The organism is Flavobacterium humidisoli, from assembly GCF_023272795.1.
Classification (GTDB): domain Bacteria; phylum Bacteroidota; class Bacteroidia; order Flavobacteriales; family Flavobacteriaceae; genus Flavobacterium; species Flavobacterium humidisoli.
Map to the genome: position 1 here is coordinate 1,844,966 of NZ_CP096829.1, position 57,671 is coordinate 1,902,636.

Consider the following 57,671-nt stretch of genomic DNA (forward strand, 5'->3'; position numbering starts at 1 on the left):
CGCTAATATTTTACGAACATTAACAAAATTCAATAATTCCTCGTTGGCTTCTTTTTTTACAGAGATTGGAGGACTTGCAACAGTGTTTTCTGCTGGAGAGCTTAATGTGTTTACTTCTATCGGATTTTTGAGCGAAAAAGTATTTTTTTGAGCAGTAGTTTTCTTTGAGCCAAACTCTTTTGGAGCGATGATGTTTTTTGAAGAAACTTTACGAGGTATCTTCATAGTTGCTGGTGTCAACTTATTGACGGACTGAATGACTTTTTTAGGCTGTTTTTTTTCGTCATTGCCACAGCTGAAAAAGAAATAGGTAACAGAGAATAAAATAAGTAAATAATTATTTTTCATGACCTATAATGTTTTTTTATCCTTTATGAGCAGGATCTTGGTCTAAATATTTTTTAATAAGATGATGTCCTAAATAAATTGCTGGAGTCAATAAAATAGCAATTGCTAATTTAAAAGTATATCCTATTAACCCTGAAGATATAAAAGTGTCAAAATCAATTTTTCCCGGAAGCCAAAAAGCAATTCCTAGAACAATAAACGAATCAAACAATTGCGAAATAACAGTGGAACCAGTTGCTCTTAGCCATATTTTCTTTTCGCCAGTTCTGTTTTTGAAAAACCAAAATATCCAAACGTCAATCAGCTGAGATGCCATAAAGGCAATTAAACTCCCCACTATAATCCACATACTTTGTCCAAAAACCGCTTCAAACTGTTGATCGTTAACAGGGCTGATTCCTTTTGCGGCGGGAATAACAATTGCCATAAAAAGTATCAGAAAAGCATAAGCAATCAGACATGCTGTAATGAAAGAAAGTTTTTTCACTCCTTTTTCGCCAAAATATTCATTAATCAAATCGGTTGTAAGAAATACAATTGGCCAAGGCAAAATCCCTATACTCATCACAAAAGGACCAATTTGAATTAGCTTTCCTCCAATTAACTCAGCCACAACGGCATTGGTTATAAATATTCCTGCTAAAATTACAAAAACAATTTCTTTTCTAGTTTTAAACATGTCATTTTTAAATTGATATTTCAAAAATAAACTATTTCTTTTAAATCTTTGAAACGGATCAATTTTTATAATACGTTTCGATATGAAGTTTGCTTTTGATTGGTTAATTTTGAGATTCTGTTGCTTTTTTTTAATTGAAATTTTGCACAGAATTAATTAATGTATTTGTTATGAAAACACCAATAGAGTTAGATAATTCATTATTAAAAAACTGGTCAGGTCCTTATGGAGGCGTTCCAGATTTTACAGCGTATAAAGTTTCTGATTTTCAGCCCGCGATAGAATTTGCGATCAAGGAAAAATTAGAAGAAATTGATGCAATCGCCAATAATCCAGAGAAGCCTACATTTAAAAACACAATTGAAGCTTTAGAACTTTCTGGCGAAAAATTGGATCGAATTCATGCGGTTTACGGTATTTACAGATCCAATCTGAGTACTCCGGAATTTAATGCAGTTGATACCGAAATGTCACCAAAATTGGCAGAAATTAATGATAAGTTGTATCAAAATGATAGACTGTTTTCTAGAATTGAAACCTTATACAAATCAGATGAAAAGGAGGATTTAACCAAAGAGCAGCAACGTTTGCTTTGGCTGTATTATACCGATTTTGTTAGAGAAGGAGCAGAGCTAAACGAAGAGAATAAAGATAAAGTGGCTAAGATCAATCAGGAATTAGCAGGACTTTTTACAGCTTTTAGCCAAAAGTTGCTGGCAGAAGAAAATAATCAATATATACAGCTAAACACAGAAGATGATTTTAACGGTTTGCCCGAAGAATTTAAGAATGCGGCAATTGCCGAAGCGAAAGAAAGAAATTTAGATGTTTTAGGTTGCATTGGAAATACAAGATCTTCAATTGAGCCTTTTCTGACTTTCTCAAACAGAAGAAATTTAAGAGAAAAAGCTTTTGGCATCTTCGTAAAACGAGGGGATAATAAGAATGAAAATGATACAAACGAAACATTAGTATCTATTTTAAGATTACGAGCAGAAAAAGCAAAAATATTAGGGTTTAAGAATTTTGCAGAATGGAGTTTGTCTAATAAAATGGCCAAAGACCCGCAGAAAACGCTTGATTTAATGAATTCTGTATGGAAACCTGCCGTAGAAAAGGTAAAAAATGATGTTTTGGCCATGCAGGAAATGGTAAATAATGAGGGTGGAGATTTTAAAATACAGCCTTGGGATTTCCGTTTTTATGCGGAAAAAGTTAGAAAAGCACAATATGATTTGGATCAAAATGAAATCAAACAATATCTGCAGTTAGAGAACTTGCGAGAAGGAATGTTCTGGGTAGCTGGAGAATTGTTTGATTTAGGATTTAAACAATTATTTGATGTTCCGGTTTATCATGTTGATGTTCGTGTTTGGGAAGTGAACAACAGAGCTACTGGAGAACCTATTGGTTTGTGGTATTTTGATCCCTATGCGCGTACAGGAAAACGTTCGGGCGCGTGGATGAATTCACATAGAGATCAGCAGAAAATAAAAGGAAAAGTGCTTCCGATTGTTTCAAACAATTGCAATTTTATTAAAGGAAATAGCGATGAAGCTGTTTTGATTTCGTGGGATGATGCCACCACTTTGTTTCATGAATTTGGACACGCGCTTCACGGATTGTGCTCTAATGTTACTTATCCGAGTCTTTCTGGGACTTCAGTTGCGAGAGATTATGTAGAGTTTCCTTCTCAGTTGCTAGAACACTGGTTAGCGACTCCAGAAGTGTTGAATAAATTTGCGCTTCATTATAAAACGAACCAACCTTTATCCCAATCATTGGTAGAAAGAATAGGAAAAGCGGCCAATTTTAACGAAGGTTTTGCAACGGTTGAAACGATTTCAAGCTCTTTTGTTGATATGAAACTGCATTTAACAACTGAAAAAGTCGATCCAGATGCATTTGAAGAGAAAGTTTTAAATGAAATTAATATGCCGACCGAAATTGTGATGCGACATAGAATTCCGCAATTTGCTCATATTTTTTCAAGTGACGGATATGCGGCAGGCTATTACAGTTATTTATGGGCAGATGTTATTAATGCGGATGCTTACGAAGCTTTTTTAGAAGGAAACGGGCCTTTTGATAAGAATGTTTCCGAACGTCTTTATAAAACAGTTTTAAGCGTTGGAAATACGATTGATAATGAAGAAATGTACGAGAATTTCAGAGGACATGCGCCACAATCTGACGCATTGATGAGAGCAAGAAATTTTCCAATTAAAAGCTAAAATAAAAAAGCCCGAATAAATAAATATTCGGGCTTTTTAATATTGAAAAAATAATATATTAACCTAAAGTAACTCTTTTGAAACCTGTAATTTCAACATTGAATCCTTTTACGTAATCACCAACTTTTTTACTGTCATCTTTGATGAAGTTTTGATCTAAAAGAGCTTTCTCTTGATCTAAAGTAGTGTTGTCAGAGATAAAACGTTGAACTTTTCCTGGAAGAATTTTGTCCCAGATTTGCTCTGGTTTTCCTTCAGCTTTTAATTCAGCTTTAGCATCTTCTTCTGCTTGTTTGATAACTTCAGGAGTCAATTGAGAGAAAGAGATGTATTTAGGAACATTTTTTAAAGTTTTTCCTAAACGTTTTGCTTCTTCATTGTCTTTTTCGATTACAGCAATACGAGCAGCAAGTTCAGATTCAACGAAAGCAGGATCAAAATCTTTGTAAGATAATGTGTCAGCTCCCATAGAAGCAACTTGCATAGAGATGTCTTTTGTTAAAGTTTCAGCGTTTGCAACTGGAGCAGAAATTGCAGTTAAAGCAGCAATTTTATTAACGTGAACATAAGATCCAACGTAAGCACCTTCTAAAATTTCGAAACCACCGATTTCGATTTTTTCACCAATAACACCAGTTTGCTCGATTAATTTCTCAGCAACAGTGATTCCGTTGAAATCAGAAGCTAATAATTCTTCTTTAGTAGAGAAGTTGATCGCTTTTTCAACTAAATCTTTAGCTAAAGTTACGAAAGCCTCATTTTTACCTACGAAGTCAGTTTCGCAGTTTAAAGTAAGGATAGCTCCTTTAGTGTTGTCAGCATTGATAAAAGAAACAGCAGCTCCTTCAGAAGACTCACGGTCAGAACGGTTAGCAGCAACTTTTTGTCCTTTTTCTCTAAGGATTTGGATTGCTTTATCGAAATCTCCTTCAGCTTCAACTAAAGCTTTTTTACAGTCCATCATTCCGGCACCTGTAGATTGTCTTAATTTATTTACGTCTGCAGCAGTAATTGTTGACATAATATTTTGAATTTTTAATGTTAAAAGTAAAAAATTCCAGCTTTTAAATCCCAAACTCCAATTTTAATAAATTATCAACATAACGTTTTTAATTTTGTATTTGGACTTTGGAATTTAAAATTTGGAATTTAAAATTTGATTTATTCTTCAGTTGCAGGAGCAGCTTCAGCTTCAACAGCAGGAGCTTCTTCAGCAGCTTCAACTTCTTTTTCAGCACCTCTGTCAGAAAGACCTTCGATTACTGCAGTAGTTACTAAAGATAAAATTTTGTCAATTGATTTAGAAGCGTCATCATTTGCAGGAATCACGTAATCAACCTCTCTTGGGTCAGAATTCGTATCAACCATTGCGAAAACTGGAATGTTTAATTTTTGAGCTTCTTTTATTGCGATGTGTTCAGCTTTGATATCTACTACGAACAATGCTGCAGGTAGTCTAGACATATCAGCAATTGAACCTAAGTTTTTCTCTAATTTAGCACGTAGACGATCAACTTGTAAACGCTCTTTTTTAGATAAAGTGTTGAAAGTACCATCTTTCTTCATTTTATCAATAGAAGACATTTTTTTAACTGCCTTTCTGATAGTTACGAAGTTAGTCAACATTCCACCTGGCCATCTTTCAGTGATGTAAGGCATGTTTGCAGCTTTTGCTTTATCAGCAACGATGTCTTTTGCTTGTTTTTTGGTAGCTACGAATAAGATTTTTCTACCTGATGCAGCGATTTTTTTCAAAGCTTCGTTAGCTTCTTCAATTTTAGCTGCAGTTTTATATAGATTGATAATGTGAATACCATTACGCTCCATATAAATGTAAGGAGCCATGTTTGGATCCCATTTTCTAGTCATGTGTCCGAAGTGAACACCTGCTTCTAGTAATTCTTTTACTTCTATTTTGTTTGCCATTTTTGTACTAGTTTACGTTCTGTTGATTAGCAATGTGTTTTGGCTTTAGGCGCTAAGCTGTAAGCTTTAGGCTTCGAGCATTTGACTTTAAGACTTTCGACTTTAAGACTCAACCCATTTAGATGCTAAACTATATCCTACCTCGGCAGGAGAGCAACAATAACTGTGTTTTTTAATTTCAATAAATAATTGATAAGGTCTTGTCCCATTTGAACAAGACAGGTAATATTAACGTTTAGAGAACTGGAATCTCTTACGAGCTTTCTTCTGACCGAATTTCTTACGTTCAACCATTCTAGGGTCTCTTGTTAATAAACCTTCTGGTTTAAGGATTCCTCTGTTTTCAGCGTTAACTTCACACATTACGCGTGCTAATGCCATTCTTACAGCTTCTGCCTGACCAGTTGTACCACCTCCGTAAACGTTTACTTTTACATCAAAGTTACCAGCGTTTTCTGTCATAGAAAGCGGTTGTAAAACTTTGTATTGTAAAGTTGCAGTTGGAAAGTAAGTTGCGAATTCTTTTTTGTTTACAGTGATGTTTCCAGTTCCTTCAGAAACGTATACACGTGCAACAGCGGTTTTTCTTCTACCGATTTTGTGAATAACTCCCATTACTTAAGATCATTTAGGTTAACAGTTCTAGGTTTTTGAGCTCCGTGAGTGTGCTCAGATCCTACAACAACATTTAGATTTCTAAAAAGTTCAGCTCCTAATTTGTTTTTAGGTAACATACCTTTTACAGCTTTTTCTACTAATAATGCAGGGTTTTTAGCTTGCAATACTTTAGCGGTTAAAGTTCTTTGTCCTCCTGGGTAACCTGTATGACGCATGTAAATTTTGTCATTCAATTTTGTACCTGTAAGGTTAATTTTTTCTGAGTTGATAACAATTACGTTATCCCCACAGTCAACGTGCGGTGTGTAACTTGGCTTGTACTTACCTCTTAAAATCATTGCAACTTTAGAAGCAAGACGTCCTAAGTTATGACCTTCAGCGTCAACAACAATCCACTCTTTAGTTACAGTGGCTTTGCTTGCTGAAACTGTTTTGTAGCTTAATGCGTCCATAATATTATTTTAATTAAACATTCCATCCCCAATAAAGGGGATGCAAAAGTACAATTAATTATTTTAAAACCAAATACCTGAAAGAATATTTTATCTGCTGAAAATCAGGGCTTCAGTTTTTTAAAAAAATATCGAACAAAAAAACCGTCTCTACAATAAAGTAAAGACGGTTAAATATTTAAGAAAAAAAAGGATTATACAATAAATATATTGGCAATATCAACAACTTGCTGTGTCGTAAGTGGCTCATCGTAAGCTTCTGAGCCCGCCGCCGCACCAAAAGCGGATGCGGTATTAAATCCGGCTTGCATCGTTACGCCTTCGCCATCATAAACGGCTTGAGTTGCTGCTGGCATGCCAGCGCCTCTTTCGGCATTAGAGATCCATCCTTTTAAGCCTCTTAATCTTCTTACTTCAGAAGCATGACGCGCTTCAACAGAATGTATCTGCAATGCTGCAGTCAGTAAATCGGGAGCAGTTATCAAGTTTGCAGCTTGTCCTTTATAGGCTCTAACGCCTGTATCTTCAAATGCTTGTGCCAAAGCTAAAAAGGTTGGGTAATCTCCAAACGGATCAAAGGCGCCGCCAACCGTAAAGTCAAAAGTGGGTTTAGGAACGAAGTTGGCGCTTGCTGTACCACCTAGGCCTGCAATTAAAAATTTAACATGATCGGATTCGTGCGCTGCAATTTGTTGGAATACTTTTAAGTCTCTTCCTGCATTTTCTGAAGCTGGAATTACTCCAGAATCTAAAGCCATTGCATAAAATTCGTTTTCAAGATATTCTAATGTTAGCGCAAATTGCAAAGCACCAATAGGAGTAGCAGGAGTTGCTGTAATATCTTTTGCGAAAGCTTTATTGGTAAGAGCCGACAATCCGAATGGAATTGATGCTAGAGCTAGATTTTTTCCAATATTTCCAAACTGCGTAAAACTGTCTCTTCGAGAACCAGTACTGTTCATTAAATTATCGTCAGTAAAGGATTCTATAAATTTTAAAATGTTCATAATTTCTAAGTTTTTGACGGTTAAGATTAAGGTAGGTATTTAGCTGTGAATTTTGTGGTAATAAAACCAGCAGCAATTGGCAGTATTTTAGATGGATCTTTTGCATCATCTAATCCTGTTGACATATTTACAATATCATCTCCGGCAAAATCTTTCGAATTCGGATTAATTAAACTTCTTATTGCGGAAGCGTGTCTAGCTTCAACAGAAACGATTTTTCCTGCCAATAATAAGTAGTCAGCTGTTTTAATTAATTTCCCTGCTCCGTTATAAGCAGCGACGCCCGTATCTTCTAGTGCTTTTGCAGTTGCGAGAACTTCGGTACGGCTGTTGAAATTTAATGAACCATAATTAAAGGCTAAAGAAGGAAGTAATTGCGAACTTGGATCGGGAAGTGCTCCATTCAAAGCGGCTTTGAAAAAATCTCTGTGAACCACTTCATGGTGGTATAAATCAGTTAAAACTTCACGTTCAAGACTGCTAAATACAGTATTAAAACTACTTGCATTAACAACTTTAGTATAAAAGTCGGCTTCTAGTTGTTCAAGAGCATACGCGTAAGTCAAAACTCCAAAATCTCCAGAGCCTAAATCGAAAACACCATTTCTTATTCCGGGCAGTGAGGTGTCCGGCATATCGTTATCATTGTCATTGTCGCTGCAGCCAGCTAGAACCAGACCTGTGGTGACTAATGTTAATCCGCTGAGCTTAAGAAAGCTCCTTCTGCTATTCAATGAAGGGTCAACTTCATGAATTTTAACTTCGTTTTTCATAATCAAGTTTTTTATTAGGTTAATAACATTGGTTTTTAGTTAACGGGTATTTAGTTATTAACGAAATTTTAGTAAGAGCGGTTTTAAAATCTCTGTTTAATTAATTATTATTTCGAAATGACTTATATTTTTAAATACTAATGGCTTGTTTTTGTTTTATTTTAGGTAATTCTACTATATTTGTATTAATTACATAAAATTCAATTGGATGAAAGCTAAAGCAACTCTAAAACAAATTGCGAAGGAACTGGGAGTTTCTGTTTCGACTGTGTCTAAAGCATTGAATGACAGTCCAGAAATTAGTGAACAAACCAAGGTGAAGATTAAAGAGTATGCCAAACTCAAAAATTATAAGCCGAATGTTATTGGTTTGAATCTTAAGAATCGTAAAACAAAAACGATTGGCGTAATTATTCCTAATATTTTAAATTCTTTTTTTGCGAAAGTTTTTAGTGGTATTGAGAAAGTTGCCGATAAAAAAGGATATAATGTAATTACCTGTATCTCGAACGAATCTTTGGAGAAAGAAATTCATACGCTTGAAATGCTGAGCAACGGAACTATTGACGGGTTTATTCTTTCGGTTTCTGAAGAAGCTCAGAAACTTCAAGATTACAATCATTTTTCGGAAATAATTAATGATGGAACACCAATCGTGATGTTTGACCGTATTGCCGATGAAGTAGATTGCGATAAAGTTGTTGTAGATGATTTTGATTCGGCATTAAACTCAACACAGCATTTAATTAATTTAGGATGTAAAAATATTGCTCTAATTTCTTCTGTAGACAATTTAAGTGTTGGAAAGCTGAGGGCTGATGGATATTTGAAAGCTTTGGCAGATAATAATATTCCGGTTAACGAAAAAATCATTCTTCGCACCGATTCTGAAGATGATATGAAAGCAAAAATTGATTCGATTTTCGATAATAAAATTGACGGAATTTTTGCCTTAGACGAAAATGATTCTGTTGCGGCTTTAAGGGTAAGTTTGAAAAAAGGTTACAGAGTCCCAGAAGATATTTCGATTATTGGTTTCGCAGACGGAATTTTAGCTTCAAGACGTTTGTCACCAAGTTTGACTACTGTAAGTCAGCATGGAGTTGAAATTGGAGAAGTTGCAGCAAAAAGATTAATCGAAAGATTGGAAGAGCCAGAAGGAACGATTTCTGAATACGAAACAATCGTCATCAAAACAAAATTGAAAGAAAGAGAATCCACTCGAAAAAAATAATAAAAACAAAAAAATCCATTCGAAAGAATGGATTTTTTTTATACATATGTATGTCAAAAATGACAAGATTGGGTTAATTTTTTTATTTAGAAATCTGAAATCAACAATCTGAAATCAACAATCTAAAATCATTAATGCGCTTCTAGCCAATCTTTACCCATTCCTAATTCAACTTCTAAAGGAACAGACATTTTAAATGCATTTTCCATTTCATGTTTAATCATAGGCTGGATTTTTTCGAGTTCATCGTTGTGAACATCGAACACAAGCTCATCATGCACCTGAAGTAGCATTTTAGATTTCCAGTTTTCATCACGAAGTTTTTTATGAATGTTGATCATCGCAATTTTGATCACATCGGCAGCGCTTCCCTGAATTGGGGCATTTACAGCATTTCGTTCAGCAGCACTTCTTACAACGGCATTGGCTGAATTAATATCTTTTAAATAACGGCGACGACCTAAAATGGTTTGTACATAACCTTTTTCGCGAGCAAATTCAATTTGTTCTGAAATATAAGATTTAAGACGAGGATATGTTTTGTAATAAGCATCGATCAAAGCAGCACTTTCACTTCTAGATAGAGAAGTCTGATTACTCAATCCAAAAGCAGAAACGCCATATATGATTCCAAAGTTTACTGTTTTCGCATTACTTCTTTGTTCGCGGGAAACTTCTTCTAAAGCTACGTCAAAAACTTTTGCTGCGGTCGCTCTGTGAATGTCTTCTCCGTTCTGGAAAGCGGCGATCATATTTTCTTCACCACTCAAAGCAGCGATAATCCTCAATTCAATTTGCGAGTAATCGGCAGAGATTAAAGTATAATTTTCATCGCGTGCTACGAAAGCTTTACGTATCTGACGGCCTCTTTCGGTACGAATCGGAATATTCTGCAAGTTCGGATTATTAGAGCTCAAACGTCCCGTTGCCGCAACCGTCTGCATATAATCAGTATGAACGCGTAAAGTCTTTTTGTCAACCTGTTCTGGTAAAGCCAAAATATAAGTGCTTTGAAGTTTTACCATCTGGCGCCAGTCTAAAATCTGTTTTACAATTGGGTTATCATTCGCTAAATAAGTTAAAACTTCTTCGCCAGTTGCGTATTGACCCGTTTTGGTTTTCTTTTGCTTTGCACCACCAATTTTTAGTTTGTCAAATAAAATATCTCCTAATTGTTTTGGAGAGGCCAAGTTGAATTTCTCGCCAGCAGTTTCATATATTTTTTCTTCTAAAGATTTGATTTCAACTTCCATTTCAGAAGACATTGCTTTTAAGAAATCTACATCCAAACGAATTCCTTCCGTTTCCATGTCGGCCAATACGCTTACTAATGGAATTTCGATTTCGTCAAATAACTTTTTAGTTTCTGTTTTATCTAATTCGGTTGTGAAGATTTCTTTTAATTGTAAAGTAACATCTGCATCTTCAGCAGCATATTCTTTAATATCTTCTAAAGGAACGTCGCGCATATTAAGCTGATTTTTTCCTTTTTTACCAATTAAAGTTTCAATAGATTTAGGAGAATATTTCAAATATGTTTCGGCTAAAATATCCATGTTGTGACGCATATCTGGATTAATCAAATAATGCGCAATCATCGTATCAAAAAGTTTTCCTTTTACGGTTACACCATAATTAGAAAGGATTTTTAGATCGTATTTTAAATTCTGTCCGATTTTTTCAATGTTGTCATTTTCAAAAAACGGAATAAATTTGTCAACTAAAGCTTGTGCTTCTTCCTGACTTTCTGGGAACGGAACATAAAATGCTTTTCCTTTCTCGTAAGCAAAAGACATTCCAACCAGTTCTGCGTGCAAAGCATCGATTCCTGTGGTTTCAGTGTCAAAACAAACCGAAGTCTGTTTTTGTAAATTTTGTAAAAGCATTTTAATACCTAAATCACCTTGAATGGTTTGGTAAAAATGCTCGGTGTTTTCTAAAGTGTTATAAAACGAAGTTCTTTCGATTTCAGCATTTTCTCCATTCGTATTTCCGCCTCCAAAAAGATCAAATTGATCTTCGTTTTTAGGCTGAGCTTTTTTGTATATTTTGGCATCAGAAGCTGGAGCAGCAATTTGAGTGCCATCAGTTTTAAATAAATTGTCAAACTGTTCTGCCATTCTTCTAAATTCCAATTCCTGAAAAATAGCATCTGTTTTTTCGATATCAGGACGAGAAAGTTCGTAATCTTCTTCATTGAAAGTAACATCACAATCGGTGATAATTGCGGCTAATTTTTTAGAAAGAATACCTTTTTCCTTGTTAGCTTCTATGTTCTCTTTCATTTTGCCTTTTAGTAAATGTGTGTTTTCTAAAAGGTTTTCCATTGTTCCAAATTCTTTCAGGAACTTTTTGGCTGTAACTTCTCCAACTCCAGGCAATCCAGGAATATTATCCACGGCGTCGCCCATCATTCCAAGAAAATCAATTACTTGTTCTGGTCTTTCGATTTCAAATTTTGCCAAAACCTCAGGAACGCCCCAGATTTCGATTCCGTTACCCATTCGGGCCGGTTTATACATAAAGATGTTTTCAGAAACTAGTTGGGCAAAATCCTTATCTGGAGTTACCATGTAGACTTTGTAGTTTTGTTTTTCTGCTTGCTTAGCGATTGTTCCAATTAAGTCATCGGCTTCACAGCCCTCGATTTCAATAATAGGAATATGCATTGCTCGCAATAATTCCTGAATATACGGAATGGCAATTTTAATAGCCTCTGGCGTTGCATCACGATTGGCTTTATATTCGACGAACATTTCGGTTCTTACATGGCTACCGCCTTTATCAAAAGCAACGGCTAAATGATCTGGTTTTTCTCTTTTAATAACATCCAAAAGTGAGTTCATAAAACCCATAATTGCAGATGTATCCATTCCTTTTGAGTTGATTCTCGGGTTTTTTATAAAAGCATAATAACCACGAAAAATTAGTGCATAAGCATCTAGAAGAAAAAGGCGTTTTTGAGTTGACATATTAAAAATATTAGTCTGTAAAAATAAACAATTGGGTTTTAAAAAACGATTTGCTTCTCGAAAATTAATTTTGTTTGACCATATAAGTCCTATAAGACCATTTTTGTAGAGACGCACCGCAGTGCGTCTTCTGGGTCGGTGAAATAAGGCTGAAAAAGGGTTAAATATTTAAATGAATTTATATGACTTATATGGTAGAAAAAATTGCAAAGCGTTAATATCAAGTTAAAATTTTTTATTCAGGGATTTCTTCATTTTCTCTTCATGTTGCGAGGGTAATTTTGAGGTATAAATTAAAAGGTTATTAATTCTTAAATCTTAGAAATCATGAGAAATTTATTAATGTTACTAGTAGCAGTTTTAGGAACAAGTGCAATGGTTCACGCATTTCCTGCAAAAGATGGAAAAGAAGCTCCAGCTAAAGAAGTAAAAGCAACCAAACATCCAAAACACAAATCTGATAAAAAAGCAAAATCAGCAAAAACTGAAGCGACAAAAACAGAAACTGCGAAACCAGAAGCTGTAAAACCAGAAACAGCAAAGGCTAAAAAATAAAAATTGCTCTCGTTTTGTTTTCGAAGCTTTGTAACGAAGGCAAAACAGGAATAATGATTATGAGAATGCGATTGAAGAAGCTGATGAAGAAATTTATCAGCTTTTTTCATTCGTTAATTTTTTAATAATACGCTACTCAATTTTTTATAATTGATTAATTTTAATTGCGCTTAAATGTTGTGCTTATGAATGTTTTAATTGTTGAAGATAATAAGGAACTTGCCGTAGAAGTCTACGATTTTTTATGCAACGCAGGTTATATTTGTAAAATTGCAAATAATTGTGCCGAAGCTCTTGAAGAATTTGGAAGCAATGATTACGATGTTATGCTTTTAGATCTTGGTTTACCCGATGGTGATGGTTTTGAGGTTTTGCAGGCAATTAGAAAAACCAAATCCAAAATTGCGGTAATTGTTCTTACTGCCCGAGGAGAATTGGATGATAGAATAAATGGATTGCATTTGGGGGCTGATGATTATTTGACCAAACCTTTTGCTTTGACAGAATTGGCCGCAAGAATATTTGCTGTAGTTCGTAGAATTCACGGTTTTACTTTAAACAATTTGAGCATTCATGGCTTTTTATTACAGCTTCAGGATTATAAGGTGAGTTTTAGCGATCAGCCAATCAGTCTTACCAAAAAAGAATTTGATATTTTTCAGTATTTGGTTCTCAATAAAAACCGTGTTATTACAAGATTGCAATTAACAGAGCATATTTGGGGCGATATTCTAGAAGTTAATTCTGATTCTAATTTTATAGATGTGCATGTTCGTAATCTTCGAAAAAAACTGGATAAGCATACTGCTATAGATTGGTTTGAAACGGTTCGAAATGTTGGTTATCGTATAAACGAATAAATCGATTCTCGTGAAAATAAAACATCAATTAGCTATTTTTAACGCCTTGACCAGACTGCTGGTCATTTTGGTTTTATGGCTAATGCTTCCTATTTTGGTAGAAAATGTGGTGTATCATCATATTAATAATACACTGCTTGAGAAAAAGAAAAAATTTATTGAACATCTGAATAAGGAAGAGATAAATGATTTTATAGAAAACCCAGACGATTCAACCGATGCTTTTTCTGAATTTTCAACACTGCATAGTGAGTTTTTGGTGCTGTCCAGAGTGTCGGTAAAACCACATCAGAAGAAAACCACTTTTAGTAATGAGTATCGAAAAATTGAAGGAGAAGAAAATGAATATAGAATTCTCCAGCATCATTTTACTTATGAAGGTGAAGATTATCAGCTTGAAATAGGAAGTAGTTTGAGCGAGGTTAATGATCTGACTTTTGCGATTAAACTTTTCATTATAATTGTTTTTGTCGTAATTCTTCTTATTACTTTTTTGGCTGATACTTTTTATATCGAATATCTTTTAAAACCATTTTACAAAATTATCGATACCAAAATCAGGCGTGTAAACGAGCCAGAAACATTTGATCATACTCCGATAAAAGCAACTTCAAGAGATTTTAGAGAATTGGATTTTGTTTTAAATCAAATGATGGATAGAATTACCGAAGTTTTTAAAAAGGAAAAACAGTTTATTTCGAATGTTTCACACGAACTTCTTACGCCGATTGCTCTTCTTAAAAACAAACTTGAAAACTTGTTGCAAAATGAGTCTTTGGACGATCATGCGGTTGATAAAATTGCAGGGTCTTTGAAGACATTAGATATGCTGAAAAAAATCATTAATAATTTACTGTTGATTTCTAGAATAGATAATAATCAATATGAAGCAAATGAAGCAATCAATCTTAAAGAAATCGTTGCTGATCTGCAGGAAGATCTTCTAGATCGAATCGAGGATAGAGATATTCAGTTTATGAACGAAATGGAAAATAATTTTGTTTTTATAGGAAACAAAACCTTACTTCATATTCTTATCTATAATCTCGTAACTAATGCTATAAAATACAATAAGCCAAAAGGAAAAATAATTGTAGAAGACGGTTTTGTAGAGGAGCATTATTTTATTTCGGTAAAAGATTCAGGAATAGGAATGGACGAATCTCAACTTGAGAAAATATTTAGCCGTTTTGCGAGAATTAATTCAGATCAAGAAGGGCAGGGATTAGGACTTGCAATTGCACAAAGTATCGCATCTTTTCATCATATTCAAATCAAAGTTAAATCGGTTTTAAATGAAGGGACAACTTTTACGTTGTTGTTTGAAAAAGCTAATTAAAAGTTAAAATTTTCTGTAAGACTTTTTCTTCATTTTGTCTTCATTTTACGATTATATCTTTGACTTGTAAAAATGAAAATAAACAATCATAAAAATTTAAAGTCATGAAAAAATTAGCAATTTTAGCAGTAGCAGTTCTAGGAACATTTTCAATGGTAAACGCACAAACAACTCCAGCGCCAGCGCAAACGAAAGAAGTGAAAGCTGCTAAACACGATAAAAAAGCAGAAAAGAAAGCTGACAAAAAAGCAAAAGGAGAGAAAAAAGCAGAAGCTGCAAAAACAGAAGCTCCAAAAGCAAAATAAAACTAGACTTAGGTCTTAAAAGTAAATAGTTTTAAAGGTTGGTAGGTTAAAGCTGAAAGAGCCATCTTTCAGCTTTTTTATTTTAACAGCGTTAAATTTTTTATAATAAAAAGAAATAGAATTTTCATTCTTTGTTACTTTGTTTAAAACTATATATTAAATGATCTTTCGTTTTATAATTCTATGCGCTCTTTTATTATTTATTGAGTTCTATTCTTATCAAGCTTTTCGCACTTTAATCAAAGCACGTTGGGTTTTGATTGGCTATCAAGTAATAAGCTTGCTGGTTTTAATATTTATTATTTATTCTTTTTCGCAGGTAGACCGATCAGTTGGTCAAACTAGGCAATTTATGTTTACTACAGGTTTGATGCTCGTAGTATATGTGCCAAAAATTGTACTTACATTAATAATGTTTGGCGAGGATATTATTAGAGTAGGCGCCAGTATACTGAATTATTTTGTTTACAATACTCCGCGAAAGGAAATGATGCCTGACAGAAGAAAATTTGTAAGTCAGATCGCTTTAGGCTTGGCAGCAATTCCATTTCTTTCTATTATTTACGGAATTTTTGAAGGGAAATATAATTTCAAAGTAATCAAACAAACCGTATTTTTTCCAGATCTTCCAGATGCTTTTGACGGTTTTAAAATTACGCAAATTTCTGATGTGCATAGTGGTAGTTTTGATAATCCAGAGAAAATTAATTATGCTATTGATTTGATCAATGCACAAGAAGCAGATTTGATTTTGTTTACAGGAGATATTGTGAATACTCACGCAAAAGAAATGCATCCTTGGCTGGAAACTTTTAATCGTATTAAAGATTATAAATATGGGAAGTTTGCTGTTTTAGGGAATCATGATTATGGTGAATATGTAACATGGCCTTCTGAAAAAGAAAAAGACGAAAATTTTAAGGCGATTAAAAACCTTTATGGTCAGATTGGTTTTAAATTAATGTTGAACGAGCATACTTATATTCAAAAAGGGGATGATAAAATTGCTCTGATTGGAGTAGAGAATTGGGGAGTAAATTTTAAAAAAGCAGGTGATTTAAACAAAGCTTCAGAAAATGTGCATCAAGACGATTTTAAAGTTTTAATGAGCCATGATCCAAGTCATTGGGATGCTGAAATTAAAGACCATCCGAAGAATTTTCATCTGACTTTTGCCGGTCATACGCATGGTATGCAGTTTGGAATTGAAATTCCAGGTTATTTTAAATGGAGTTTGGCACAATACATTTATAAACAATGGGCAGGTTTGTACGAAAACGTCGGAAAATACGTTTATGTTAACCGCGGATTTGGTTTTCACGCTTATCCAGGACGAGTTGGAATTATGCCTGAAATAACAGTAATTGAACTAAAAAAAGGCCGTAATGTCGCTTAATTCGTTAAAAATGCTACATTTGTATAATATTTATTTCTTTTAAGAGATTTAAAAAACTTAAATTTTTGGTTTTATGTCAAAATTTGGAGAACTAATAAATGCCCAAGTTCCAGTGTTAATTGATTTTTACACAGATTGGAATGAATCTTCGGTTTCTATGCATCCTGTTATTAAGGACGTAGCGGCTGCGCTTGGCGATAAGGCCAAAGTAATCAAAATTGATGTAGATAAAAATCAGGAACTCGCAGAAGCACTTCGTATTAAAGGGCTTCCAACTTTAATGATTTACAAAGAAGGGCAAATGATTTGGAGACAATCTGGAGAGCTTGATGCTAATACTATTATCGGAATTGTTCAGGAACAATTTAATGTCTAAATAACTTCTTTTGATTGATGTTATTTAGTGAATAATATCAAACTTATATCCATTTTCTTTTAAAAAATGCAGTGTTCTAGGCAAGGCGAATCTTAAATTTGGAGAAGCCTTAACGCTGTCATGAAAAACAATTACGCTACCTGATTTTACATTTTTTGTTACGTTTTCAAGACATTTTTCTGGCGTAATGCTTTGATCAAAATCGGCACTTAAAACATCCCACATTACAATTTTATAGCCTAAGCTTCTAAGAATTTTAGACTGTGCTTTTTTAATTTTTCCATAAGGAGGACGGAATAATAAGCGGTGAGGGGTTTTCTCTTGCTCGTCTAAAATAGCGGCACAGTTTTGTACATTCTCAATATATTCATTGGTGTGGCTTTTCCATCCATTAACATGATTCATAGTATGGTTCCCAATTGAATGTCCGTCGGTAATCAACTTTTCAAACAGAGCCAGATTGGCTTTAATGTTTTTTCCGATACAGAAGAAAGTAGCTTTAGCATCAAATTTTTTTAATTCAGACAAAACCCAGTCTGTAATTTCTGGAGTCGGGCCATCATCAAAAGTGAGGTATATTTTCTTTTCGTTGTTAGGAATATCCCAGCAATATTTAGAAAACACCTTTTTGATAAATGCATTAGTTTTTACCCAATAGAAGCTCATTTTAAATTAAAATTATTGTCGTATAAAATTAAAAAATGCAGCGCTATTTATCAAACAGCGCTGCATTTTTTTAATAAGTAAGATTTGCGTATATTAATTATTCTTTTTCACGTCCAAAACGCTCGAAAACATTTACATAAGTGTTAAACGTAGTTTTGTGCTGGTTGTAAAAAGCAGTGTCTTTATTGTCATCCATTACGTGTAGCAGGCTTCTGTAACGTTCAATATCAGTAATAATGTCTACTGCTAAAGAAGTTTGGTCAGAAGGAGGCAATGTGCTGTAATAGTTTAGATTCTCTTTATATTTCTGAACTAATTTATTTAAAAGATCTTGCGCCTTAGCTTTTTCACCAACTTTATAATAACCATCTCCAAAAGCTTCAACTAATGAATAATAACCATATTTGTCTAAAGGCATTTTGGTCATCGCTAAATTGATTACATTTTTGGCTTTATCAATTTTGCCTTCAGCAATAAGCTGATTCATTAATCTAGAAAGATTTGTACGGTAAGTAATGCTATTTCTTCTAGTTTCAGGGTCGTGATAGATGTTTCCATTACTATTTCCCCAATCCCATTTCATTACAATATCATACATTTTATCAGCATCAATTTGTCCCATGTCTAATGGTCCGCCATCTTTAGAAGGAGTGTTTTTTACTGGAACCAATTTATAAACCATTCCGTCCAACTGCAGATAATCTTTTAGCCATAAATAGTCTTCATCATCAAAAGCACCACCACTAAAATAGATTGGTCTTTTCCAGTTGTTATTTGCTAAGATATCAAGCATCATTAAACGGTTTTTGTATAATGCGCTTCCTTTGATATCAATGTCTAAATAAGGAACAATAGAATCGTAATATTTAGGATTAACTACTTTATTTTGAATAATAGTGTTTTTATCAACATTTACTCTAATCTTGTTTGTTGGGTAGAAATGGATGGTTTGTCCGTTTTGTAAACCAACAGTCGATTTAGGATTTTTGATGAAATCGATAAAATCTTTAATATTCCAGCGTGTATCAATTTTCTGGATGTAAGCCGTGTAATCCAAATTATCTCCCACATATTGGCTGTGTACAAAAGAAATTGGTAACGGATTTGACTCGTAAGACTTTGCTTTCATTTGATCAATGTACCAATCTGTCATAAATAAACTTGTATTTACAATCTTCACATCGGTTCTAAAATGTTCAATTTCCTGCGCGTACCAAAGAGGGAAGGTATCATTGTCTCCAATAGTAAATAAAATAGCATCTTTATCACAAGAATTTAAATAAGCTTTTGCCATAGCAACTGCTGTATATTTTCCAGATCTATCATGATCATCCCAGTTTTGAGAAGCCATTAAAACAGGAGCGGCCAATAAACTTCCGGCAATAATTACTGGCCCGGCAATTTTTGGAGCCAAGTATTTCTGCAAACTTTCATAAAGTGAATAAACACCAAATCCGATCCAGATGGCAAAGACATAGAAGGAACCTACTAAAGCATAATCTCTTTCACGAGGTTCAAAAGGTCTTTCATTTAAATATATTTTTAGTGCAATTCCTGTAAATAAAAACAAAGCCAAAAGAACATAGAAACTCTTCAAGTCTTTGTTAGCATGGTACATAATACCAATTAATCCTAAAATAAACGGAAGGAAATAATAAACATTACGTCCCTTGTTATTTAATACATCAGAAGGTAAATTGTCTTGAGAACCTAAATGAACCGAATCTAAAGCTTTAATGCCACTAATCCAGTTTCCGTCAAGATTATCGTATTTACCTTGAACATCGTTTTGGCGTCCAACAAAATTCCACATTAAATATCTCCAGTACATATATCCAAATTGGTATTCAAACATAAAACTGAAGTTGTCTGCCGTAGAAGGTTTTTCGATAAGTAAATACTCGCCGTAGCTTCTTAAAAATTTTACGTAACCTTCGTTGTCAATTTGTTTTTGAGCGTAAGCTTTTCTAAATTCCGAAACTGTTTTTTCAACTTCATTGCGCAATTGAGCCGTAGCTTTGTTGTATTCATCTTCGCTTAATTGGCTAGCATCGATTCCGTATTTTGCCAAATCTTCATCATAATTATGATTTGGGTCAATTCTAAACTTTGGAGGATTTGTAAAGTTGATATAGTTTTGAATGTGACCTGTTTCTGTACTCCACATTCTTGGCAGAATTGCTTTCTGATTGTCGTCAGAATTTTGTTCTGCATTTTTATAATTATTGGTAATAATGTATTTACCTGTTTTATAATCTCTTTCGTAGTTTGGTTTTTTGTCTAAATAAGGTGTTTTAGCATCAAGACCGGCAAAAAGCTCAGTGTATTGAGGTCCGTAAAACAAAGGATTTACACCATATTGCTCACGATTATAATAAGCTAAAACCTCAGTTGCATCTGATGGTTTGTTTTCGTTAATGACGGTATTCGCATTTGCACGAACAGGAAGCATTAGCCAAGTAGAGAAACCAATCAGGATAAATAAAACACATAATATAATAGTGTTGTAAAATATTAAACCTTTTTGTCTCGTGTATTTTAATCCAAAATAGAAAAACGCAATAAATAGTAATGCAACAAAGATAGTTCCTGAATTGAATGGAAGCCCCATACTATTTACCATGAAAATTTCGGTTTTTCCGAAAAACGCCATAGTTAGTGGAAGAAGTAATTTAAAAATAAATAACAAGATTCCGATAACAACCACATTAGCAATAAGGAAGTTTTTTATGGTAACTTTTTCGTAGTGTTTGAAATAATATAAGAATCCAATAGAAGGGATGGTTAAAAGAGCCATGAAGTGGACTCCAAACGAAAGACCAACAACCAAAGAAATAATTAAAAGCCATTTGTTTCCTTTTGGTTTGTCCATGTCTTGTTCCCAACGTAAACCAAGCCAGAATAGCAATGCAATTAATAAAGATGCCATTGCGTAAACTTCGGCTTCTACCGCGTTAAACCAAAAACTATCAGAAAACGTATAAGCCAAAGCCCCAACAAAAGAGCTTCCTAAAATAACAATCGAATTGTTTTGGTCAATTTCTGTAAAACGAGCCACGATCTTTTTTAAAATCATGGAAGATGACCAGAACATAAATAATATGGTAAATGCGCTAGAGAAAACAGACATCATGTTAACCATTAGAGCCACATGCTGAGCATCTATTGCAAACATTGCAAAAAATGCACCCATCATCTGGAAAAGGGGAGCTCCCGGTGGGTGTCCTACTTCAAGTTTGGCTGCGGTAGCAATATATTCTCCGCAATCCCAAAAGCTCATTGTAGGTTCTACTGTTAATGTATAAGTTATTAAAGCGATTGCAAATGCAAACCAACCAATAATTGTATTCCATTTATTGAAATTGAATTGTGCCATATTTAGGTGTTAAAAATTTGAGTGTTTTTCTATCCTACAAAGAAAATGTTTTTTTATGTAAAGAAACGAGCATTAACAAAAAATTCTATAAAACTATCGGGAAACAGCAATGTGTTGTTTATGAGTAACTTCTATTGTTGATGGAAATTTCAAACGGAGAAAAATCAAAAAAAATGATTTTTTTTGACCAAAAAGTTTGCACAAACTAAATAAAGACTTAAATTTGCACTCGCTAATAGCACTGCTGGTCTATGGTGTAATGGTAACACTACGGTTTTTGGTGCCGTCTTTCTAGGTTCGAGTCCTAGTAGACCAACAGAAAAGTCTCTCAGAAATGAGAGACTTTTTTTTATTTAAAAAAGTTTTGTTTAAAATTTGCATAAATTAAATAAAGTTTTAATTTTGCACCCGCTTAACCGCACTGCTGGTCTATGGTGTAATGGTAACACTACGGTTTTTGGTGCCGTCTTTCTAGGTTCGAGTCCTAGTAGACCAACAGAAAAGCCTCTCAGAAATGAGAGGCTTTTTTTATGCTGTAAATTTAGCGGATGCTATTTTTGTTTAGAGTCTGATGTTTAGCTATTTGATTGTTTTATTTTTGGTTTAAAGAAGAAGGGACTATTCCGAATTTCTTTTTGAATGAAAACGAAAAATGTGAAAGATCTTCAAAGCCAACGCCAAGATATACTTCTGATGGCGGATTTCCTTGGCTGATTAAATAATAAGCTTCCTGAAGTCTTTTGTTTAAAAGCCATTTTCCGGGTGCCTGCTGAAAAACTTTTTGAAAATCTCTTTTAAATGTGGCTAAACTTCTTCCTGTTAGATAGGCAAATCGTTGCATTTGAACATTAAAGTGGAAGTTTTTATTCATAAAGGCTTCCAGGTCAATTTTTCCAGGCTCATTAAAATCAAACAATATGTCTTTTAATTCTGGATTTATTTTTAGCAAAAGATGAATTGCTTCTTTGATTTTTAAATTGAACAATGTTTCATTGTTTTCTTCTTCGACTTCCAGGTATGATATCAGCGATTCCATGAAAGATTGGTAGAGTGGGTTAGGGGCTAATGAGAACATGGCATTTGTATCGGCTTTTTTATCGGCTTTTAAATTGTGCTCTTTGCTAATTTCTCGTAAAATTTCCTGATCAAGAAAAAGAGAAATGGTTTTGAATTCTCCTCCTGCTGGTGGAATTTTGGTAAACTTAGCTAAATGATTTCGTCTGCTAAAGCGGAAGTCTCCTGGTTTTGAGTGAAAAGTATTTTGATTATCTGTAACAATCATTTCGCCAGAAATCTGATAGCTAAAAACATGTTCTGGTATAAAATGCTCGCCTTCTCGACTCCGTGAGTAATAGCAGGAGTAGAGTATTTTGGGTTTTATTTGTGATTTTATGCTCATATTGTAAAAATACTAAAATCTGGAATCTTTATGCGTTAAAGATTTCCAGATTGAGAGGTTATTTTTGTTGAATTAGTGCTCTTGGCTCTAAATAGGCTTCTAGGCCAAGTATTCCAAATTCACGTCCGATTCCAGATTGTTTAAATCCCCCAAAAGGTGCCATTGGGTCATGACCAATTCCGTTTATTTGAACACGTCCTGCATTAATTTGAGAAGCAACTCGATGAGCTCTTTCCGTATTTGAAGAACTTACGTAGGCTTGTAATCCGTATGTTGTGTCATTAGCAATTTCGATAGCTTCTTCTTCCGATTTATAGGTAATAACGGAGAGAACAGGTCCGAATATTTCTTCTTTTGCAATGCGCATCTGATTGTTTACATTGATAAAGACTGTTGGCTTGACAAAATTTCCATTTTCTAAGCCTTCTGGTTTTCCAAGTCCGCCAGTTAATATTTCTGCGCCTTCATTAATTCCGATTTGAATATAATCTTGAACACGATTGTATTGTTTTGTGCTGACCATTGGTCCTACTGCGGTATTTGGATTTTTTGGATCGTCAACAATAAGGTTTGAGATTATTTCTTTAATAAGTAGTTTAGATTCGTCTAGTTTGTTTTCTGGAATCAGTAATCTTGTTCCGGCAATACAAGCTTGTCCGCTGTTCATAAAAGCGGCGCCAATGGCAAGCGGAATGGCTGTTGAAAAGTCGGCATCGTCTAGAATGATATTTGGAGATTTTCCTCCAAGTTCCAGAGTTACTCTTTTCATTGTGTTTACAGCTTCTTTTGCAATTATTTTCCCAACGTTAGTTGATCCTGTAAAAGAAATTTTAGCAATTTCAGGGTTTCTGCTTATTTCGGCGCCGACAATTTCTCCTAATCCATTTACAATGTTAAATACGCCTTTAGGAAGATTTGCTTCATGAAGGCATTCTGTTATCAATTGTGTTTGCTGGGCACTCATTTCACTTGGTTTGATTACGGTTGTACATCCTGCTGCAATTGCGGTGGATAATTTGCTGCAGATAAAACCGTTGCTTGAGTTCCACGGGATGATAATTCCGACAACACCAATTGGCGCCATTTGAACCTCAGATTCGCCCATTGTTTTAGTGAAGTTGTAAGAATGAAGCATGTCGATTGCAGAGTCAAAACTTTTTAACATATAATCGTAGCTTACGCTTGCAAATTGAAATGTGCCTCCATATTCTTCTGTCATTACATTGACAAAGTCTTCTTTTCTTTTTTTAATAGAAGATTTAATTTTTTCAAGATATTGAATCCTTTCTGAGGTTGTTGTTTTTGAAAAAGTTTTAAAAGCATTTTTAGCTGCTTCAATGGCTTTTTGAGCGTCTTCGGTGTTTCCTAGAAGAACGCTTCCTAGTTTTTCATTTGTTGTTGGACTAATAAGGTCAAAATATTCTGTTCCTTGAGGAGTGATAAATTCTCCGTTAATGTAAATTTTGTCTATTGTTTTCATGATATATATATTTAGATTTTATTTGACAAAGTTCTAAATAAAGCATGCTGAGAGCTTTGTTGTATGGCTCAAATAGACTTTGTTGAAAAGCTCATCGCGAAGGAGTTTTTCTAGAAAAAAACAGGAATTTATTGAATGTATAAAAAGTTTTTATAGTTAGTTTTTTTTTTTTTTTTTTTTTTTTTTTTTGTGTTTGAAGGGGGTTGGGTGTTAGTGGTTTGTTTTAATTCTATGAAGAAATGTTTGAAATGATTTAATATTTTTTTGTTTTTTATTGTTCTTATTATCAGTGTTTTATATATTTGTTATAATTAGAATACTACATTATGTTTTGCGTTAACTGAATAATAATTATAAAAGAATGAATTATGGACAATTTGAAAAAAATGAATTTTACAGAGTTAGATCCTTCTGAAATGAAATTAGTACAAGGGGGAAACTGGGTAGACGATCTGGTGGTGGTTCTTGGTAGTCTTGAGGCTGTGGCTGCATATCTCGGCAAGACTGTAGATGAAGTGCGTGCGATGCTAGGATTGTAATAAGTCTTAAAGAATGGTATGAAAATCTTTATGACTTAAGCTGTTATAAGAAAAGCTTCTCATTCGAGAAGCTTTTTGAGTTTTGATTATTGTTTAAATCTTTAAAGTAATTACAGGTTTAACAGCGTGATTGACTAATCCTTCACTGATGCTTCCATTAAAGAAATGTGCAAAGCCGGTTCTGCCGTGCGTGCACATTCCGATAACATCGGCGTCTATTCTGTTAGAGAAGTTTATAATTCCTTTTTCAATATTTGTATCGTTGTAAATTTGAGTGGTGTAATTGGTGATGTTAAATTCGGCTACAAAGTCACTCATTGCTTTTTCGCTTACATGAGTTGGTTTAAAACTGTTAGGGGTGCAAATGGTAACTAAGTGTAGTTTTGAATCAAATAGCTTGGTGAAATTTAAAAGTTTTTCAAATGGTTTTTTTGCTTCTTCTGAAAAGTCAGAGGCAAACACAATGTCAGAAGCGTTAAAATTTGGAATGTTTTTCTTAATGACTAAAACAGGAATTTCTGAATTTCTCACTACTTTTTCGGTATTAGAGCCTATTAGTAATTCTTCGACTCCAGAAGAGCCGTGAGAACCCATGATTATTAGGTCAACATCATAATCTTTGCTTATCTGTGTTATTCCATGTATAGGTTTATCCATTTTTACAATTTCAGTTACCGGTATTCCTTCCAAATATTCTTTTGAGGCGACTTCATCTAATGTTTCGTTTGCTTTTTTCATAAAAAGCATAGTTTCAGGAATGCTGGTTCCGCCCACTATGGCGTCGTTAGATTGCTGTGGTAATTCGAGCATATGAAGAAGGATAATTTCAGAATTGTTCTTTTTTGCGATTTGAGAGGCAACTCTTAAAGCGTCTTCTGCGTGTTGGGAAAAGTCAGTAGGTACTAAGATTCGTTTCATGATTTTGAGGGTTAAAATGGGAATAATTCTATGTTTTTAATGCTATTATAAAGATACGGAATTATTTTAGAGCAATCAATTTATTTGATTTATAAAAAAAACACTATATTTGCACTGTTATTTATTAAAATCTAAATAATGAGGGGACTAAGTGTCCCCTCTTTTTATAAAATTATGACATTTAAAGAAAAAGTAAACGGATTAATTACAGAAGCTCTTCTGGAAAAACCATCAGTCTTTTTGGTTGATTTGGCAGTTTCGGATTCTTTTAAAATTAGTGTTGGTTTAGACGGTGATAATGGAGTGGCGTTGCAAGACTGTATCGACATAAGTCGTGCAATCGAGAATAATCTAGATCGTGAAGAACAAGATTTTTCGCTTGAAGTAGCATCGGTTGGTGTAGGAACGCCATTAAAAATGGTAAGACAATACAAGAAAAATGTTGGTAGAACGTTGATTGTTACCACAAATACGGAAAAAATAGAAGCAGAATTAGTAGAAGCTAATGATGTTTTTATAATTTTGTCTTGGAAAGCAAGAGAACCGAAAAAAGTAGGAAAAGGAAAAGAAACAGTTCAAAAAGAGCAACAAATACCTTATACAGAAATTAAAGAGGCAGTTGTTACGGTAACATTTTAATTTTAATTAAAAAATTCGCATGGAAAATTTAGCATTAATCGATTCATTCTCAGAGTTTAAAGATAATAAACTTATTGATCGTGTAACGCTTATGGCAATTTTAGAGGACGTATTTAGAAATGCATTAAAGAAAAAATACGGGTCAGATGAAAATTTCGATATCATTATAAATCCTGACAAAGGTGATATGGAAATCTGGAGAAGAAGAGTAATTGTTGCTGATGAGGATCTTGATTTTGAAAATGAGGAAATTACATTGACTGAAGCAAGAAAGATTGAAGCGGATTTTGAAATTGGTGAAGAGGTTTCTGAAGAAGTAAAATTGATTGATTTAGGAAGAAGAGCTATCTTAGCGCTTCGTCAGAATTTAATATCTAAAATTCATGAGCACGATAATACAAATCTTTATAAGCAATTTAAAGATATTATCGGTGATATTTATACAGCCGAAGTACATCACGTGCGTCCAAGAGTAGTGATCTTAGTTGATGACGAAGGAAATGAAATCGTACTTCCAAAAGAAAAACAAATTCCGTCAGATTTCTTCCGTAAAGGAGATAATGTTCGTGGAATTATTGAAAGCGTTGAATTAAAAGGAAACAAACCTCAAATTATTATGTCTAGAACTTCAGAGAAGTTCTTGGAAAAATTATTTGAACAAGAAATTCCAGAAGTTTTTGACGGATTAATTACGGTTAAAAATGTAGTTCGTATTCCAGGTGAAAAAGCAAAAGTAGCTGTTGATTCTTATGATGATAGAATTGATCCAGTTGGAGCTTGTGTGGGAATGAAAGGTTCTCGTATTCATGGAATTGTTCGCGAATTAGGAAATGAAAATATTGATGTAATCAATTATACAAACAATATTCAATTATTTATAACAAGAGCTTTAAGCCCAGCGAAAGTTTCTTCTATCAAAATTGATGAAGATAACAAAAGAGCTGAAGTGTTCTTGAAATTAGAAGAGGTTTCTAAAGCAATTGGTAGAGGTGGTCACAATATCAAATTAGCAGGTCAATTGACAGGTTATGAGCTAGATGTTATTCGTGAAGGAGATGTTGCCGGTACTGTTGCTGATGAAGACGATGTTGAATTGACAGAGTTCTCAGATGAGATCGAAGAGTGGGTAATTGAAGAGTTTGCAAAGATCGGTTTGGATACAGCAAAAAGTATCTTGAAACACGACGTAGAAGATTTAGTAAGAAGAACAGACTTAGAAGAGGAAACGATTCTAGATGTTATGAAGATACTAAAAGAAGAGTTTGATAATTAAGCAATAGCTTACATCTGCTCTAACAACACAACGAAAAAGGTAATAATAAAAAGGTTATATGTCTGAAGAGAGAGTAATAAGAATAAACAAGGTTTTAAGGGAATTAAATATTTCGTTAGAAAGAGCTGTAGATTATCTAAAAGATAAAGGAATTGCTATTGATGCAAATCCAAATGCAAAAATTTCTGATAGCGAATTTAATATCCTTCAAAGCCAATTTGCGGGCGATAAGGGGAACAAGGAGGCTTCTAAAGAGGTTGGAGAAGAAAAAAGAAAGGAAAAAGAAGCATTACGTGTAGAGCGTGAGAAAGAAATTGAAGACAAACGCAGACAAGAAGAAGAGCGTCAAAAACAGCAAGAAATAATTAAAGCGAGAGCGGTTGTTTCAGGACCTGTACAAGTGGGTAAAATTGACTTGAATCCAAAAAAACCTGCGATTACTCCTTCTGAGGAAACGGTTAAGGCTGAAGAGCCAAAAGCTGTTGTTGCACCTGTGCAACCAGAAAAACCTGTTCAAAATGAAACAGTAAAATCTGAACCAGTTGTTTCAACTCCTGTTTCTGAAACAAAAAAAGAAGAACCTATTATTACTGAGAAAAAAGAAGTTAAAGTAGAATCTAAAGTTGCTCAGGAGCCAATCGTGTCTACTGATCCAACGACTTCGGAGGAAACTATTACTACTCAATACCAAAAACTTACAGGAACAACTCTTACAGGTCAGACAATTGATTTATCTCAATTTAATAAGCCTAAGAAAAAGAAAGAAGATCCTAAAGCGGCTCAGAATAAGCCTGGAGCTCCTGGTGTTGGTAATAATAACAACGCAAATAATAAAAATAAGCGTAAAAGAATTGGTCCAAAACCGGGTACGCCTGGTGCGCCAAAACCTGCTACAGGTAATGCGGCTGGAACGCCAAATCCAAATAATAAACCAACTCAAAATAGTGGAGGAGGTTTTAATGCGAACAGAAGTCAAAGACCAGGTTTTGTAAAAGGAAACCGTCCTGCAATTGTCGCAAAAGTTGAGCCTACAGAAGAAGAAGTAAAAAACCAAATTAGAGAAACTCTTGAAAAACTTCAAGGTAAAGGAGGAAAATCTAAAGCGGCTAAATATAGAAGAGATAAAAGAGAAACGCACCGTCAGAAATCTGATGATGAGCAAAGAGCTCTTGACGAAGGAAGTAAAACGATTAAAGTTACAGAGTTCGTTACTGTTGGTGAAATTGCAATCATGATGGATGTGCCGATTACTAAAGTAATTGGAACTTGTATGTCTCTTGGTATCATGGTTACCATGAACCAACGTCTAGATGCTGAAACATTAACTATTGTAGCAGATGAATTTGGTTATGATGTTGAATTCATTACTGTAGATATTGAAGAAGCAATCGAGGTTGTAGAAGATAGAGAAGAAGATTTAGTGACAAGAGCGCCAATTGTGACAGTAATGGGTCACGTTGACCACGGTAAAACATCTTTACTGGATTATATTCGTAAAGAAAATGTAATTGCTGGTGAGTCAGGAGGTATTACTCAGCACATTGGAGCGTATGGAGTTACTTTAGATAATGGACAAAAAATTGCATTCTTAGATACTCCGGGTCACGAGGCGTTTACCGCGATGCGTGCGCGTGGAGCTCAGGTTACCGATATTGCTATTATCGTAGTAGCGGCGGATGATGATATCATGCCACAAACAAAAGAAGCAATTTCTCACGCACAAGCTGCGGGAGTGCCAATTATATTTGCAATCAATAAAATTGATAAACCAAACGCAAATGTGGATAAAATTAAAGAGCGTTTGGCTGGTATGAATTTACTTGTTGAAGATTGGGGTGGAAAAATTCAGTCACATGATATTTCTGCAAAAGTTGGAACGGGTGTTAAAGAATTATTAGAGAAAGTTTTATTAGAAGCTGAGATTTTAGATCTAAAAGCAAATCCAAATAAAGCGGCTCAAGGAACTGTTGTTGAAGCTTACTTAGATAAAGGAAAAGGATATGTTTCTACGATTTTGGTACAACAAGGTACTTTGAAAATTGGGGATTATATGCTTGCTGGTAAACACCATGGTAAAGTTAAAGCAATGCATGATGAAAGAGGGCATACTATTTTAAGTGCAGGTCCTTCGACTCCGGTATCTGTTTTAGGTTTAGATGGAGCTCCAACAGCGGGTGATAAGTTTAATGTATTTGAAGACGAAAAAGAAGCAAAACAAATTGCGTCTAAACGTTCTCAATTAATGCGTGAGCAATCTGTTCGTACTCAAAGACATATTACGCTTGATGAAATTGGACGCCGTATTGCTCTTGGTCAGTTTAAAGAATTAAACGTGATTCTTAAAGGAGACGTGGATGGTTCTGTTGAGGCATTATCAGATTCGTTCTCTAAACTTTCTACAGAAGAAGTTCAGATCAATATTATTCATAAAGGAGTTGGTGCTATTACAGAAACTGATGTTAACTTGGCTTCTGCATCAGATGCAATCATTATTGGATTTAACGTTCGTCCAGCAGGAAATGCAAGACAGCTTGCAGATAAAGAAGAAATCGATATCCGTTATTATTCTATTATCTACGCTGCCATCGACGACTTGAAAGATGCAATGGAAGGAATGCTGGCGCCAGAGATGAAAGAAGAGATTTTAGGAAATGCAGAAATTCGTGAGATTTTCAAAATTTCTAAAGTTGGTTCAATCGCTGGATGTATGGTAACAGATGGTAAAATTTTGAGAACTTCTAAAATTAGAGTTATTAGAGATGGAGTTGTGGTTCATACAGGTGAGTTAGTTGCTTTAAAACGTTTCAAAGATGATGTGAAAGAAGTGACTAAAGGTTATGATTGTGGTATCCAGATAAAAGGATTTAATGATATCGAAATTAATGATGTTATTGAGGCATACCATGAAGTAGCAATCAAAAAGAAATTGAAATAATATTCAATTATATAATTAAAAGTCCCAATGTGAATTGGGACTTTTTTATTTGTGAAATTTTGAGCCGAAAATTGATTCTTAATAATTTGAGATAAATGTGTATTTTAGTTTATTCAAGTTTGGTGCATTGAACTAAAAATAATGAAATATGAAAAAAGGATTTTACTCGATGATTTTATTTATGTGCTTTTCTGCTGTGTCTTTTGCTCAAGAAGCTGTAGAAAAACCAGCTCCGCCAGCAGGTAATGCTTTGGTTGGAGATTATTATGGCGAAGATGTTTCAGATGCTTTGATCAGCAAGGTAATTTCGGTAACGGAGTTGCAGAAAGATCTAAAAACTACAAATAAAATAGAAAGTGTTGCTGTTAGAGGGGAAGTGACGGATGTTTGTCCGAAGAGAGGTTGTTGGATAAGCGTTAAAACGGAAGATGGGTCTTCTTTCTTTGTTAAAATGAAAGATTATGCTTTTTTTGTGCCAACGGCAGTAAAAGGTAAGAATGTTGTTTTAGAAGGAAGTGTAGAAAGAAAAATAACGTCAGTTGAGGAGTTGAAACATTATGCAAAAGATGCTAAAAAAACAAAGGGAGAAATAGATGCTATCAAAGCGCCTAAGGAGGAAATTCGTTTCTTGGCTAGTGGGATAAAAGTGGTAAATTGAAAATTAAAATGAGCCGATTTTTAATTGTGAGATGGTTTTGCTTTTGAGAGGATAGTGTTTAAGATATGTTAATGGAAATAAAAAGGCGAGATAAAAATCTCGCCTTTTTTTGTTTTTTGAATAGATTATTTTCCAGGTTTAAGTAAGAAAACGCTTTTGTATCTTTTTTTGATTTCCGCTAGGTTTCTTTCTGCCTCTATTCTAGTTTTAAAATTTCCAACAATTACTTTGTAATTAGGAGTGCTGAAAATAATGGTCCCGTCGATATTCGAATTTTCTCTTTTAAAATCCGATAACGTTTTTTTTGCCTCGTCGCTTTTGCCACTAAAGATTTGAATTCTATAAGTATCGTTTGTATTTATTGACGTGTTAATTTTACGCTTTTCGTTAAGGAGCTGCTCAAATTTAGGGTCTTGGTTCAGTGTTAAATTTTGATCTTGAGCATTAATATTGTGTGCGAAAGCAATCGTTGTAATTGTTAAGAAAAGATTTTTTGAAGGACTTAAAATTCTCATAATGTGATGGTTTTTATGCAAAAATACTATTTAAAGTTTGAGTGTGAAATTTTAATATTATTTAGAATTGATATAAATTGATAATTAAGACTATTTTAAGGTTTTGAGAATAGTTCATAAGTCGTATTTTTGTGCAAGTTTTAAAAGAGGGTATAGGTTTTTACTGGATTTAGTACAGAAAAAATCATACCAAAAATTAGTAGACAATTATTTATACTATATGAAAAAGGTGGGTAACCATAATTCGATCTCAAGAAAATTGCTGTTTGGCTTATCGCTAACGTTAATTTTCTCCCTAACGTCATTTGCTCAAGATGCTGCTGCTCCGGCGGCGCCTGAGGCTGCTGCCGCTGCTCCAGCTGCAGGAGGCGGTGATCCAGTAAAAGGGAAGGAACTTTTTAATGCAAATTGCGCTGCATGTCACAAATTAGATGCTAAATCAACTGGTCCCGCTTTGAGGGGAGTTGCTGCTAAGCATGATATGGCTTGGATTTACAAGTGGGTGCATAACAGTTCTGACATGATTAAGTCAGGTGATCCTGTTGCTGTTAAACTTTTTGAGGAAAATAACAAAGCTGTTATGACTTCGTTTCCTCAATTGTCTGAAGGAGATATTGATAATATTATAGCTTATACGTCTGAAGTAAAAGCTGAACCTGCTGCGGCTGCAGGAGGTGCTGCAACTCCTCCAGGAACAAATGTTCAAGATGGTGCTATTTCAAATAACATTATTTTAGGGGCTCTTGCTCTAGTAATGGCTATTTTGGTTGTAATGTTGTTTATGGTAAACAAGGTTTTAACTAAAGTTGCGAATAAAAATGGTATTGAGGTTGCTCCAAAAGAAGCTAGAACTCCAATCTGGAAAGCTTTCGTTAAAAACCAATTTTTGGTTTTAGTAACTTCAATCTTCTTGCTTTTAGCTAGTGGTTATTTTGTTTATGGATACTTAATGCAAGTAGGTGTAGATCAGAATTATGAGCCAATTCAGCCAATTCACTACTCTCACAAGATTCACGCTGGTGATAACGAAATCAATTGTAAATATTGCCACTCTGCTGCTCGTGTAAGTAAAACAGCTGGTATACCTTCATTAAATGTTTGTATGAACTGTCATAAAAATATTTCTGAGGTTGCTGAAACAACTGCGACTCCTGAGTACAGTAAAGCGTTCTACGATGCTCAAATTCAAAAATTATATGATGCTGTTGGATGGGATAAGACTAAACAAGCTTATACTGGAAAAACACAGCCTGTAAAATGGGTTCGTATTCATAACTTGCCTGACTTTGTTTACTTCAACCACTCTCAACACGTTTCTGTTGCAGGTATTGAATGTCAAACTTGTCACGGACCAGTGCAAGAATTTGAAATCATGAAGCAATATTCTAAATTAACAATGGGATGGTGTGTTGATTGCCATAGAAAAACCGATGTTAAGATGGAAGGTAACGCTTACTATGACAAAATTCATGCTGAACTTTCTAAAAAATACGGTGTAGAGAAATTAACTGCAGCGCAAATGGGAGGTTTAGAGTGTGGTAAATGCCACTATTAATCGATTTATTAAGATTTTAATATATATATACAATGTCATCAAACAAAAAATACTGGAAAAGTGTTGAAGAGCTAGAAAATAGCTCTATTGTTGAGGCGCTTAGAAATAACGAATTTGTTGAAGAGATTCCTACTGATGAGTTTTTGGGTAACGCTGAGGCTTTATCTACATCTGGGACTTCACGTCGTGACTTTTTAAAGTACGTAGGGTTTAGTACAGCGGCTGTAACATTAGCTGCTTGCGAAGGTCCTGTTCACAAGTCTATCCCTTATGTATTACAACCAGAACAAATCATTCCTGGTGTTGCAGATTATTATGCAACTACAGTTTTTGACGGATTTGATTTTGCTAATCTTTTGGTGAAAACTCGTGAGGGTCGTCCAATTAAAATTGAAAACAATACAATTGCAGGAGCTAAATTTTCTGCAAATGCTAGAGTTCATGCATCTATTTTAGGATTGTATGATAGCGCTCGTTTGAAAGAGCCAAAAGTAGATGGTAAAAATTCTTCTTGGTCAGCTGTTGATTTAAAAATTAAATCAAGTTTGGCAGATGCAAAAGCAAAAGGTGGGCAAGTAGTATTATTAACGAATACTTTAGCTAGTCCATCTACAGAAAAATTAATTGCTGAGTTTATTGCAAAAAATCCAAACGCTAAGCACGTTGTGTATGATGCAGTTTCTTCATCTGAGGCTTTAGATGCTTTTGAATCTGTTTATGGTCAAAGAGCTTTAGTTGATTATGATTTTTCAAAAGCTTCTTTAATCGTTTCTGTTGGTGCTGATTTCTTAGGAGACTGGCAAGGTGGAGGATATGATACAGGATATGCACAAGGACGTATTCCTCAAAACGGAAAAATGTCTCGTCATTTTCAGTTTGAATCAAACATGACATTATCTGGAGCTGCTGCTGATAAGCGTGTTCCAATGACTGTAGCTGCTCAAAAGCAAGCTTTAGTTCAAATTTATAATATTGTTGTAGGTGCTTCTATTCCTGTGGCTTTAGAAGGAAACTTTAAAAACGAAGTAGTAAAAGCTGCACAACAGCTTAAAGCTGCTGGTTCAAAAGGAGTTTTAGTATCTGGAATTGAAGATAAAAATGCTCAATTATTAGTTTTAGCTATCAATCAAGTATTGGCTAGTGAAGCTTTTAGTACTACTGGAGCTAGACAAATTAGAAAAGGTTCTAATGTTGCAGTTGCACAGTTGATTAAAGATTTGAATGCTGGAAGTGTTCATACTTTAATTATGAGTGGAGTTAATCCTGTTTACACTTTAGCTGATTCAGCTTCTTTTGTATCTGGATTGAAAAAAGTTAAAACGTCTGTTGCTTTTTCATTAAAAGAAGACGAAACTGCATCGATTGTTTCAATTGCTGCGCCAGCTCCTCACTACTTAGAATCTTGGGGTGATCTTGAACTTACAAGCGGAACATATAGCTTAACTCAGCCAACAATTCGCCCAATCTTTAATACAAAACAATTTCAAGATGTTTTATTGTCAGTAAATGGTACAGCTGGTACTTTTTATGACTACTTAAAAACAAATTCTGGAGCTTACACTGCAGGAGCTTCTTGGAATAAAGTATTGCATGATGGTGTAGCTGTTCTTGGGGCTTCAGCTTTGTCTGGAGGTGCTATTGATGCTGCGACTGCTGCAAATGCTGTTGCAAGATCTAAATCTGCTGGTGATTTTGAATTAGTATTATATACTAAAACAGGATTAGGAGATGGACAACATGCTAATAACCCATGGTTACAAGAGTTTCCAGATCCAATTACAAGAGTTTCTTGGGATAACTATGTTACAGTTTCTAATGCAGATGCTAAAAAACTTGGTTTATCAAATGAAATTGTTGCCAACGGAGGTTTAAATGGTAGTTATGCTACTATTACTGTTGATGGGGTTAAATTGGAAAATGTTCCAGTTATCGTTCAGCCAGGTCAAGCAGTTGGTACTTTAGGTCTAGCTCTTGGATACGGACGTAAAGCAGCTCTAAAAGAAGAAATGCAGGTAGGTTTAAATGCTTACACTTTATATAAAGGTTTCAATAATGTTCAATCAGTATCTATTGTTAAAGCTGGTGGTGTACATGAGTTCGCTTGTGTTCAAGGTCAGAAAACTTTAATGGGTAGAGGAGATATTATTAAAGAAACTACTTTAGAAATATTTAATACTAAAGATGCTGAACATTGGAATGAAAAACCAATGGTATCTTTAGATCACCAAGAAGTTGAGGCTACTACTGTAGATCTTTGGGAATCATTTGATCGTACAACTGGGCATCACTTCAACCTTTCAATTGACTTAAATGCTTGTACTGGATGTGGAGCTTGTGTTATCGCTTGTCACGCAGAAAACAACGTTCCAGTTGTAGGTAAAGCAGAGGTAAGAAGAAGTCGTGATATGCACTGGTTGCGTATCGACAGATATTATTCTTCTGAAAGCACTTTTGAAGGTGATAACGAAAGAAAAGAAGGAATTGCTGGTTTATCTAGTTCATTATCTACATTTAATGAAATGGAGAAAGCAGGAGATAATCCTCAAGTTGCATTCCAACCTGTAATGTGTCAACACTGTAACCACGCACCTTGTGAGACAGTTTGTCCAGTTGCTGCAACTTCTCACGGTCGTGAAGGTCAAAACCATATGGCTTACAACAGATGTGTTGGTACTCGTTACTGTGCTAACAACTGTCCATATAAAGTACGTCGTTTTAACTGGTTCTTATACAACAAAAACAGCGAGTTCGATTATCATATGAACGATGATTTAGGCCGTATGGTATTAAATCCTGACGTTAACGTACGTTCTCGTGGTGTTATGGAAAAATGTTCTATGTGTATCCAAATGACACAAGCTACTAAATTAAAAGCTAAAAACGAAGGCCGTCCAGTTAGAGATGGTGAATTCCAAACAGCTTGTTCTAGTGCTTGTTCTTCAGGAGCGATGATATTTGGTGATGTAAATGATAAAGAAAGTAAAGTTGCTAAATTAGCTGCTGATGAAAGATCATACCACTTATTAGAGCATGTAGGTACAAAACCTAATGTGGTTTACCATGTTAAAGTTAGAAATACTTAGTAAAATTATTAATTAAGAAACAATATAAAGGATTATGTCGTCTCACTACGAAGCACCCATTAGAAAACCTTTAGTTATTGGTGATAAATCTTATCACGATGTAACTGTAGATGTAGCTGCACCTGTTGAGGGGCCTGCAAACAAGCAATGGTGGATTGTATTTTCAATCGCATTAATAGCCTTCCTTTGGGGGTTAGGTTGTATAATTTACACCGTATCTACCGGTATCGGAACATGGGGATTAAATAAAACAGTTGGCTGGGCTTGGGATATTACTAACTTCGTTTGGTGGGTTGGTATTGGTCACGCTGGAACATTAATTTCTGCGGTATTATTACTTTTCCGTCAACGTTGGAGAATGGCCATCAACCGTTCTGCTGAAGCTATGACTATTTTCTCTGTAGTTCAAGCAGGTCTATTTCCAATTATTCACATGGGACGTCCATGGTTAGCCTATTGGGTATTACCTATTCCAAACCAATTTGGATCTTTATGGGTAAACTTTAACTCACCTTTACTTTGGGACGTATTCGCGATTTCAACGTATCTTTCAGTATCATTAGTTTTCTGGTGGACTGGTTTATTGCCTGACTTTGCAATGCTTCGTGATAGAGCTATTACTCCTTTTAACAAAAGAGTTTATTCTATCTTAAGTTTTGGATGGAGTGGTAGAGCTAAAGACTGGCAGCGTTTTGAAGAAGTATCTTTAGTATTAGCTGGTTTAGCTACTCCACTTGTACTTTCTGTACACACTATTGTATCTATGGACTTTGCTACTTCTGTAATCCCTGGATGGCATACAACAATTTTCCCTCCATACTTTGTTGCTGGAGCGGTTTTCTCTGGATTCGCGATGGTAAATACATTGTTGATTGTTATGAGAAAAGTATCTAACCTTGAGGCATACATCACATTACAGCATATCGAGTTAATGAACATCATTATCATGATTACTGGATCTATCGTAGGTGTGGCTTATATCACTGAGTTATTCGTAGCTTGGTATTCAGGTGTAGAATATGAGCAATATGCATTTTTAAACAGAGCTACTGGACCTTACTGGTGGGCATATTGGTCGATGATGACATGTAACGTGTTCTCGCCTCAGTTCATGTGGTTCAAAAAATTAAGAACAAGTATCATGTTCTCATTCATTATTTCGATTGTAGTAAACATCGGTATGTGGTTTGAAAGATTCGTAATTATTGTTACTTCTTTACATAGAGATTACCTTCCATCTTCTTGGACAATGTTCTCACCAACATTTGTTGATATTGGAATTTTCATTGGAACAATTGGTTTCTTCTTTGTATTGTTTTTATTATACTCTAGAACATTCCCTGTAATTGCTCAGGCAGAGGTTAAAACAATTTTGAAAGGAACAGGAGATAATTATATTAGAGAAAGAGCAAACAGTAAAGATTCACATCATGAGTAATAAAGTTATATACGCCATTTATAATGACGATGACGTTTTGATGAATGCAGTAAAGAAAACTAGAGCTGCTCATCATCATATTGAAGAGGTTTTTACTCCATTCCCGGTTCACGGATTGGACAAAGCCATGGGATTAGCACCAACAAGATTAGCAATATGTGCTTTTTTATATGGATGTGTTGGTATTTCTGTTGCAACAACTATGATGGGTTACATCATGATTCATGACTGGCCACAAGATATTGGAGGTAAACCAAGTTTTAGTTTTATCCAAAATATGCCATCTTTTGTGCCAATTATGTTTGAGATGACTGTATTTTTTGCAGCTCACTTAATGGTAATTACTTTTTACATGAGAAGTAGATTATGGCCATTTAAAGAAGCTGAAAACCCAGATGTAAGAACAACTGATGACCACTTTTTAATGGAGGTTGCTGTAAATGATAACGAAGCTGAATTAGTTTCTTTCTTTGAAGGAACTGGAGCTGTTGAAGTTAAAGTAATAGAAAAGAATTAATTGTAGCTATGAAAAGGATATATAAAATAACACTTTTAGTTGGTATAACTATTTTAGTTTCATCTTGCCACAATAATTCGGCACCGAACTATCAGTATTTCCCTAATATGTATGAATCTGTTGCTTACGAGCCATATTCAGAAGCAAAAATATTTAAGGGAGGAAAAGAAGGACAGCTTCCTGTTGAAGGAACTATCAATAGAGGTTTTGAACCTTATGAATATGAAAACTCAACTGCTGGTTATGAATTAGCGAAAGCTAATTTAAAATCACCTTTAACAGAAGAAGAGAAAAACTCTGGAAAAGGTAAAGAGCTTTTTGATATTTATTGTATCAGCTGCCATGGCGCAACTGGTAACGGTAAAGGTAAATTGGTTGAAAGAGAGAAATTTCTTGGAGTACCTAGCTATAAAGACAGAGAGATCACTGAAGGAAGTATCTTTCATGTTGAGACTTATGGTTTAAATGCAATGGGTTCACATGCAAATCAATTAAGTGCTCACGAACGTTGGTTAGTTGCTGACTATGTTCTGAAACTAAAAAGCCAATTATAATTGTTGAACAAACTGATCGTAATAGATATGTATACATTTTCAAGTAAATTAAAAACTTTTTCTATCATCTTAATGGCCGTTGGTCTATTAGGAATTGGGTATGGTTTTTTAAGTGCACCAAAAGATATTCAAGAAGTTGAAAAAATACTTGCTGCAGATGAACATGGTTCTCATGGCGCTGCGCATGAAGAAAAAGCGGAGGCATCTCACAAAGAAGCAGGTCATCATGAGGCTGCTGAAGTTGCACATGACTCTCACAAAGGAGCTGAGCATGCAGAAGTTTCTGGTGCAAATGAGCACGAAAAACATTTAGAGCACGTATTGCACCAATTGCAAAATAAGCCTTGGTCTGCTGTGTATGTTGCTTGTATTTTCTTTTTACTTCTTTCAATGGGGGTTTTAGCTTTCTATGCAATTCAACAAGTTGCTCAAGCAGGTTGGTCTCCAGTTTTGTTTAGAGTTATGCAAGGTATAACAGCTTATTTGCCAGCTGGTTCTATAATCTTCTTTATACTATTAGTATTATGTGGATTACATTTTAATCATATCTTCGTATGGTTAGGAGAAGGGGTAACGGATCCGAAAAGCCCAAATTATGATGCTATCATTGCAGGAAAATCTGGATATTTAAATTTTCCTTTCTGGATTGCAAGAGCTTTCATCTTTTTATTAGGATGGAATATCTACCGTCATTTTTCTAGAAAAAACTGTTTGGCACAAGATGAAGCAAATGATGATCTTTACTATAAAAAGAATTTCAAAGCATCTGCTGGATTCTTAGTATTCTTTATTGTTTCTGAGTCTATTATGTCGTGGGATTGGATTATGTCTTTTGATCCACACTGGTTTAGTACTTTATTTGGATGGTATGTATTTGCCTCTTTCTTTGTAAGTGGTATTACATCTATTGCATTAGTAACTATTTATTTAAAATCAAAAGGATATTTAGAGTATGTAAATACAAGTCATATCCATGATTTAGCTAAGTTCATGTTTGGTATTAGTGTATTCTGGACTTATTTATGGTTCTCTCAATTTATGTTGATTTGGTACGCTAACATTCCAGAAGAGGTAACTTATTTTGTAACAAGAATTCAGTTATATAACCTTCCTTTCTTTGGAGCGGTTGTTATGAACTTTGTTTTCCCATTATTAATATTAATCAATACTGACTTCAAACGTCTTAACTGGGTTGTTGTTATGGCTGGTATTGTGATATTATTAGGTCATTATGTTGATTTCTTTAATATGATTATGCCTGGTACTGTAGGAGACAAATGGTTTATTGGAGTTCCTGAAATTGCATCGATTCTTTTCTTCTTAGGATTATTTATATTTGTTGTATTTACTGCATTAACTAAATCTCCTTTGCTTGCAAAAAGAAATCCTTTCATCGAAGAAAGTAAACATTTTCATTATTAATATTTAAAGAAGTAAACAGATGACAAGTTTGTTGGTAATTATAGTTTTAGTTTTATTAGCAGTTGCATTATGGCAATTGACGAAGATATTTGATCTTACTCAGGTAGGAGCTTCTTCGGACGATTCTCAAGTTGCATCAGATAATGACAATAACGTTCAGGGATATATCATGTTTGGCTTTTTAGCTTTCATTTATATATTTACTATTTATGGTTTACTAAAATGGGGTAATTTGGCGCTTCATACTCCTGCTTCTGAGCATGGTGGTTTAGTAGATAATTTAATGAACATTACTTGGGTTTTGATCTTTACGGTTCAAGTAATAACACAAGGTTTATTATATTGGTTTTCTTTTAAATATAAAGGTAACAAAGATAAAAAAGCGTTATTTTTTGCTGATAGTAATAAATTAGAGGCAATTTGGAGTATCATTCCTTCTGTTGTTTTAGCTTGTTTAATTCTTTACGGATTATATGCTTGGAATAACATTATGTTTGTTGATAAAGATGAAGATGTAATCGAAATCGAATTATATGCTCAGCAATTTAAATGGACTGCAAGATATGCTGGACAAGATAATGTTTTAGGAAAAGCTAACGTGCGTTTAATCGAAGGAATAAATACATTAGGAGTTGATATGTCAGATCCAAATGCTCAAGATGATATCGTAGTTTCAGAATTGCACATTCCTAAAGGTAAAAAAGTTCACTTTAAAATGCGTTCTCAGGATGTATTGCACTCTGCTTACTTTCCTCACTTTAGAGCACAAATGAACTGTGTTCCAGGTATGGTTACTGAATTTGCTTTCGTTCCAACATATACTACTTCAGAATATAGAGAGTTGCCATTTATGGTTGAAAAAGTTGCAAACATTAACAAACTTAGAGCTGAAAAAAGTAAAGAGTTAGTTGCAAAAGGTGGTACAGCTTTAGATCCTTATACTTTTGATTACCTATTATTATGTAATAAAATCTGTGGAGCGTCTCACTATAATATGCAAATGAAAGTTGTTGTAGATTCTCCAGAAGACTATAAAAAATGGTTAAGTGAGAAAACTACTTTGGCTCAGGATATCGCTGCTGCAAAAGCGGCTGAAAAACCAGCTGAAGGAACTGCTCCAACTGCAGATTCTACTGCAAAAGTAATTGACACTGTTAAAGCTGTTGTCGATACTGTTAAAGCAGCTGTAGCTAAAGTTGCATTGAAATAATATTATTTAGAAAATTTAAAGTACACATATATGTCAGCAGAAGCGCACGATCACGATCACGGACACGATCACGAGCACGAACATCATCATAAAGACACGTTCATTACTAAATATATTTTTAGTATTGATCACAAAATGATTGCTAAACAATACTTGATTACTGGTATTATTATGGGGATCATTGGTATAGCAATGTCTTTGCTTTTTAGAATGCAATTGGCGTGGCCAGAAGAGTCTTTTAAGATATTTAATGTTTTATTAGGAGATAAATTTGCACCTGATGGTGTAATGGCAAATGATATTTATTTAGCTTTAGTAACAATTCACGGTACCATCATGGTATTCTTTGTACTGACGGCAGGTTTAAGTGGAACTTTTAGTAATTTACTTATTCCGCTTCAAATTGGAGCAAGAGATATGGCGTCTGGGTTTATGAATATGATTTCATACTGGTTGTTTTTCTTATCAGCTGTTGTAATGTTATGTTCTTTATTTGTTGAAGCTGGACCAGCATCTGCTGGATGGACAATTTATCCTCCTTTGAGTGCATTGCCACAAGCAATTCCAGGATCAGGAACAGGTATGACATTATGGTTAGTATCTATGGCTATTTTCATCGCATCTTCTTTGATGGGATCTTTAAATTACATTGTTACTGTACTTAACTTAAGAACTAAAGGAATGTCTATGACTAGACTTCCTCTTACAATCTGGACATTTTTCGTAACAGCTATTATTGGTGTTATTTCTTTCCCAGTATTATTGTCAGCTGCTTTATTATTGATTTTCGATAGAAGTTTTGGTACTTCATTCTTCTTATCTGATATCTATATTGCAGGAGAGGTTTTACATTACCAAGGAGGTTCTCCAGTACTGTTTGAACACTTATTCTGGTTCTTAGGTCACCCTGAGGTTTACATCGTAATCTTACCAGCGATGGGTCTTGTTTCTGAAATTATGGCTACAAACTCTCGTAAACCAATTTTCGGTTATAGAGCGATGATTATGTCAGTTCTTGCAATTGCATTCTTGTCAACTATTGTTTGGGGTCACCACATGTTTATTTCAGGTATGAATCCTTTCTTAGGATCTGTATTTACATTTACAACTTTATTGATTGCAATTCCTTCTGCTGTAAAAGCATTTAACTGGATTACAACTTTATGGAAAGGTAACTTACAGTTCAACCCTGCAATGTTATTCTCTATCGGAATGGTTTCTACTTTCATCACTGGAGGTTTAACAGGAATCATTTTAGGAGATAGTACTTTAGATATTAACGTTCACGATACTTACTTCGTAATTGCTCACTTTCACTTAGTAATGGGTATCTCTGCACTTTACGGAATGTTTGCTGGTATTTACCACTGGTTCCCTAAAATGTATGGAAGAATGTTAAACAAAAACTTAGGTTATATTCACTTCTGGATTACTGCAGTTTGTGCTTATGGAGTTTTCTTCCCAATGCACTTTATCGGATTAGCTGGTTTACCAAGACGTTACTATACAAATACTAACTTTCCATTATTTGATGATTTACAAAATGTGAATGTTTTAATTACAACATTTGCTCTTGTAGGAGGTGCATTCCAGTTAGTATTCTTGTACAACTTCTTTAGCAGTATTTTCTACGGTAAGAAAGCAGTTCAAAACCCATGGAGATCTACAACTTTAGAGTGGACTACTCCAGTTGAACATATCCACGGAAACTGGCCAGGAGAAATTCCTCACGTATATCGTTGGCCGTATGACTATAGTAACCCTAATCATGATGTAGATTTTGTTCCTCAAAATGTACCAATGAAAGAAGGTGAAGAAGTTTTACACCACTAAAAAATAATCAAAGGCTGTCAGAAATGACAGCCTTTTTTGTTTAGTTAAAGTTTTAATCGTACAGTTTTGCTATTTTACAAACTGATTAGTTTATATATCTTTGTAGGATGAATGAAAATCTAGATCCTACTACTAAAGGATATAACTCAGAAGAGTTAGATCTTGAGAAAAGATTACGTCCGCTGTCATTTGATGATTTTGCCGGACAAGATCAAGTTTTGGAAAATTTAAAAGTCTTTGTTGCTGCAGCTAATCAGCGTGGTGAGGCTCTTGATCATGCACTTTTTCATGGCCCTCCTGGTCTAGGGAAAACTACTTTGGCCAATATATTGGCAAATGAATTGCAAGTGGGTATTAAAATTACTTCAGGACCAGTTTTGGATAAACCTGGTGATTTGGCTGGTTTGCTAACAAACTTAGACGAAAGAGATGTTTTATTCATTGATGAAATTCATCGATTAAGTCCTGTAGTTGAAGAATATTTGTATTCTGCTATGGAAGACTTTAAGATTGATATTATGATTGAATCTGGTCCGAATGCGAGAACAGTGCAAATAAATTTGAATCCCTTTACTTTGATTGGAGCGACAACGCGATCAGGGTTGTTAACTGCTCCAATGCGTGCTCGTTTCGGTATATCGTCACGTTTACAATATTATACTACAGAACTTTTGACAACAATTGTTGAAAGAAGTGCATCTATTTTAAAAATGCCTATTGATCTAGAAGCTGCAATTGAAATTGCTGGACGAAGTCGTGGAACTCCTCGTATTGCAAATGCATTATTAAGACGTGTTCGTGATTTTGCTCAAATTAAAGGAAATGGAAGAATTGATATCGAAATTTCAAGATATGCTTTAAAAGCCTTAAATGTAGATGCTCATGGTCTAGATGAAATGGATAATAAAATATTATTAACTATTATTAATAAATTTAAAGGCGGCCCAGTAGGACTTTCTACTTTGGCTACAGCTGTTAGTGAAAGTAGTGAAACTATAGAAGAAGTTTATGAGCCTTTCTTAATTCAGGAAGGATTTATCATGCGAACGCCTAGAGGTAGAGAAGTTACAGATAAAGCGTATAAGCATCTTGGAAAAATAAATACAAATATACAAGGAGGTTTATTTTAATTGTATGTCCGAGAAGTTTAAATATACTTACCCTCAGAATTTATCTTTACTTAGATTTTTCAAGGATGCCGAAGGTGTTCGTAGAAATCCGATTCCCTTTCATAAAAGATATTTTGAGAAATTTGGAGATTCTTTTTCTATACGAATTGGTTTTTCTAAGTATATAATCTTGTCGCGAGATAATGAAATTGCGCAGCATATTTTAGTCAAGAACCAAAAGAATTATAATAAATCTAAATTTCAATCGGTTTATCTTTCCAAATATTTAGGAAAGGGACTTTTAACTAGTGATGGTGATTTTTGGTTAAAACAGAGACGACTTATTCAGCCGGCATTTCATAAACAAAAAATGAATCAGCTGGTTGACAATATGAACCTGACTATTGCTTCAGAAGTAAATAATTTAGTGGAAGAAAGGCCAATAGATCTTTTTCCGGTTATGAGTAATCTTGCATTTAATGTTGTCGCAAAATCTTTATTCCAGCTTTCAAATGCTGAGAATAAATTTCATCGCATTAAATTTATTATAGAAGAAGTACAAAACTTTTTGATTAAAGAAATTAGACTTCCGCATAAAGCTTGGTGGTTTTCAGTGAGTGGACAGGTCAAGAAACATCTTAAGTTAGCGGAGGAAAATAATACTATTATTAAGGAAATCATCGAAGAAAGAAAAGCTTCGAAGGAAGAAATTAATGATTTATTAAACATGCTTCTAGAAACTAGGTATGAAGATACAGGGGAAGGCATGTCTATTGAACAATTGATTGATGAAATTAAAGTTCTTTTTATTGCGGGACATGAAACTACAGCAAACACATTAACTTTTACTCTTTATCTTTTGGGAAGAAATCCCGAAGTTCAACAAAAGGTTTTTGAGGAAATCATAGAGGTTGAATCGCAAACAAGCAATAGTATCGAACAGCTTCAAAAAATGGTCTATACAAATGCCGTTTTGAACGAGTCTATGCGTTTATATCCACCCGCTTGGATTACTGATAGACAAAATCTTGAGGATGATTCTTTGGCTGAATTTAAAATCAAAAGAAACACTTTGATTGGGGTTTCTTTTTATGAATTGCACCGTAATCCAAAATATTGGAATAATCCTGATGAATTCATTCCAGATCGATTTCTTGGAGAACAAAAAAAGAAATCAATGCAATATTTTTATCCTTTTGGGGCTGGGCCTAGAATGTGTATTGGAACTGGATTTGCCATTTATGAAATGTGTTTAACGATATCTCAGATTGTTAAAAAGTATATTATTAAATCTGATAATGATACCGTTCAGTTTAATCCATTAATTACTTTAAAACCTATTAACGTTGAAGTTTCATTTTCTAAAAGATGAGTATCAATTCAAAAGAAACATATTCAAAATTTATAAAAGAAGAAGCCAAAAGACTTGGGTTTATTTCTTGCGGAATTTCTAAGGCTGGTTTTTTAGAACAAGAAGCTCCTCGACTTGAAAATTGGTTGAAGAACAATCGTAATGGTCAAATGGCCTATATGGAACAACATTTTGATAAGCGTCTCGATCCAACTTTGTTGGTTGATGATGGTAAAAGTGTTGTATCGCTTTTACTTAATTATTACCCAGATTCTAAGCAAAACGATGAAAGTTTTAAGATTTCTAAATATGCCTATGGACAAGATTATCATTTTGTAATTAAGGATAAGCTAAAGGAGTTTTTACATTCAATCCAAGAAAATATTGGAGAAGTATCAGGACGTGCTTTTGTCGATTCGGCACCTGTTTTAGATAAAGCTTGGGCAGCCAAAAGCGGTTTGGGTTGGATTGGAAAAAACAGTAACCTGATCACTCAAAAGGTTGGCTCTTTTTACTTCATTGCCGAACTTATTATTGATTTAGAATTAGAATACGATTATGCAGTCACAGACCACTGTGGTTCTTGTACTGCCTGTATTGATGCCTGTCCTACACAGGCGATTGTAGCTCCTTATATTGTTGATGGAAGCAAATGCATTTCTTATTATACCATCGAATTAAAAGAAAATCTTCCTGAAGAAATGAAGGGGAAATTCGATGAATGGATGTTTGGCTGTGATACTTGTCAAGATGTTTGTCCTTGGAATCGATTTTCTAAACCGCATTCTGAACCGCTGTTTAATCCTAATCCAGAACTGCTTTCCTTTACTAAAAAGGATTGGATTGAAATAACAGAAGAAACTTTCCGAACAGTCTTTAAAAATTCCCCAGTTAAGAGAACAAAATTCGATGGCTTAAAACGTAATATTAAGTTTTTAAAATAGAAATATTGTATTTTGATTTTGTTTTGTAATTGACTTGTTGTTAGTGTTTTATGTTTTTGATTATAAGTAAAAACTTATTTTTCAACTTTTTTATTTCTTGTTGTTTTGTCAGTGTTTTTTGTAAGAATTAATCTTATTCGCAAAAAATTAAGATTTTTTGACAGCTTCATAATCAAATTGTTACATTTTTAGCATATTTATTAAGTTGAACATTTGTTAAAAATTGTTGTTTAACGACTTTATCTGCATTTTGTCGGCATAATGATGCTCGATTTCATTCCGCGATATACTTTCGCGCTTTCCAAATCTACTTAATTTAAAACCAGAAAGACTTTTATAGTCTTTATTTTACTATATGTCAATGGTCTACATAATTTCTTTTTTATGTGTAAGTCTTAAAAAAACTGTTTTAAGTTTTTTTAAATCCATTTTATATTTTTTCACGTATCTCATCAATATGCAAAAAACAATCATCTGTTTTTTAGCATCCGAAATTTCTGTTCCACAAACTCAAGTTGTCTATGCGTAACTCTACTTTTTGTAAGTCTGGATTTTACAGGCTAATCTTTTTTATTTTATTTATTACACTACCAATATTCTCATACTCACAAGTATGTGGTACCCCTGGAGTTGACGGACCTGTTGCGGTGTCAAGTTCAGTAAATACATATTACCCGATCACAGGAAATGTTACGTTGAATGCTGGAGCACAATCTATATTGTTGGCAGGTGTGCCAGCAACAGATCAATACTCGAATAATTTTGGCACAACTCCAATCTCTACAGGAGATCTGATTTTAATTATTCAAATGCAAGATGCCTCTATAAATTATACAAATACAGCTAATTATGGTTCTGGTACAACTAACAGCGGTCCTGATAATCTAGGAGGAACAGGATTTACAGCTCTTGGTAATACTGGGATTTTTGAATATGTAATTGCAACAAATAATGTACCCTTGACGGGAGGAAATTTAACGTTTAAAGGTACAGGTCCCAATAATGGTGTCTTGAATAGTTTTTATAATGCAGACCCAACTACTTCAAGAGGAAAGAAAACATTTCAAGTCGTTAGAGTGCCTCAATATTCTAATTTAACTCTTACAGCCAATATTACTACACCTCCTTTTAATGGAGTTGCGGGTGGTATTATTGCATTTAATGTTTCTGGAACCTTCAACTTTAATGGCTTTAGTATTGATGGAAGCGCAAGGGGTTTTAGAGGAGGATATAGCCCAAAAGCTGGTTCGGATGTTAATGATTCAAAAACTTATGTTGGTGATTCATCAAATAGCAAAATTTCAGGAAAAGGAGAAGGAATAGCTGGTACACCTAAATATATGTGGGATGGCTTTAATCAGGTAGCAAATACAATTGAAGGAATGCCAGGCGGTTCTTCAGGAAGAGGGGCTCCAGCGAATGCAGGAGGTGGCGGGAACGACCATAATACCGGCGGTGGAGGTGGTGGAAACGGTGGATTTGGCGGACTTGGTGGCGCTGGATGGCAAGGTGGAGGAGGAGATTTATTCTCCAATAATCTTACAGGAGCAGGACGACCAGGATCAAAATCGTATACTGTAATTGAAAAATTTCCAAGGCTTATTATGGGCGGTGGTGGAGGTGCAGGTGATGCAAATGACGCTTCTTCTGGTGTAAAAGGAGGTGTTGGAGGAGCAATTATTCTTATAAATGCTGGGAACGTTTTAGGAAATGGTACTATTTATGCAAATGGAGGAAAGGGAGCACCAGGAACTTACGCTAACTCTCCAGATGGTGCTGGAGGTGGAGGAGCAGGGGGAACAGTTTTGCTAAATGTTTCTAATAACAGTACTGCTACCATTCAAATTCAAGCTAAGGGAGGAGTAGGTGGAAACACTGAAAACGATAATAATAATGAGCACGGACCAGGTGGTGGTGGTGGTGGTGGAATAATCTGTCATAATGTTTCAAGTTCAGTAACCATTACAACAAATGTAACTGGTGGAGCAGCTGGTAAATCTAATGCCGGTAACGGAATTAATCATGGAGCTATTGCTGGAACAGATGGTTATGTATCAACTTTTACAGTTGCAGACGTACCTGCAAATCTACAAGTTAATGCGAATTGTTTTCCAGTTCTTGAGACAAAAGCCAAAACATTATCTACTACTGCAATTTGTAATGCTATTGATGAAAAAGTTTCTTATGAAATCGAAATAAAAAATACGGGAGCAGGAAATGCTGCTGGTGTAATGTTGGATTTTAGTTTCCCAGCAGGTATCGAATTTGATTCCGCTACAGCAACTTACTCTGTCGGAGCTTCAGGACCAGCAGGAACTCTAGCTAATTCGGCTACAGCTACGGCTAATAATCCTGTTTTTGGAGGATTTAACATTGCGCAAAATGGAGTTGTTACCATAACTTTAGTTGGAAAAGTAGCAGCTTCTATAGCGGCAGGAACTTATAGTTCAAATGCGCAAGCATTATATCTTGACCCAACGCGTACAACAGCCAATTCTAATAGAAGAATAACGGCATTTACAAATGCTTATGGTAGTGCAAATAAAACATACGAAGGTACAGGCCAATCAAATGTTCCAGGTGTAAATTTTAATGGAACAGGTACTGCCGTTGACGATATCTCAATTTTAGCTTTGCCTGCAGCTCCAACAGTGAGTGTAACGCAAACAACTTGTACTGCTCCAACAGGTACAATAGCTGTTAATACACCTGCAAACGGTTCTGGAATAAGTTATACATTAACGGGAACAAATCCTGTTTCTGCTTCGGTAAATAGTACAACCGGTATTTTTTCTGGATTGGTACCAGGGACTTATTCTGTAACTACAACAAATTCACAAGGATGTACTTCTGCTCCAAATACTGGTATTGTTATTAATGCAGTTGCAGGTGCACCAACGACAACAGGTGTTGCTATTTGCCAAGGCGAGGCAGGATCATTGACAGCTTCTTCTCCGTGCGCAGTTGCAAGTACTGCTGGACCACTATTTGGAAATGCAAGTAATGTATCAGGAACTGGATCTATAGACTGGTCAAATGTTGCAGGTGCTAATTCAATAGGTTCAGGCTATGCTTCTGCTTCTACAAGTAATAATGGGAATACAATAACCCGATATTTGACAGCGACAAATTTTGGATTTTCAATTCCGTCAAATGCTAAAATTAAAGGAATTTCTTTAACAATTGGGCGTTTTGCTAGCGCAAATGGTGTCAATAATAATTATGTAACAGATAATGCTGTTCGTTTAATAAAAGGAAATACAATTCTTTCTCAAGATAATAAGTTAAGCACGAAGTGGTCAACAAGTAGCACGTCGGCTATTGATTATGGAGGAGAATCTGATTTATGGAGTACTACGTGGACTCCTAGTGAAATTAATAATTCTGGTTTTGGAATTGCCTTATCTATAACTATTAATAAATCTGGTAATACGAATGTTGTAGCAAATGTTGATTACATGCAGCTAACTGTAAGTTATACTATAGGTGAGATAGAATGGTATACTACATCTACAGGTGGTTCATCAATTTATACAGGTACTTCTTTTAATCCAGTAGGAGTTACAGGGTCTGGATTGACAAGTACCGCTACAGCAACAACAAAAACGTATTATGCGGCTTGTTCAGGTAATTCAAATTGTAGAGCAGCAGTTAATTTTGTTATTAATGCAAAACCAACAATTGCAACTATTACTTCTAACTCACGATGTGGTGCAGGAGAAGTAACTTTGGAGGCTACAGCATCAGCAGGAACTATTAATTGGTATGCAGCAGCAACAGGAGGAACATCATTAGGAACAGGAGAGAGTTTTACGACGCCAAGTTTATCTACAACAACTTCTTATTATGTTGAAGCAACAGATAATAGTTGTACAACTCCAACAAGAACTGAAGTTAAAGCAACAATAAATACAATACCAACAATAAATTCGACAACAGAGGCTTCAAATTGTGGTGCAGGAACATTACAATTAAAGGCAACTGCATCAACTGGGGCAACTATTAATTGGTATGCAGATCCTACAAGCGCGACAGTATTAGGAACAGGAACCACTTTTAACACTCCAACTTTGTCAGCCACTACAACTTATTATGTGGGCGCAGTAACATCATCAGGTTGTACTTCAACGTCTAGAATTGCTGTCGCGGCAGTTATAAATAAAGCTTCTAGTATTGTATTTACAAGTGGTACTCAAAATCCAACAGTTTGTTCTGGAGCATCAGTTCCAAATGCAGTATATACTTTTGGAGGAAGTGCTACAAATGCCACAGTATCTAACTTACCAACAGGATTATCTGCAACGGTTGATACTAATGCAAAAACAGTAACAATTTCTGGAAATCCAACAGCTGCTGGTACTTATACCATTACTACAGTTGGTCATACTGCACCTTGTACAGAAGCAACAATTCCAGGAACGGTTGTCTTATCACCAAATGTAACAATTGCATCATTTTCACCAGCAACGTCTTCTCGTTGCCAAGGAGTTGAAACAATAACAAGAACTACAACAGCAGCAAATTCAACAGGAGGTATTACATATAGCCTAGATTCTGCAAGTAGCGCAGGCGGAAATACTATAAATTCAACTACTGGAGCAGTAACTTATGTTGCTGGATGGTCGGGAACAACTATAATCACAGCAAGTGCTGCAGGATGTAATGGACCAGTAACAACGACTCATACAGTAACGACAAATGCTTTACCTACAGCAACTATATCTGGAAATTTAACAGCATGTTTAACCACGACTTTGACAGCGAATTCAAATGCAAGTTCAGCTACTTATGTTTGGTATAAAAATAATGTTGTGATTCCTAGTCAAACTTCTTCTACGTTAGTTGTAAATTCTGATGGAGATTATAAAGTGAAAGTTAAAAATACAGTAACAGGTTGCGAACAGACTTCTTCTATCTCTACAGTAAAAGTTAGTGATACCCAGAAACCCGTAAAACCAACATTGGCTGATATTACAGGAGAATGCTCAGCAACTGTAACGGCTCCAACAACAACTGACAACTGTGCAGGAACAGTTACAGGAACAACGACAGATCCATTGACATATAATGCTCAGGGAACTTACACCATTAACTGGAGTTTCAATGATGGAAATGGAAACGTAGAAACTGCAACTCAAAAAGTAATTATTAAAGATACCCAGAAACCTGTAAAACCAATATTGGCTGATATTACAGGACAATGCTCTGCAACAGCAACTGCTCCTACAACGACAGACAACTGTGCAGGAACAGTTACAGGAACAACGACAGATCCATTGACATATAATGCTCAGGGAACTTACACCATTAACTGGAGTTTCAATGATGGAAATGGAAACGTAGAAACTGCAACTCAAAAAGTAATTATTAAAGATACGCAGAAACCTGTAAAACCAACATTGGCTGATATTACAGGAGAATGTTCAGCAACTGCAACTGCTCCGACAACGACAGACAACTGTACAGGAACAGTTACAGGAACAACGACAGATCCATTGACATATAATGCTCAGGGAACTTATACCATTAACTGGAGTTTTAGCGATGGAAATGGAAATATAGAAACTGCAACTCAAAAAGTTATTGTTAAAGACACTCAGAAACCCGTAAAACGAACATTAGCTGATATTACGGGAGAATGTTCAGTAACTGCAACTGCTCCGACAACGACAGACAACTGTGCAGGAACAGTTACAGGAACAACGACAGATCCATTGACATATAACACTCAGGGAACTTATACCATTAATTGGAGTTTTAGCGACGGAAATGGAAACGTAGAAACGGCGACTCAAAAAGTAATTATTAAAGACACCCAAAAGCCATCAATCACTTGTCCGTTGGCAGTTTCAGTTTCGACAGATGAGAATTCATGTACTGCAACTGGAGTTGCTTTAGGTGCTCCGACAGTATCGGATAATTGCTCTGGAACTGTAACGGTGACAAATGATGCACCTTCAAGTTTCCCAATCGGAAACACTACAGTGACATGGACGGCAACAGATGCAGGAGGTAATACAGAGACTTGCACGCAAATCGTTAAAGTAATTGGTGAAATTATAGCAAATGATGATAGTGTTTCTTCATCAAATGGAGGAGCTGGAGGAGTAGTTATTACTAATGTTTTTGATAATGATGTTTTAAATTGTAATAAAGTAAATAGAGGAGATGTTGATGTTACAGTAAATGGTACCGTACCTTCAGTGTTAATTTTTAATAATGCAAATGGTGCTGTTTCAGTAAAACCGAATACACCAACAGGCACTTATACTTTTGATTATTCAATTTGTGAAATCGCTAATAGCGGAAATTGCAATACGGCTACAGTTAAAGTTGAAATTGTAAATGATTTAGTGGCAGTTAAAGATGATTTTGGGACAAAATCTTCAGGATCAGCAGCGGCATCTATTGGAAATGTAAAATCAAACGACACTTTAGACGGCGCATCTGTAACGTCTGCAAACACGATTGTTACAATTGACAGCAACGGACCATTAAGCGTTGATGCAAACGGAGACGTTACTCTAGCGGCTAACACGCCAAGTGGAACGTACAGCATTACATACGAAATCTGCGAGAAAGATGCGAATCCTTCAAACTGCAAGACAGCAACAGCAGAGGTTAAAGTTGTAAACGATTTAGTAGCAGTTAAAGATGATTTCGGAACAAAAACTTCTGGATCTACAGTTGCAGCTATTGGAAATGTAAAATCAAACGACACTTTAGACGGAGCATCCGTTACGTCTGCAAACACGATTGTTGCAATTGGCAGCAACGGACCATTAAGCGTTGATGCAAACGGAGACGTTACTCTGGCGGCTAATACGCCAAGCGGAACCTACAGCATTACATACGAAATCTGCGAGAAAGATGCGAATCCTTCAAACTGCAAGACAGCGATTGCAGAGGTTAAAGTTGAAAATGGTCTAATTGCGGTTAAGGATGATTTCGGAACAAAATCTTCAGGATCAGCAGCGGCATCTATCGGAAATGTAAAATCAAACGACACTTTAGACGGTGCATCTGTTACGTCTGCAAACACGATTGTTACAATTGACAGCAACGGACCATTAAGCGTTGATGCAAACGGAGACGTTACTCTGGCGGCTAACACGCCAAGCGGAACCTACAGCATTACATATGAAATCTGCGAGAAAGATGCGAATCCTTCAAACTGCAAGACAGCAACAGCAGAGGTTAAAGTTGTAAACGATTTAGTAGCAGTTAAAGATGATTTCGGAACAAAAACTTCTGGATCTACAGTTGCAGCTATTGGAAATGTAAAATCAAACGACACTTTAGACGGTGCATCTGTTACGTCTGCAAACACGATTGTTACAATTGACAGCAACGGACCATTAAGTGTTGATGCGAACGGAGACGTTACTCTAGCGGCTAACACGCCAAGCGGAACCTATAGCATTACATACGAAATCTGTGAGAAGGATGCTAATCCTTCAAACTGCAAGACAGCAGTTGCAGAAGTTAAAGTTGTAAATACAATAGACGCAGTAGTAGATACTATTACTCCAATAAATGGAAATATTGGCGGAACAACAGTATCTTTAATAGGAAACGATACACTAAACGGAAACAAAGCAGTAATTGGAATCAATTCAGGAGAAGTTACAATAAATATTGTTGGTACTTTACCATCAGGATTAACGTTAAATGGAAATGGAACTATAACAGTAGCTTCAGGAACTCCAAAAGGAGATTATGAAGTAGAATATACAATATGTGAAGTAGGTGCAGTCCCTGCAAACTGCGATTCAGTGACTATTACTGTACCAGTAACAGCAGGCAATCTTGTGGCAAACGCAGACGAAATCCCATCAGTTTTAGGATCGAATCTTCCTCAGACATTAGGGAAAAATGTTTTTGACAATGACACTAAAAATGCACAGCCATTAGACCCAACAGATGTTATGCTGAAAACTACAGCGGCAGATCCAAAAGGATATCTGACTGTAGATGCAAACGGAAAAATTGTCTTGGGAGCAAATCCTCCAGCGGGAGATTATGAGCTGACTTATGAAATCTGCGAGAAATTGAATCCGGACAACTGCAGCTCGAATACTGTTAAGGTAACAGTTGTATTGCCTGTAATTGATGCAGTTGAAGATACGGTAACTCCAATAAATGGGAATATCGGCGGAACGACTATTTCATTGACTGCAAATGATAAATTGAACGGAAATCCAATCACGGTTGGATCGGCTGCAGGAGAAGTTAAGTTTGAAATTATCGGAACGCTTCCAACGGGACTGACGCTTAATTCAGATAATACTATTAGTGTTGAGCCAAATACTCCAAAAGGAGATTATAAGGTCGAATATAAAATCTGCGAGAATACGAATCCGCTAAACTGCGATTCAGTTACTATCACTGTACCAGTAACAGCAGGCAATCTTGTGGCAAATGCAGACGAAATCCCATCAGTTTTAGGATCGAATCTTCCTCAGACATTAGGGAAAAATGTTTTTGACAATGACACTAAAAATGCACAGCCATTAGACCCAACAGATGTTACGCTGAAAACTACAGCGTCAGATCCAAAAGGATATCTGACTGTAGATGCAGACGGAAAAATTGTCTTGGGAGCAAATCCTCCAGCAGGAAAATATGAGCTGACATATGAAATTTGCGAGAAATTAAATCCGGACAACTGCAGTTCGAATACTGTTAAAGTAACAGTTGTATTGCCTGTAATTGATGCAGTTGAAGATGTTATTGCTTCTATAAACGGAAATATCGGCGGAAAAACGATTTCATTAACTGCAAATGATAAATTGAACGGAAATCCAATCACAGTTGGATCGGCTGCAGGAGAAGTTAAGTTTGAAATCGTCGGAACGCTTCCAACGGGACTTACATTAAATTCAGATAATACTATTACTGTTGCGCCAAATACTCCAAAAGGAGATTATAAGGTCGAATATAAAATCTGCGAAAACACGAATCCGCTAAACTGCGATTCAGTAACTATTACTGTACCAGTAACAGCAGGGAATCTTGTGGCAAACGCAGACGAAATCCCATCAGTTGTAGGATCGAATCTTCCTCAGACATTAGGGAAAAATGTTTTTGACAATGACACTAAAAACGCACAGCCATTAGACCCAACAGATGTTACGCTGAAAACTACAGCGTCAGATCCAAAAGGATATCTGACTGTAGATGCAGACGGGAAAATTGTCTTGGGGGCAAATCCTCCAGCGGGAGAATATGAGCTGACATATGAAATCTGCGAGAAATTAAATCCAGACAACTGCAGTTCAAATACTGTTAAAGTAACAGTTGTATTGCCTGTAATTGATGCTGTTGAAGATGTTATTGCTTCTATAAACGGAAATATTGGCGGAACGACTATTTCATTGACTGCAAATGATAAATTGAACGGAAATCCAATCATAGTTGGAACAGCGCCTGGAGAAGTTAAGTTTGAAATTATCGGAACGCTTCCATCAGGACTGACGCTTAATTCAGATTACACCATAAGCATTGCGCCAAACACGCCAGCAGCAGATTATACTGTAGAATATAAAATCTGCGAAAATACGAATCCATTAAATTGTGATTCGGTAATTACAATAGTAAAAGTTACAGGAGGGAATCTTGTAGCAAATGAAGACCTTATGCCATCGGCAGTAGGAGTAAACATTCCGCAGAAAGTAATCAACGTTTTTGAGAATGATACTAAAGATGGAAATAAATTAGTGCCATCAGATGTAGATCTTAAAGTAACTAAAGATGATCCGAAAGGATATTTAACGGTAGATGCAGACGGAAATGTTGTAGTAGCTCCTAATGCACCTGCAGGAGAATATGAATTGACATACACAATATGCGAGAAACTAAATCCAAATAACTGTGATTCAAATAGTGTAAAAGTAACGGTAACAGAACCAAAAATGATAGTAACGGCAAACAGTTATTGTTCAAACAATGTTCCTTATGTTAACTATTCTGTTTCACCAGAGAATTTCACGACAAATAATCTATTAACAGTAAAATGGATTGATAGTAATAATAATGTAGTGGCAACTCAAACAAATCTGCCATTAAGCGGAAATATTTTATGGCCTGGGGCAGAGATTGACAGCAACAAAAATGGAACAGATTGGCCAGGATGGATTTTAAATAACGGAATATGGACAGAAGGTGCCGACGGATTTGAAGCTACCAGAAATGGAGTGAAAATTGAATTTTCATTAAACCCAACTGTTACAGTTTCTGTGGCTTATCCGCCAGCTACGCCAGATTGTAATGCACGTCCAACATTCTCAATAAAAGCAAATAATGATGAGACTGGACCTGTAAATGTGAAAAAAGGAGCAAACGCTACGGTTAATATTTTTGAAAATGACTTATTGAATGGAGTGCAAATTAAGCCTTCAGATGTTATTTTATCAATACCTGTAGTAAATCCAAACTTCTCACTAAATCCAAATGGTTCAGTCAATATTGCTGCAAATACACCAGATGGAATTTACGAATTGGTTTATCAGATCTGTGAAGCTGCAAATACATCAAATTGCAGTCAGGCGGTAATTAAAATTACAGTTGATAATGTTGCAGATCCAGTTTCGCCAGCAGTAAACGAGATTACTTTAAATAATGATAATGATGTAAGTGCAGATGGAATTAATGGTTCATTAGAATTTATAAATGTTTTAGAAAATGATTTAATAAACGGAAAAGCAATAAATCCTGCTGATGTTACTATTAAGCCTTTAACAGAAAGTCCGTATTTTGAATGGAATGCAGACGGAACGGTAAATGTTAAGCCAAACACACCAGGAGGAAATTATCCGTTGATCTATCAAGTTTGCGAAAAAGTAAATTCGTCAAATTGTTCTACCGCGACATTAAATGTTTTTGTAGAAGTGCCTGCTATTTCTGTTATCAAAACAGCAGTTTTCAATGACGAAAATAAAAATGGTTTTGCCAATGCAGGAGAAACAATCACGTACAAATTTACTGTAACCAATACAGGAAATGTGCCACTTGTTGGAATCACAATAAACGATCCGTTGCCAGGAGTAGCAGTTTCTGGACAAGCAATCAATTTGGGTGTCAACGAATCTAACGAAACTAATTTTACAGCGGTTTACAAAATCACTCAAGAAGATATTAACCGTGGCAGTGTGAGTAATCAGGCAACAGTTAAAGGAAGCAGC

The 57,671-nt window shown here is 35.1% G+C and carries 40 protein-coding genes and 2 tRNA genes (2 of these 42 running past the window's edge); 27 read left to right on the forward strand and 15 right to left on the reverse strand.

Translation table 11 applies throughout. From position 1 onward, the window contains the following. On the reverse strand, nt 1-348 hold the 5' portion of the coding sequence (locus tag M0M44_RS08295) for a hypothetical protein (RefSeq protein WP_248729340.1). It extends 333 nt beyond the left edge of the window; the window shows 348 of its 681 coding nt (coding positions 1-348); the start codon lies at nt 346-348; its stop codon lies beyond the left edge, outside the window. A 16-nt stretch (nt 349-364) separates the two neighbouring features. Beyond that, entirely contained in the window at nt 365-1,027 is a 663-nt protein-coding gene (locus tag M0M44_RS08300; protein ID WP_095927957.1) for a queuosine precursor transporter, read from the reverse strand. A 170-nt stretch (nt 1,028-1,197) separates the two neighbouring features. On the opposite strand from M0M44_RS08300, the gene M0M44_RS08305 reads away from it, so the two are divergent. Then, the gene (locus M0M44_RS08305) at nt 1,198-3,261 is read left to right on the forward strand and encodes a M3 family metallopeptidase (RefSeq protein ID WP_248729341.1); all 2,064 of its coding nucleotides are present in this window, start codon (nt 1,198-1,200) and stop codon (nt 3,259-3,261) included. A 58-nt stretch (nt 3,262-3,319) separates the two neighbouring features. Here M0M44_RS08305 and tsf read toward each other — a convergent pair whose 3' ends face one another. The 6 genes from tsf to M0M44_RS08335 all read right to left on the reverse strand — a co-directional run bounded on the left by tsf (nt 3,320) and on the right by M0M44_RS08335 (nt 8,037). Continuing rightward, complete coding sequence (tsf, locus tag M0M44_RS08310) at nt 3,320-4,282, reverse strand: translation elongation factor Ts (protein ID WP_248729342.1); 963 nt, start codon at nt 4,280-4,282, stop codon at nt 3,320-3,322. A gap of 140 nt (nt 4,283-4,422) precedes the next feature. Next, a complete protein-coding gene (rpsB, locus tag M0M44_RS08315) occupies nt 4,423-5,187 on the reverse strand; it encodes a 30S ribosomal protein S2 (protein WP_095927954.1) in 765 nt (254 codons plus the stop codon). A 228-nt stretch (nt 5,188-5,415) separates the two neighbouring features. Then, a complete protein-coding gene (gene rpsI / locus M0M44_RS08320) occupies nt 5,416-5,802 on the reverse strand; it encodes a 30S ribosomal protein S9 (RefSeq protein WP_035645327.1) in 387 nt (128 codons plus the stop codon). Further along, nucleotides 5,802-6,257: a 50S ribosomal protein L13 gene (gene rplM / locus M0M44_RS08325; protein ID WP_095927953.1), complete on the reverse strand. Its 456-nt coding sequence runs from the start codon at nt 6,255-6,257 to the stop codon at nt 5,802-5,804. The genes rpsI and rplM overlap by 1 nt, the downstream gene beginning before the upstream one ends. A gap of 194 nt (nt 6,258-6,451) precedes the next feature. Continuing rightward, complete coding sequence (locus M0M44_RS08330; protein WP_248729343.1) at nt 6,452-7,264, reverse strand: ferritin-like domain-containing protein; 813 nt, start codon at nt 7,262-7,264, stop codon at nt 6,452-6,454. Between the two features lie 26 nt (nt 7,265-7,290). Then, nucleotides 7,291-8,037 (reverse strand): ferritin-like domain-containing protein, encoded by a 747-nt coding sequence (locus M0M44_RS08335; protein ID WP_248729344.1) that lies wholly within the window; start codon nt 8,035-8,037, stop codon nt 7,291-7,293. A 208-nt stretch (nt 8,038-8,245) separates the two neighbouring features. Here M0M44_RS08335 and M0M44_RS08340 point away from each other — a divergent pair, with 208 nt between their 5' ends. Next, nucleotides 8,246-9,271 (forward strand): LacI family DNA-binding transcriptional regulator, encoded by a 1,026-nt coding sequence (locus tag M0M44_RS08340; RefSeq protein WP_248729345.1) that lies wholly within the window; start codon nt 8,246-8,248, stop codon nt 9,269-9,271. 131 nt (nt 9,272-9,402) lie between these two features. Here the strand turns inward: M0M44_RS08340 and polA are convergent, their stop codons facing one another. Beyond that, nucleotides 9,403-12,243 carry a DNA polymerase I gene (gene polA, locus M0M44_RS08345; RefSeq protein WP_248729346.1) on the reverse strand — a complete coding sequence of 947 codons (2,841 nt, stop codon included), beginning with the start codon at nt 12,241-12,243 and terminating at the stop codon, nt 9,403-9,405. Nucleotides 12,244-12,570: 327 nt separating this feature from the next. Here polA and M0M44_RS08350 point away from each other — a divergent pair, with 327 nt between their 5' ends. The 6 genes from M0M44_RS08350 to M0M44_RS08375 all read left to right on the forward strand — a co-directional run bounded on the left by M0M44_RS08350 (nt 12,571) and on the right by M0M44_RS08375 (nt 17,074). Then, on the forward strand, nt 12,571-12,798 hold the full coding sequence (locus M0M44_RS08350) for a hypothetical protein (RefSeq protein ID WP_248729347.1): 228 nt from the start codon (nt 12,571-12,573) through the stop codon (nt 12,796-12,798). A gap of 185 nt (nt 12,799-12,983) precedes the next feature. Next, nucleotides 12,984-13,658: a response regulator transcription factor gene (locus M0M44_RS08355; protein ID WP_248729348.1), complete on the forward strand. Its 675-nt coding sequence runs from the start codon at nt 12,984-12,986 to the stop codon at nt 13,656-13,658. 10 nt (nt 13,659-13,668) lie between these two features. Then, nucleotides 13,669-14,997: a sensor histidine kinase gene (locus tag M0M44_RS08360; RefSeq protein ID WP_248729349.1), complete on the forward strand. Its 1,329-nt coding sequence runs from the start codon at nt 13,669-13,671 to the stop codon at nt 14,995-14,997. A gap of 104 nt (nt 14,998-15,101) precedes the next feature. Next, nucleotides 15,102-15,302 carry a hypothetical protein gene (locus M0M44_RS08365; protein WP_248729350.1) on the forward strand — a complete coding sequence of 67 codons (201 nt, stop codon included), beginning with the start codon at nt 15,102-15,104 and terminating at the stop codon, nt 15,300-15,302. A 160-nt stretch (nt 15,303-15,462) separates the two neighbouring features. Beyond that, nucleotides 15,463-16,698: a metallophosphoesterase gene (locus tag M0M44_RS08370; RefSeq protein ID WP_248729351.1), complete on the forward strand. Its 1,236-nt coding sequence runs from the start codon at nt 15,463-15,465 to the stop codon at nt 16,696-16,698. Nucleotides 16,699-16,771: 73 nt separating this feature from the next. Beyond that, on the forward strand, nt 16,772-17,074 hold the full coding sequence (locus M0M44_RS08375; protein ID WP_008466807.1) for a thioredoxin family protein: 303 nt from the start codon (nt 16,772-16,774) through the stop codon (nt 17,072-17,074). Nucleotides 17,075-17,098: 24 nt separating this feature from the next. Here M0M44_RS08375 and M0M44_RS08380 read toward each other — a convergent pair whose 3' ends face one another. Together M0M44_RS08380 and M0M44_RS08385 are read right to left on the reverse strand one after the other, a co-directional pair. After that, nucleotides 17,099-17,740 carry a polysaccharide deacetylase family protein gene (locus tag M0M44_RS08380; RefSeq protein ID WP_248729352.1) on the reverse strand — a complete coding sequence of 214 codons (642 nt, stop codon included), beginning with the start codon at nt 17,738-17,740 and terminating at the stop codon, nt 17,099-17,101. A 97-nt stretch (nt 17,741-17,837) separates the two neighbouring features. Beyond that, complete coding sequence (locus M0M44_RS08385; RefSeq protein WP_248729353.1) at nt 17,838-21,116, reverse strand: glycosyltransferase family 117 protein; 3,279 nt, start codon at nt 21,114-21,116, stop codon at nt 17,838-17,840. 245 nt (nt 21,117-21,361) lie between these two features. On the opposite strand from M0M44_RS08385, the gene M0M44_RS08390 reads away from it, so the two are divergent. Together M0M44_RS08390 and M0M44_RS08395 are read left to right on the forward strand one after the other, a co-directional pair. Beyond that, nucleotides 21,362-21,432, forward strand: a tRNA-Gln gene (locus tag M0M44_RS08390). Between the two features lie 109 nt (nt 21,433-21,541). Next, nucleotides 21,542-21,612: transfer RNA gene (locus M0M44_RS08395), tRNA-Gln, on the forward strand. 96 nt (nt 21,613-21,708) lie between these two features. Here M0M44_RS08395 and M0M44_RS08400 read toward each other — a convergent pair. Further along, on the reverse strand, nt 21,709-22,515 hold the full coding sequence (locus M0M44_RS08400; protein ID WP_248729354.1) for an AraC family transcriptional regulator: 807 nt from the start codon (nt 22,513-22,515) through the stop codon (nt 21,709-21,711). A gap of 58 nt (nt 22,516-22,573) precedes the next feature. Beyond that, nucleotides 22,574-23,995 carry an aldehyde dehydrogenase family protein gene (locus M0M44_RS08405; RefSeq protein ID WP_248729355.1) on the reverse strand — a complete coding sequence of 474 codons (1,422 nt, stop codon included), beginning with the start codon at nt 23,993-23,995 and terminating at the stop codon, nt 22,574-22,576. Between the two features lie 368 nt (nt 23,996-24,363). Here M0M44_RS08405 and M0M44_RS08410 point away from each other — a divergent pair, with 368 nt between their 5' ends. After that, nucleotides 24,364-24,534: a hypothetical protein gene (locus tag M0M44_RS08410; RefSeq protein ID WP_248729356.1), complete on the forward strand. Its 171-nt coding sequence runs from the start codon at nt 24,364-24,366 to the stop codon at nt 24,532-24,534. Nucleotides 24,535-24,627: 93 nt separating this feature from the next. Here M0M44_RS08410 and M0M44_RS08415 read toward each other — a convergent pair whose 3' ends face one another. Next, nucleotides 24,628-25,452 (reverse strand): universal stress protein, encoded by an 825-nt coding sequence (locus tag M0M44_RS08415; protein ID WP_248729357.1) that lies wholly within the window; start codon nt 25,450-25,452, stop codon nt 24,628-24,630. A gap of 174 nt (nt 25,453-25,626) precedes the next feature. Here M0M44_RS08415 and rimP point away from each other — a divergent pair, with 174 nt between their 5' ends. The 4 genes from rimP to M0M44_RS08435 all read left to right on the forward strand — a co-directional run bounded on the left by rimP (nt 25,627) and on the right by M0M44_RS08435 (nt 30,957). Continuing rightward, a complete protein-coding gene (gene rimP, locus M0M44_RS08420) occupies nt 25,627-26,091 on the forward strand; it encodes a ribosome assembly cofactor RimP (protein WP_172426838.1) in 465 nt (154 codons plus the stop codon). 19 nt (nt 26,092-26,110) lie between these two features. Next, on the forward strand, nt 26,111-27,364 hold the full coding sequence (gene nusA / locus M0M44_RS08425; RefSeq protein WP_095927936.1) for a transcription termination factor NusA: 1,254 nt from the start codon (nt 26,111-26,113) through the stop codon (nt 27,362-27,364). Between the two features lie 58 nt (nt 27,365-27,422). Further along, nucleotides 27,423-30,299 carry a translation initiation factor IF-2 gene (gene infB / locus M0M44_RS08430; RefSeq protein ID WP_248729358.1) on the forward strand — a complete coding sequence of 959 codons (2,877 nt, stop codon included), beginning with the start codon at nt 27,423-27,425 and terminating at the stop codon, nt 30,297-30,299. A gap of 148 nt (nt 30,300-30,447) precedes the next feature. Further along, nucleotides 30,448-30,957 carry a DUF4920 domain-containing protein gene (locus M0M44_RS08435; protein WP_248729359.1) on the forward strand — a complete coding sequence of 170 codons (510 nt, stop codon included), beginning with the start codon at nt 30,448-30,450 and terminating at the stop codon, nt 30,955-30,957. Between the two features lie 125 nt (nt 30,958-31,082). Here the strand turns inward: M0M44_RS08435 and M0M44_RS08440 are convergent, their stop codons facing one another. Beyond that, a complete protein-coding gene (locus M0M44_RS08440; RefSeq protein ID WP_095927933.1) occupies nt 31,083-31,472 on the reverse strand; it encodes an SPOR domain-containing protein in 390 nt (129 codons plus the stop codon). Between the two features lie 220 nt (nt 31,473-31,692). Between M0M44_RS08440 and M0M44_RS08445 the strand changes: the two genes are divergently transcribed. The 12 genes from M0M44_RS08445 to M0M44_RS08500 form a co-directional block, all read left to right on the forward strand. Next, nucleotides 31,693-33,027: a c-type cytochrome gene (locus M0M44_RS08445; protein ID WP_248729360.1), complete on the forward strand. Its 1,335-nt coding sequence runs from the start codon at nt 31,693-31,695 to the stop codon at nt 33,025-33,027. 32 nt (nt 33,028-33,059) lie between these two features. Beyond that, a complete protein-coding gene (locus M0M44_RS08450) occupies nt 33,060-36,110 on the forward strand; it encodes a TAT-variant-translocated molybdopterin oxidoreductase (RefSeq protein WP_248729361.1) in 3,051 nt (1,016 codons plus the stop codon). 34 nt (nt 36,111-36,144) lie between these two features. Next, the gene (nrfD, locus tag M0M44_RS08455) at nt 36,145-37,548 is read left to right on the forward strand and encodes an NrfD/PsrC family molybdoenzyme membrane anchor subunit (protein ID WP_008466839.1); all 1,404 of its coding nucleotides are present in this window, start codon (nt 36,145-36,147) and stop codon (nt 37,546-37,548) included. Continuing rightward, on the forward strand, nt 37,541-38,065 hold the full coding sequence (locus tag M0M44_RS08460; RefSeq protein ID WP_008466841.1) for a DUF3341 domain-containing protein: 525 nt from the start codon (nt 37,541-37,543) through the stop codon (nt 38,063-38,065). Before nrfD ends, M0M44_RS08460 begins: the two co-directional genes overlap by 8 nt. A gap of 8 nt (nt 38,066-38,073) precedes the next feature. Continuing rightward, complete coding sequence (locus M0M44_RS08465; protein ID WP_248729362.1) at nt 38,074-38,619, forward strand: c-type cytochrome; 546 nt, start codon at nt 38,074-38,076, stop codon at nt 38,617-38,619. Between the two features lie 27 nt (nt 38,620-38,646). After that, on the forward strand, nt 38,647-40,041 hold the full coding sequence (locus tag M0M44_RS08470) for a quinol:cytochrome C oxidoreductase (RefSeq protein ID WP_248729363.1): 1,395 nt from the start codon (nt 38,647-38,649) through the stop codon (nt 40,039-40,041). Between the two features lie 19 nt (nt 40,042-40,060). Beyond that, nucleotides 40,061-41,251, forward strand: a complete 1,191-nt coding sequence (locus tag M0M44_RS08475; RefSeq protein ID WP_248729364.1) for a cytochrome c oxidase subunit II — start codon at nt 40,061-40,063, stop codon at nt 41,249-41,251. 30 nt (nt 41,252-41,281) lie between these two features. After that, entirely contained in the window at nt 41,282-43,084 is a 1,803-nt protein-coding gene (locus M0M44_RS08480; protein ID WP_248729365.1) for a cytochrome c oxidase subunit I, read from the forward strand. Between the two features lie 107 nt (nt 43,085-43,191). Further along, complete coding sequence (gene ruvB / locus M0M44_RS08485; protein WP_095927926.1) at nt 43,192-44,214, forward strand: Holliday junction branch migration DNA helicase RuvB; 1,023 nt, start codon at nt 43,192-43,194, stop codon at nt 44,212-44,214. Between the two features lie 4 nt (nt 44,215-44,218). Next, nucleotides 44,219-45,565 carry a cytochrome P450 gene (locus M0M44_RS08490; RefSeq protein ID WP_248729366.1) on the forward strand — a complete coding sequence of 449 codons (1,347 nt, stop codon included), beginning with the start codon at nt 44,219-44,221 and terminating at the stop codon, nt 45,563-45,565. Then, on the forward strand, nt 45,562-46,488 hold the full coding sequence (queG, locus tag M0M44_RS08495; RefSeq protein WP_248729367.1) for a tRNA epoxyqueuosine(34) reductase QueG: 927 nt from the start codon (nt 45,562-45,564) through the stop codon (nt 46,486-46,488). Before M0M44_RS08490 ends, queG begins: the two co-directional genes overlap by 4 nt. 521 nt (nt 46,489-47,009) lie before the next feature. Next, a protein-coding gene (locus M0M44_RS08500) for an Ig-like domain-containing protein (protein WP_256469791.1) crosses the window boundary here: on the forward strand, nt 47,010-57,671 show its 5' portion. 387 nt of this gene lie beyond the right edge of the window; only the first 10,662 of its 11,049 coding nucleotides appear in the window; the start codon lies at nt 47,010-47,012; its stop codon lies off the right edge, out of view.

Coding starts and splice junctions, on each gene's coding strand:
- M0M44_RS08300 (WP_095927957.1), bottom strand. CDS start 1,027: ATGTTTAAAACTAGAAAAGAAATTGTTTTTGTAATTTTAGCAGGAATA.
- M0M44_RS08305 (WP_248729341.1), top strand. CDS start 1,198: ATGAAAACACCAATAGAGTTAGATAATTCATTATTAAAAAACTGGTCA.
- tsf (WP_248729342.1), bottom strand. CDS start 4,282: ATGTCAACAATTACTGCTGCAGACGTAAATAAATTAAGACAATCTACA.
- rpsB (WP_095927954.1), bottom strand. CDS start 5,187: ATGGCAAACAAAATAGAAGTAAAAGAATTACTAGAAGCAGGTGTTCAC.
- rpsI (WP_035645327.1), bottom strand. CDS start 5,802: ATGGGAGTTATTCACAAAATCGGTAGAAGAAAAACCGCTGTTGCACGT.
- rplM (WP_095927953.1), bottom strand. CDS start 6,257: ATGGACGCATTAAGCTACAAAACAGTTTCAGCAAGCAAAGCCACTGTA.
- M0M44_RS08330 (WP_248729343.1), bottom strand. CDS start 7,264: ATGAACATTTTAAAATTTATAGAATCCTTTACTGACGATAATTTAATG.
- M0M44_RS08335 (WP_248729344.1), bottom strand. CDS start 8,037: ATGAAAAACGAAGTTAAAATTCATGAAGTTGACCCTTCATTGAATAGC.
- M0M44_RS08340 (WP_248729345.1), top strand. CDS start 8,246: ATGAAAGCTAAAGCAACTCTAAAACAAATTGCGAAGGAACTGGGAGTT.
- polA (WP_248729346.1), bottom strand. CDS start 12,243: ATGTCAACTCAAAAACGCCTTTTTCTTCTAGATGCTTATGCACTAATT.
- M0M44_RS08350 (WP_248729347.1), top strand. CDS start 12,571: ATGAGAAATTTATTAATGTTACTAGTAGCAGTTTTAGGAACAAGTGCA.
- M0M44_RS08355 (WP_248729348.1), top strand. CDS start 12,984: ATGAATGTTTTAATTGTTGAAGATAATAAGGAACTTGCCGTAGAAGTC.
- M0M44_RS08365 (WP_248729350.1), top strand. CDS start 15,102: ATGAAAAAATTAGCAATTTTAGCAGTAGCAGTTCTAGGAACATTTTCA.
- M0M44_RS08370 (WP_248729351.1), top strand. CDS start 15,463: ATGATCTTTCGTTTTATAATTCTATGCGCTCTTTTATTATTTATTGAG.
- M0M44_RS08375 (WP_008466807.1), top strand. CDS start 16,772: ATGTCAAAATTTGGAGAACTAATAAATGCCCAAGTTCCAGTGTTAATT.
- M0M44_RS08380 (WP_248729352.1), bottom strand. CDS start 17,740: ATGAGCTTCTATTGGGTAAAAACTAATGCATTTATCAAAAAGGTGTTT.
- M0M44_RS08385 (WP_248729353.1), bottom strand. CDS start 21,116: ATGGCACAATTCAATTTCAATAAATGGAATACAATTATTGGTTGGTTT.
- M0M44_RS08400 (WP_248729354.1), bottom strand. CDS start 22,515: ATGAGCATAAAATCACAAATAAAACCCAAAATACTCTACTCCTGCTAT.
- M0M44_RS08405 (WP_248729355.1), bottom strand. CDS start 23,995: ATGAAAACAATAGACAAAATTTACATTAACGGAGAATTTATCACTCCT.
- M0M44_RS08410 (WP_248729356.1), top strand. CDS start 24,364: ATGGACAATTTGAAAAAAATGAATTTTACAGAGTTAGATCCTTCTGAA.
- M0M44_RS08415 (WP_248729357.1), bottom strand. CDS start 25,452: ATGAAACGAATCTTAGTACCTACTGACTTTTCCCAACACGCAGAAGAC.
- rimP (WP_172426838.1), top strand. CDS start 25,627: ATGACATTTAAAGAAAAAGTAAACGGATTAATTACAGAAGCTCTTCTG.
- nusA (WP_095927936.1), top strand. CDS start 26,111: ATGGAAAATTTAGCATTAATCGATTCATTCTCAGAGTTTAAAGATAAT.
- infB (WP_248729358.1), top strand. CDS start 27,423: ATGTCTGAAGAGAGAGTAATAAGAATAAACAAGGTTTTAAGGGAATTA.
- M0M44_RS08435 (WP_248729359.1), top strand. CDS start 30,448: ATGAAAAAAGGATTTTACTCGATGATTTTATTTATGTGCTTTTCTGCT.
- M0M44_RS08440 (WP_095927933.1), bottom strand. CDS start 31,472: ATGAGAATTTTAAGTCCTTCAAAAAATCTTTTCTTAACAATTACAACG.
- M0M44_RS08445 (WP_248729360.1), top strand. CDS start 31,693: ATGAAAAAGGTGGGTAACCATAATTCGATCTCAAGAAAATTGCTGTTT.
- M0M44_RS08450 (WP_248729361.1), top strand. CDS start 33,060: ATGTCATCAAACAAAAAATACTGGAAAAGTGTTGAAGAGCTAGAAAAT.
- nrfD (WP_008466839.1), top strand. CDS start 36,145: ATGTCGTCTCACTACGAAGCACCCATTAGAAAACCTTTAGTTATTGGT.
- M0M44_RS08460 (WP_008466841.1), top strand. CDS start 37,541: ATGAGTAATAAAGTTATATACGCCATTTATAATGACGATGACGTTTTG.
- M0M44_RS08465 (WP_248729362.1), top strand. CDS start 38,074: ATGAAAAGGATATATAAAATAACACTTTTAGTTGGTATAACTATTTTA.
- M0M44_RS08470 (WP_248729363.1), top strand. CDS start 38,647: ATGTATACATTTTCAAGTAAATTAAAAACTTTTTCTATCATCTTAATG.
- M0M44_RS08475 (WP_248729364.1), top strand. CDS start 40,061: ATGACAAGTTTGTTGGTAATTATAGTTTTAGTTTTATTAGCAGTTGCA.
- M0M44_RS08480 (WP_248729365.1), top strand. CDS start 41,282: ATGTCAGCAGAAGCGCACGATCACGATCACGGACACGATCACGAGCAC.
- ruvB (WP_095927926.1), top strand. CDS start 43,192: ATGAATGAAAATCTAGATCCTACTACTAAAGGATATAACTCAGAAGAG.
- M0M44_RS08490 (WP_248729366.1), top strand. CDS start 44,219: ATGTCCGAGAAGTTTAAATATACTTACCCTCAGAATTTATCTTTACTT.
- queG (WP_248729367.1), top strand. CDS start 45,562: ATGAGTATCAATTCAAAAGAAACATATTCAAAATTTATAAAAGAAGAA.